The 57,671-nt window shown below is 74.7% G+C and carries 36 protein-coding genes (1 of these 36 running past the window's edge); 17 read left to right on the forward strand and 19 right to left on the reverse strand.

Features of this window, described 5'->3' with window-relative positions:
- Window positions 1-575 precede the first annotated feature (575 nt).
- The 5 genes from ABT299_RS29655 to ABT299_RS29675 form a co-directional block, all read right to left on the reverse strand.
- The gene (locus ABT299_RS29655; RefSeq protein WP_500252729.1) at window positions 576-821 is read right to left on the reverse strand and encodes a hypothetical protein; all 246 of its coding nucleotides are present in this window, start codon (window positions 819-821) and stop codon (window positions 576-578) included.
- Window positions 818-1,363 (reverse strand): hypothetical protein, encoded by a 546-nt coding sequence (locus ABT299_RS29660; protein WP_500252730.1) that lies wholly within the window; start codon window positions 1,361-1,363, stop codon window positions 818-820. Before ABT299_RS29660 ends, ABT299_RS29655 begins: the two co-directional genes overlap by 4 nt.
- A 101-nt stretch (window positions 1,364-1,464) precedes the next feature.
- Entirely contained in the window at window positions 1,465-2,901 is a 1,437-nt protein-coding gene (locus ABT299_RS29665; protein WP_500252731.1) for a purple acid phosphatase family protein, read from the reverse strand.
- A 120-nt stretch (window positions 2,902-3,021) separates the two neighbouring features.
- Complete coding sequence (locus ABT299_RS29670; RefSeq protein ID WP_387022084.1) at window positions 3,022-3,732, reverse strand: type 1 glutamine amidotransferase; 711 nt, start codon at window positions 3,730-3,732, stop codon at window positions 3,022-3,024.
- The gene (locus ABT299_RS29675) at window positions 3,722-4,972 is read right to left on the reverse strand and encodes a Mur ligase family protein (RefSeq protein ID WP_190866643.1); all 1,251 of its coding nucleotides are present in this window, start codon (window positions 4,970-4,972) and stop codon (window positions 3,722-3,724) included. Before ABT299_RS29675 ends, ABT299_RS29670 begins: the two co-directional genes overlap by 11 nt.
- Before the next feature lie 396 nt (window positions 4,973-5,368).
- On the opposite strand from ABT299_RS29675, the gene ABT299_RS29680 reads away from it, so the two are divergent.
- Together ABT299_RS29680 and ABT299_RS29685 are read left to right on the forward strand one after the other, a co-directional pair.
- Window positions 5,369-7,081, forward strand: coding sequence for a hypothetical protein (locus ABT299_RS29680; protein ID WP_500252732.1), 1,713 nt, complete (start codon window positions 5,369-5,371; stop codon window positions 7,079-7,081).
- Window positions 7,082-7,329: 248 nt separating this feature from the next.
- Window positions 7,330-8,325: a hypothetical protein gene (locus tag ABT299_RS29685; RefSeq protein ID WP_500252733.1), complete on the forward strand. Its 996-nt coding sequence runs from the start codon at window positions 7,330-7,332 to the stop codon at window positions 8,323-8,325.
- 360 nt (window positions 8,326-8,685) lie between these two features.
- Here the strand turns inward: ABT299_RS29685 and ABT299_RS29690 are convergent, their stop codons facing one another.
- The 8 genes from ABT299_RS29690 to glf all read right to left on the reverse strand — a co-directional run bounded on the left by ABT299_RS29690 (window position 8,686) and on the right by glf (window position 21,564).
- Window positions 8,686-9,045 carry a DUF5955 family protein gene (locus tag ABT299_RS29690; RefSeq protein ID WP_500252734.1) on the reverse strand — a complete coding sequence of 120 codons (360 nt, stop codon included), beginning with the start codon at window positions 9,043-9,045 and terminating at the stop codon, window positions 8,686-8,688.
- A 16-nt stretch (window positions 9,046-9,061) separates the two neighbouring features.
- On the reverse strand, window positions 9,062-11,047 hold the full coding sequence (locus tag ABT299_RS29695) for an AbeC-like domain-containing protein (protein ID WP_500252735.1): 1,986 nt from the start codon (window positions 11,045-11,047) through the stop codon (window positions 9,062-9,064).
- Between the two features lie 111 nt (window positions 11,048-11,158).
- A complete protein-coding gene (locus ABT299_RS29700; RefSeq protein WP_500252736.1) occupies window positions 11,159-14,275 on the reverse strand; it encodes an ATP-binding protein in 3,117 nt (1,038 codons plus the stop codon).
- A gap of 42 nt (window positions 14,276-14,317) precedes the next feature.
- Complete coding sequence (locus ABT299_RS29705) at window positions 14,318-16,381, reverse strand: hypothetical protein (protein ID WP_500252737.1); 2,064 nt, start codon at window positions 16,379-16,381, stop codon at window positions 14,318-14,320.
- Between the two features lie 289 nt (window positions 16,382-16,670).
- Window positions 16,671-17,519, reverse strand: coding sequence for an ABC transporter ATP-binding protein (locus ABT299_RS29710; RefSeq protein ID WP_387022105.1), 849 nt, complete (start codon window positions 17,517-17,519; stop codon window positions 16,671-16,673).
- Between the two features lie 3 nt (window positions 17,520-17,522).
- Window positions 17,523-18,401, reverse strand: a complete 879-nt coding sequence (locus tag ABT299_RS29715; RefSeq protein WP_190866633.1) for an ABC transporter permease — start codon at window positions 18,399-18,401, stop codon at window positions 17,523-17,525.
- Window positions 18,398-20,392: a glycosyltransferase gene (locus ABT299_RS29720; RefSeq protein ID WP_190866631.1), complete on the reverse strand. Its 1,995-nt coding sequence runs from the start codon at window positions 20,390-20,392 to the stop codon at window positions 18,398-18,400. The genes ABT299_RS29715 and ABT299_RS29720 overlap by 4 nt, the downstream gene beginning before the upstream one ends.
- Window positions 20,389-21,564 (reverse strand): UDP-galactopyranose mutase, encoded by a 1,176-nt coding sequence (gene glf, locus ABT299_RS29725; protein WP_500252738.1) that lies wholly within the window; start codon window positions 21,562-21,564, stop codon window positions 20,389-20,391. Before glf ends, ABT299_RS29720 begins: the two co-directional genes overlap by 4 nt.
- Before the next feature lie 140 nt (window positions 21,565-21,704).
- On the opposite strand from glf, the gene ABT299_RS29730 reads away from it, so the two are divergent.
- From ABT299_RS29730 to ABT299_RS29745, 4 genes are read left to right on the forward strand one after another with little or no spacing between them, the layout of a single operon-like run.
- Window positions 21,705-23,036 (forward strand): hypothetical protein, encoded by a 1,332-nt coding sequence (locus ABT299_RS29730; protein ID WP_500252739.1) that lies wholly within the window; start codon window positions 21,705-21,707, stop codon window positions 23,034-23,036.
- A 7-nt stretch (window positions 23,037-23,043) separates the two neighbouring features.
- Window positions 23,044-24,237, forward strand: coding sequence for a hypothetical protein (locus tag ABT299_RS29735; protein WP_190866625.1), 1,194 nt, complete (start codon window positions 23,044-23,046; stop codon window positions 24,235-24,237).
- On the forward strand, window positions 24,234-25,181 hold the full coding sequence (locus ABT299_RS29740) for a glycosyltransferase (protein WP_500252740.1): 948 nt from the start codon (window positions 24,234-24,236) through the stop codon (window positions 25,179-25,181). Before ABT299_RS29735 ends, ABT299_RS29740 begins: the two co-directional genes overlap by 4 nt.
- Window positions 25,159-26,811 (forward strand): glycosyltransferase family 39 protein, encoded by a 1,653-nt coding sequence (locus ABT299_RS29745; protein WP_500252741.1) that lies wholly within the window; start codon window positions 25,159-25,161, stop codon window positions 26,809-26,811. Before ABT299_RS29740 ends, ABT299_RS29745 begins: the two co-directional genes overlap by 23 nt.
- A gap of 62 nt (window positions 26,812-26,873) precedes the next feature.
- On the opposite strand, the gene ABT299_RS29750 is transcribed toward ABT299_RS29745, so the two are convergent.
- Window positions 26,874-28,322, reverse strand: a complete 1,449-nt coding sequence (locus ABT299_RS29750; RefSeq protein ID WP_500252742.1) for a family 43 glycosylhydrolase — start codon at window positions 28,320-28,322, stop codon at window positions 26,874-26,876.
- Between the two features lie 132 nt (window positions 28,323-28,454).
- Here ABT299_RS29750 and ABT299_RS29755 point away from each other — a divergent pair, with 132 nt between their 5' ends.
- The 3 genes from ABT299_RS29755 (at window position 28,455) to ABT299_RS29765 (ending at window position 34,581) form a co-directional block, all read left to right on the forward strand.
- The gene (locus ABT299_RS29755) at window positions 28,455-30,017 is read left to right on the forward strand and encodes a sulfatase family protein (RefSeq protein ID WP_500252743.1); all 1,563 of its coding nucleotides are present in this window, start codon (window positions 28,455-28,457) and stop codon (window positions 30,015-30,017) included.
- Between the two features lie 52 nt (window positions 30,018-30,069).
- Window positions 30,070-31,194 carry an alpha/beta hydrolase gene (locus ABT299_RS29760; RefSeq protein WP_190866616.1) on the forward strand — a complete coding sequence of 375 codons (1,125 nt, stop codon included), beginning with the start codon at window positions 30,070-30,072 and terminating at the stop codon, window positions 31,192-31,194.
- 111 nt (window positions 31,195-31,305) lie between these two features.
- The gene (locus ABT299_RS29765; protein WP_500252744.1) at window positions 31,306-34,581 is read left to right on the forward strand and encodes a sialidase family protein; all 3,276 of its coding nucleotides are present in this window, start codon (window positions 31,306-31,308) and stop codon (window positions 34,579-34,581) included.
- Window positions 34,582-34,668: 87 nt separating this feature from the next.
- Here the strand turns inward: ABT299_RS29765 and ABT299_RS29770 are convergent, their stop codons facing one another.
- Together ABT299_RS29770 and ABT299_RS29775 are read right to left on the reverse strand one after the other, a co-directional pair.
- Complete coding sequence (locus ABT299_RS29770; protein ID WP_241756406.1) at window positions 34,669-35,754, reverse strand: glycosyltransferase; 1,086 nt, start codon at window positions 35,752-35,754, stop codon at window positions 34,669-34,671.
- A 290-nt stretch (window positions 35,755-36,044) separates the two neighbouring features.
- Complete coding sequence (locus ABT299_RS29775) at window positions 36,045-37,478, reverse strand: LCP family protein (protein WP_190866612.1); 1,434 nt, start codon at window positions 37,476-37,478, stop codon at window positions 36,045-36,047.
- Between the two features lie 207 nt (window positions 37,479-37,685).
- Here ABT299_RS29775 and ABT299_RS29780 point away from each other — a divergent pair, with 207 nt between their 5' ends.
- The 3 genes from ABT299_RS29780 (at window position 37,686) to ABT299_RS29790 (ending at window position 41,470) form a co-directional block, all read left to right on the forward strand.
- Window positions 37,686-38,627 carry a DUF6177 family protein gene (locus ABT299_RS29780; RefSeq protein ID WP_241756405.1) on the forward strand — a complete coding sequence of 314 codons (942 nt, stop codon included), beginning with the start codon at window positions 37,686-37,688 and terminating at the stop codon, window positions 38,625-38,627.
- A 383-nt stretch (window positions 38,628-39,010) separates the two neighbouring features.
- A complete protein-coding gene (locus tag ABT299_RS29785) occupies window positions 39,011-40,009 on the forward strand; it encodes a glycoside hydrolase family 113 protein (protein WP_500252745.1) in 999 nt (332 codons plus the stop codon).
- Between the two features lie 33 nt (window positions 40,010-40,042).
- A complete protein-coding gene (locus tag ABT299_RS29790) occupies window positions 40,043-41,470 on the forward strand; it encodes a DUF1266 domain-containing protein (RefSeq protein ID WP_500252746.1) in 1,428 nt (475 codons plus the stop codon).
- Window positions 41,471-41,517: 47 nt separating this feature from the next.
- Here the strand turns inward: ABT299_RS29790 and ABT299_RS29795 are convergent, their stop codons facing one another.
- Window positions 41,518-41,997 carry a hypothetical protein gene (locus tag ABT299_RS29795; protein ID WP_190866604.1) on the reverse strand — a complete coding sequence of 160 codons (480 nt, stop codon included), beginning with the start codon at window positions 41,995-41,997 and terminating at the stop codon, window positions 41,518-41,520.
- Entirely contained in the window at window positions 41,994-43,799 is a 1,806-nt protein-coding gene (locus tag ABT299_RS29800) for a CpaE/TadZ family protein (RefSeq protein ID WP_500252747.1), read from the reverse strand. The genes ABT299_RS29795 and ABT299_RS29800 overlap by 4 nt, the downstream gene beginning before the upstream one ends.
- Before the next feature lie 226 nt (window positions 43,800-44,025).
- Here ABT299_RS29800 and ABT299_RS29805 point away from each other — a divergent pair, with 226 nt between their 5' ends.
- Window positions 44,026-44,853: a flagellar basal body-associated FliL family protein gene (locus tag ABT299_RS29805; protein ID WP_190866600.1), complete on the forward strand. Its 828-nt coding sequence runs from the start codon at window positions 44,026-44,028 to the stop codon at window positions 44,851-44,853.
- Between the two features lie 86 nt (window positions 44,854-44,939).
- Here ABT299_RS29805 and ABT299_RS29810 read toward each other — a convergent pair whose 3' ends face one another.
- Window positions 44,940-45,215 carry a hypothetical protein gene (locus tag ABT299_RS29810; protein ID WP_190866598.1) on the reverse strand — a complete coding sequence of 92 codons (276 nt, stop codon included), beginning with the start codon at window positions 45,213-45,215 and terminating at the stop codon, window positions 44,940-44,942.
- 237 nt (window positions 45,216-45,452) lie between these two features.
- On the opposite strand from ABT299_RS29810, the gene ABT299_RS29815 reads away from it, so the two are divergent.
- The 4 genes in view from ABT299_RS29815 to ABT299_RS29830 are tightly spaced (at most 48 nt apart) and all read left to right on the forward strand, a layout consistent with a single transcriptional unit that may run on beyond the window.
- Window positions 45,453-45,860, forward strand: a complete 408-nt coding sequence (locus tag ABT299_RS29815; RefSeq protein WP_500197934.1) for a YbaB/EbfC family nucleoid-associated protein — start codon at window positions 45,453-45,455, stop codon at window positions 45,858-45,860.
- On the forward strand, window positions 45,857-46,159 hold the full coding sequence (locus ABT299_RS29820; RefSeq protein ID WP_190866594.1) for a WXG100 family type VII secretion target: 303 nt from the start codon (window positions 45,857-45,859) through the stop codon (window positions 46,157-46,159). The genes ABT299_RS29815 and ABT299_RS29820 overlap by 4 nt, the downstream gene beginning before the upstream one ends.
- Window positions 46,160-46,167: 8 nt before the next feature.
- Window positions 46,168-57,030, forward strand: a complete 10,863-nt coding sequence (locus tag ABT299_RS29825) for a WXG100-like domain-containing protein (protein ID WP_500252748.1) — start codon at window positions 46,168-46,170, stop codon at window positions 57,028-57,030.
- A gap of 48 nt (window positions 57,031-57,078) precedes the next feature.
- Window positions 57,079-57,671 carry the 5' portion of a hypothetical protein gene (locus ABT299_RS29830; RefSeq protein ID WP_190868600.1) on the forward strand. The gene runs 322 nt beyond the window's last position, so only the first 593 of its 915 coding nucleotides appear in the window; it begins with the start codon at window positions 57,079-57,081; its stop codon lies beyond the right edge, outside the window.

The following is a 57,671-nucleotide window of genomic DNA, read 5'->3' on the forward strand; positions in this document are numbered from 1 at the left end:
GGTGGACGAAGTCCATCGCGAAGCGACGCCGAAGGCGCCCTTGACTTTGGAGGGGCGGCCCCGTACGCAAGCGCCACCCCACCACCCGAACACCCATTCAACCTCGCAGCGATGTCCCCTTCCACCCCCAACACAAAGCGATTCAACATTCAAACAGTTCGATCTAAGATTCCATTCACACCAGCAACGAAGACGATGATTATGATGATCAGATGTTGACTATTCCGGGCAGGCGGGTCTGAAAGCCTAGGATGCCTACCCACGTAGGCCCCAACGCGACGCAGGGCCGCCCACATCTCGAGGTGTGCGGCCCTGGCGACGCAGGCGGCGCCACCTTCCTCGCCGAGGTAGCGGGCCGGGCACGCCTGCTCCCGGTTCCGAGCAGGCAGCGGCCGCCTTGCAGGTAGGCCATGGGTCGTCTCCTCCGGTCTTCGGAGGACCGACCTGCGAAACGGCGCGAAGAGTCAGGCACAAGGAGATCAGGCGCGAAGAGACCGGACGCGAAGAGATCAGGCGCAAAGAAATCAGGCGCGAATAGATCAGGCGCGCGGAAGCTCCCGCACCGAGGACGAGCGCTAGTACCAGTCGCCCGGCTGCCCGGGTTCGGTCGGGGGGCCGCCTTCCGTGTTGCGCGCCAGGTAGAACAGCAGGCTCACCACCCCGACGGCCCCGAGCGAGAGGAAGGGGGAGATCTTGAACAGCCCGGCCACGATCAGGGCGACGGAGGCGAGCAGGCCGAGCGCGCCCGCCGCCACGACGACGACCGCGAGGACACGGAACAGCCGGCCCAGCGCTTCGTCGATCTTCCGCAGCCACGTCATGACGGCTCGATGCCCTCGTACCGGCTGCATCCGCACGGGGTGCCGCTCTCGGTCTGGATGATGTCACCTTCCCAGCCGACGGTGGTCTCCGTCGTGTAGGGCGGTCCTTCCACCGAGCAGCTTCCCTGGCCTCGCCCGTGCGACGTCCAGTTGTGTCCGCAGCGGCGGCATGAATAGGACGTGGCGGTGTGCCAGTCGATGGACGTTCCGCTGTGGCGTCTGGGCGGCGCGTCCCAGCCGGACGCCCCCAGGTAAGACGAAGCGGAGGGCCCCCGGCGCGGCAGCTCGGTCGATATCTTCCGCTCCGGCGAACGCCCGGAGTTCCGGATGCCGCTGACGGTCAGCGGAAGGACGACCAGGAGGCCGAACGCCGCGAGGATATAGGCCCAGTACGGAATCAGGGCGTGCACTACTCCGGCGAAGACCAGAACCACGCAGGCGAGCAATCCCAGGGCCACCGCGGCGCCCGCCACGATGGCGACGCCGATCAGCAGCGTGCCGGACGCCTCGTCGATCCGGCTCAGCCAACCGCGTGTCGGCACGAGATCCCCCGAAAACGTCGCCAGTACGGCCAGCGTACGTGCCCGGCTCGCCTTTCCGGGAGTCGTGTCACCGAACGTTCACGTACGCGCCACAGGCCGCGTCAGCCTGCGGATACCAGTCCGGAAAGGTCAAGGGGAACGACGGAATTGCGGTCGGTGACGCGGTTGCCCAGGGACAGTTGCGGCCATAGCCCGGACAGTTCCTGCCGGCTCCGCTCGCTCCATGCCCGGGCCTCCGGGCTGCGGGTCTTGTAGAAGTTCAGCGCGTAGCCGCCGCTGTGGACGCGGAGCAGCGTGAAGCCGCCGGGGTACTCCTTGACGGCGCCGACCTCCTGCTGCACGACCTTCGGCGCCAGCGGGAACACCGACCGCTGGTTCCGGTGGGTGTGGCCGGCGTGGTGGAGGAAGACTCCGGGGGTGCGGGCATAGGCGCCGAGAATGCGCAGCGATTGCCCGGCGTCGAGGGAATGGGCGCCGGTGGCGGACAGCGGGTCGTTCTCCGTGAAGAGAGGGTGGTGCCCGAAGACGAGCGTCGGACGGTCCGGGTCCTTCTTGAGTTCGGCCTCGAACCAGGACTGCTGTTCCGGCGACAGCCCGCCGGAGTCGCCGCCGTTCCCGGGCTTGTCATAGGTGTCGAGGCCGATGACGCGGAGCCCGTGCAGGTCATGGGCGAAATAGCTGGGACCGGACGGGAAGAAGGCGTCCTGGAAACAGTCGTTGCCCTGGTACCGGCCGACCGTGCAGGTGGAGTAGGCGGCGCCTTCGTGGGCGCGGTCGTGGTTGCCGCGGGTAACGAGATAGTCCTGCGTATAGGTGCCGAAGGTGTCGAGGATGCTCTTCGCGCCGTGCAGGTCGGCAGGGGCCGCCTCGCTGGAGACGTCCCCGGCGGCGAGCAGGTGGTCGGCGCCTCGCGCGCGGGCGTCCGCGATCAGGGCCTTCGCCATGATCTCCGGGTAGGGGGCGTGGCCCGGCACCTGCGAGATCCCCGTGATCCAGGGGAGCTGCCCGATGAGCCCGGCGACGGTCTCCCCGAGGTGCAGGTCGTTGCAGAGCGCGATGGAGAAGAGGTGCCTGCCGGGCGGCGGCTGCGGCGTGGTGAACGCGAACACGTCCCCCTGCGGGACGCCCGCCGCCTGGCCGCCCGCGAGCCCGGTCGCGGTGGCGGCGACGCCGTTGGACCGCGCCTTGTAGTAATAGGTGCGGCCCGGTTCCAGATCGGTGAGTTCGACGTAGTGGTACGGCGTGCCGGACGGCCCGTGGGCCGTGCGGGTGAGGCGGGACGGGTGCGTCCCGTAGAGCACCTCGGCGTCGGACGGGGCGGGCCGCATCCGCCCCAGCCCGTCGTCGGTGCCGGGAACGCCCGTGTACCAGGTGAGGACGGCGGACGTCTCGGTCAGCGTCACCAGTTCGAGGTTCACCGGGCGGGCGGTGCCGGCGGCGCGCGCGGAGGGCGGGTCGAGGGCGGGCAGCAGGCCCGCCCCCGCCACGATCGCGCTCCAGCGCAGCAGGTCGCGGCGGCCGGGACGGCAGCAGATCATGATCGCCACGGTGGCAGCGCGGCGGGCGCGCCGCCAGACCCCTGACCGAACGTTCACCGGATCGCCGCCGGACAGCCCGGCACCTTCCCGGCCCGGCCCGACTCGCGGGCCGCCGGCCGGTCAGCCGAGGACGGCGGCGAGGCGCTCCTCGCGGAGGCGGCCCGCCCACGAGTCGTCGATCGGCTGCAGGTCGTGGCCGACGGCCCAGCGCAGCAGCAGGTCGGCGAGGCCCGGGTTGCGGACGAGCGCCGGGCCGTGCATGTAGGTGCCGAGCACGCGGCCCGCGTAGGCGCCCTCGTAGCCGTCGCCGTTGCCGATGCCGTGCACGACCTTCGCGAACGGGCGGGCGTTCGGGCCGAGCCGCGTGACGCCCTGGTGGTTCTCGAAGCCGGTGATGCGCGGCACGTTCAGCTCGCCCGCGACGTCCCCGACGATCTCGCCGACGGCGCGCTGCTCGCCGCGCCCGGAGCGGATGTCGAGCAGGCCGAGGCCGCGGACGGGCTGGCCCTCCTCGCCGCCGAACTCGTGGCCGAGCAGCTGGTAGCCGGCGCAGACCGCGAAGACCACGGCGCCGGACTGCACGGCGCGGGCGAGGCCGCCGTCGCCGTGCAGCCGCTGCGCGGCGAGGATCTGCGGCCGGTCCTCGCCGCCGCCGAGCAGGTAGATGTCGCCGTCGGCGGGGACGGGCTCGTCCGAGCGGAGGCTGACGGTCTCGGTGGGGATGCCGCGCAGCGCCGCGCGGCGCTCCAGGACGATGGTGTTGCCCTGGTCGCCGTAGGTGCTGAGCAGGTCCGGGTAGATCCAGACGATCTTGATGCGGTCAGACGACACGGCCGTACCTCGTTCGGATGCTCTGGAAGGCGGTGTAGTTGGCGATCACGTCCAGGTGCCCGGGCGGCACCGCCATGACGGCCTGGTCGATGTCGTCCACCAGGGTGAACTGCACGTCGGCGGCCTCGAGGCGGGCGGCGAGGTCGATGCGGCGCTCGCCGGCGACCCAGACGGGGCGGCCGCGCAGGATGCGGTAGTCGACGTCCCACAGCCAGGAGGTGTCGCGGCCGTCGGGGCCCTGCGCGTTGATCGACAGGGCGACGGGGCCGGGCGCGGGCTGCAGGACGTCGAACGCCTCCAGCCAGCCGGCGGGGTTCTTCGACAGCAGCAGCCGGAGCGTGCGGCCCTGGTGCTCGACGGTGGTGTAGCGGCCGGCGACCGACCGCACCTGCGACAGCAGCGGCAGCGCCTGCTCGGGCGGGACGCCGAACTGGGCGACGACCGCGAGCGCGATGAGCGCGTTCGACCGGTTGGCGCGGCCGGGCAGGGACAGCTGGGAGAGGGAGAAGGCGCGGCCGTCGGGGCCGGTGATCTGGTCGCCCTTCAGCGCCCAGTCGGGGCGGGGCCGGCGGAAGTGGCACTGCCGGCACGCCCAGTCGCTGTCCTCGTCGGTGTCCTGCCGGTCGAGGGGGCCGCCGCACTCGGGGCAGCACCAGGAGTCCTCGCGCCAGTGCTGGCCCGCGGCGACCCACGTGACGCTCTTCGCGGACGACGCGCCCCAGGTGACCAGGGGGTCGTCGCAGTTGGCGATGACGTGGCTGTTCGGGGACGCCTCCAGGGCGCGCCGCCACTTGCCGGCGAGCAGCCAGATCTCGGCGGCGCGGTCCATCTGGTCGCGGCTGAGGTTCATCAGCGCGACGATGTTCGCGCCGGTCTCCCGCAGGACCATCGGGACGTACTTCTCGTCACACTCCAGCACGCCGTAGCGGGCGGTGGGCGCGGACGCGAGCGCGGACACGTGCCCGGTGGGCATGTTCGCGCCGAACGCGTTGGTGGCGACCTCGCCCAGCGGGGTCATCGCCGAGGTGATCAGCCGGGTCGTCGTCGTCTTGCCGTTGGTGGCGCTGACGAGGACGAGCTTGCGGTCCTTGGCGAGCCTGGTGAGCAGCTCGGGGTCGAGGCGCAGGCCGATCCGCCCGCCGATCACCGAGCCGTCACCGCGGCCCGCCATCCGGGACATCTTGGCGGCCGTACGACCGAGCGCGACGGCCAGCTGCGAACGCAGCGGAAGATCGCTCATGGACTCCGTCTTCTCTGGATGCGCCTGTCTTGTTCAAGTGCGCCCTGAACCGCTCCGAGCCTAGCCGCTGCGCGCGGCGCTCGCCGCGCGCCGGGCGTGTTGCGGCGGCCGGTGCGGGCGGTTCTCCGGCGGCGCGCGGCCGTCCGCCCTAAGATGTGAGCAGCCTCACAGGCGTTCCGGTAAACCACCGGCGGCAATCTTGACCGGTACCGAGCTGTCGTGATTCGGTGCGAGCCCGTCAGCGGTGAGTCCAGATTCCCATCCACGCGCCCTAGAACGACATCACCCACTACTTTTGTCGGGAGCCCTGCCGGTTTGCGGGGAAGGGCAGCCCGCCCGAGCCGGCGGGCCGGAATGCGCAGGCGTGGCAAGCGGCGACAAGGCGAGGTCAGAGCGATGCAGTGTCCGACGTGCGGTTCTCACACGCCCGGGACGCTCGGCAAGTGTTCGAACTGCGACGCGCCGATCGATGTGTACTCGGTCGGTCCGCTTCCGGCGCCCGTCCAGGACGGTGCCGCCGCCGCGCTCGACGAGAGGTCGGGCCTCGGCGAGAAGACGATGATGGTGCCACCGCCGCCGACGCCCGCGTGGGCGTCCGCCGACCCGGCGCCCGCCGACCCCGAGTCCACCGCGACGTGGACGTTCGACCCCGACCAGGAGGGCTACACGCCCACCGGCGGCATGCCCGCGCTCCCCGCGGGCAACGGCCCCGCGAACGGGGTGAACGGCGTCAACGGCGTGAACGGCGTCAACGGTGCGGGCACGCCGCCGCAGGCGGCGTGGGCCGGCGAGCAGGCGGGCGCGAACGGCCAGGCGAACGGCCTGCCGCAGGCGAACGGGCAGCAGCCGGCGCTGGGCGCCGCACCCGGCGCGCCCGCGCTGCCGCCCGCCGGCGGGTTCCCCGGCGGGTCGCTCGCCCCTGAGGCGGAGCCGCCGCCCGTCGAGTCGATCGTCCCGGAGTCGTGGTTCGCCCAGCCGCGCAAGCCCGACCCGCAGGACGCGGCGGAGGCCACCCAGATCTACGGTTCCCAGCAGCCGCCCGCCGACCAGGGGTGGGGCGCGCCGCTGCCGACCGCCGGCACGCCGCCGCTCGGCATGCCGCCGATGCCGGACGCGGACGCGACGCAGATCGCCCCCGGCGGCCCCATGGGCGCGGGCCCCATGGGCGCGGGCCCCATGGGCGCGGGCCCGATGGGCGGCGCGCCGCTCGACGGCCCGACCAGGATGGACTTCGGCTCCGGCGGCGGAGGGTTCGACCAGACCCGGATGGAGCCGGGCGGCACGTCCGTCATGGGCGCTCCCTCGATGGGCCCCGGCGGACCCGGCGGGTTCGGCCAGCCGGGCGGGTTCGGCCAGCCCGGCGGCTACGGCGACCCGATGAACCAGGGCATGCCGTTAGGGAACCAGGGCATGCCGATGGGCCAGATGGGCCCCGGCGGTCCGGGTGGCCCTGGCGGCCCCGGTGGTTACCCGCCGGGCCGGGCGCGTTCCGGCGGCGGGACGAGCAAGCCGCTGCTGATCGGTGTCGCGGCCCTCGTCGCGGTGGCGCTCGCCGCGGTCGCGTTCGTCGCGTGGCCGTCCGGCGGCAAGGACGAGGCGTCCCCGAAGGCCGCCAAGTCGTCCAGCCGGCCGGTGGCGCAGAAGGAGAAGATCAGCGACGCGGAGAAGCAGCAGGCCGAGGCCATGAGCGCGGTGCTGGACGCGAGCGTCGACGCGCGCCGCGTCCTCGCCGGGGCGCTCGGGCGGGCGGGCCGCTGCAAGGACCTGCCGGCCGCGGTCCAGGGGTTCCAGAACGCCGTCCAGCGCCGCCAGAACCAGCTGAACCGGACCCGCAACCTCAAGGTCGGCCAGCTGACGAAGGGCGAGCAGCTGCGGACGTCGCTGGCGCAGGCGCTGCAGGCGTCGCTGCAGGTCGACCAGCTCCTGCTGCAGTGGGCGCAGCGGAGCCGGGCGCACTGCCACGGCAAGCCGAAGCCGGACGCGGCGCACGTGCCGGGACGCGCGCAGGGCGAGCGCCGCGCGACGCTCGCCAAGCAGCGGTTCGTCGCGCTGTGGAACCCGGTCGCGAGGAAGACCGGGCAGCCGGTGCGCAGCTGGCAGCGGGTCTGACCGGCGGGGCGCGGCCGGCCGTCCGGCGCCCGCCCGCGCCCGCCCCGGCGGCCCGCACGGCGCGTGCGCGGGCGTGACCGTCCGATCACAACCGGGTTGCGACCCGCGGAGGGGCCGTCCGTTAGCGCGGGCGGGGCAGTATCTTGTCACCGATGCACCTCACGGGGTAAGGGGCTGTTATGCGGTGTCCGGGCTGCGGAAGCGACACCAATCCGGCGCTCCCCCGTTGCACGCGCTGCAACGCGCCGGTGCGGCCGGCGTCGCCGGACGGTCCCGGCCACACGCTGTCCGCGAGCGAGGAGACCGCGCGCGACCCGTCCCGGGACGACGAGGCGACGCGCGACTACGGCGTCCCGCCCGCTCCGTCCGGCGGCCAGGGGAACCCGTTCGAGCCGCCGCCCGCCGGCGCGCCCCCGTCCGGGTTCGGCGCCGGGCCCGCTGAGCCGCTGCCGCCTCCGTGGGTCCCCGTGCCGGACGCGCCGGACCAGGGGCAGTGGCCGCCACCGGCGGACTACACCACCCCGATGCCGCCGTCCGACGAGCGGTCGACGCCGCTCGGCCCCGAGCCGTGGGCCGAGCGGTCGACGCAGCTCGGGCCGGAGCCGTGGGCCGAGCCCGCCATCTGGCAGCCGCCGGCGCCGCCGAAGAGGAACAACGCGCTGTACTTCCTCATCGCGGCCGGGGTGGTGCTCCTCGTCGTGGTCGCGCTCGGCATCGTGTTCTGGCCGAGCGGGCCGGGCAAGCCCGCCAGGTCCGTCGCCGGACCGGCGTCCTCGCCGGCGGGCCAGCCGGTCACGACCGACGACGAGAGCCCGAACGGCTCCCCGACCCCCGACGGCTCGCCCAGCGGCGACATGACGGCGCAGGCCCGCACGGTCGACGCCCTGATCGAGGACATGGCGGGGACCCGTTCCGAGCTGGGCACCGTCGTCACCGAGGGCTGCCCGACCGACGGCCTCCAGCGCATCCACGACGAGCGGCAGACGCAGCTCGACAAGGCGAACGCGCTGGACGTGAGCGCGCTCGACAACGGCACCGCGATGAAGGACGCGCTGGTGCGGGCGCTGCGCGCGTCGGTCGAGTCGAACCAGCGCTACCTGGACGTCGCGCCCGGCTGCCCGTCCGACGACGAGGTGGCGGACGTGAACCAGGAGGCGACGAACGCGAAGAACGAGTTCATCACCTACTGGACCCCCATCGCCCAGCAGGCCGGGCTCCCCACCCGCGACGGCGACAACATCTGACGGTCGAGCGGCGTAACGGCCGCGCGCACCACCGCGCGCCGGGCCAACGCCGAGGCATCGCGGTCGCCGGCATGCACCGTGCGGCATGCCGGTGTGGCTGCTCCTGATCCTGTCCCACGCCGCACGCCCCTGAGGCGGCACGCCCTCGACGCCGCACACCCTCGACGCCGCACACCCTCGACGCCGCACACCCTCGACGCCGCACACCCTCGACGCGGCACAGCCTCGATGCCGCACGCCTCTGACGCCGCACGCCTCTGACGCCGCACGCCTCTGACGCGGCACGCCCCTGACGCCGCACGCCCGCGACGCCGCACGCCCTCGGTGCGGCACGCCCGCGACGCGGACGGCGCAGCCCGGTCAGCCGCCTACGCCGACCGCGGCGGCGAGGGCGCGGACGGCCTCGGCCAGCGCCGCCACGCCGGCGACGCGGCGGCCGAGCCGGGCGAGGGCGCCGCCCATGCGCTCGGCGTCCGGGTCGCCGTCCTCCGCCTCCTCGCGGACGTCGGCGAGGTCGCGGCGGGCCCGCGCCGCCTCGGCGAGCTCGGCGGCGTGGAGGTCCAGCAGCCGCTCGACGCGGGCGAGGGCCTCGGCGACGTCCGCGCCGGCCCCGCCGCCGACGACCTGCTGGTTCTGGGTGACGTTGTCGCCGGTGGCGATCTGGCCGGACACGTTGGCGTGCCCGCCGATGCTGATGCCCCGGTCGCCGTGCTCCGCCATTCCGTCCTCCGCGAGGTCAGGGGTTGATGCGGGTCTGCCGCTGCTCGACGCTGCGACCGGACGCGATCTGACCGTGGACGGTGCCGCCGGTCATGATGACGCCCTGGTTCAGGATGACGCCCGCCTGCGCCCGGTAGGCCGACACGTCGATCCCGCACTCGTCCGACAGGTGGTCGAGGATCGCCTCGTTCACCCGCCGCTCGATCAGCCGCATGTACTTGTCGACGTCGGTCTCCTGGACGAACGTCGCGAAGCCGTCCTCGGCGCACAGCTCGCGGACGCTGATCCGCGCGCCGTAGTCGTGCGACGCCTTGCGCGCCGGGTTGCCCGACGAGGTCGCCGCGACGAGGCTGCGGGCCATCGTCCAGCAGGTGGTGAGCATCCGCGGCCAGGCGAGCAGCGTGCCGGCCAGCACCGTCCGCCAGCTCTCGGCCAGCGTGCGGAGCAGCAGGGTGACCGCGTCCCAGTCGGGCAGCCGGTCGACGATCCGGTACTCCTCCCGGACGGGCGGCAGGACCGTCGCGACGAACTGCCCGTAGAGCATGCGCCCCTCGACGGCGAGGTACACGAACGCCGAGAGCACGACGTCCTTCTCCTCGGCGGGCGCGACGGGCCGGCCGTCCGGGGCATCGATCGCCTGGCCGTGCCCGCCGACGGTGACGCGCTGGTAGCAGCGCAGGTCGCCCTGCGGATGCCGCATCATCGCCTCGACCGCCTCCGGCGCGGCGACGGAGAACGGCACCCCGGCGACCGGGTCGATCAGCGGGTGCCCCTGGAACCAGCGGCCGCTCACCGCGTCGACGGGGCGGGTCCGCTGCGGGCACCGGCCGCGGGCGACGATGTGGACGTCGCTGACCAGCCCGGTGATGCGCTCGTTCGGGGGAAGCGGCGTCCGGTCCGGGACGGGGGCGCCGGGCCGCGGCGGCGCCTCGTCCCGCATCCGGAGGATCTTGGCGCGGACGCGCTCGTGCAGGGTGACCGCGTCGACCCGCCGCGGGCCCGGCTCGCCCGCGGATCTGCCCGCGCCCGACGTCCCGGCACCCGACGCCCCGGCACCCGACGTCCCGGCACCCGACGACGCGGTGTCGGACGACGCGGTGTCGGGGGCGTCGAGGTGCGGGGAGGCGGCGTCGCCGTCGGCGGCCCCGAGGCCCGGCCCGGACGCGGCGGGGCGGTCCAGTTCGAGCGCGATGGACCAGACGCGGGACCAGGGCGCCGTCACGTCCCCCGCGCCGATGAACGGGTTGCCGCCCGAGTAGAGCGTGACGTTGCCGTGCTGGGCCGAGCGCACCCGGTCGATGACCAGGCGGACCCGCTCGCTGTAGGTGCGCGGCCCGGGTCCGGTCGCGCCGGGGCCGAGGTCGCGGGCGAGAGCGTAGAAGACGACCGCGAGGTGGGCGAACACGATCGTCGCCGTCACGAGGAACAGCAGCACGACGGTCAGGACGGCGTGGTCGGTCTGCAGCGAGTCGAGGAAGCCGGTGTTCTGCTCGTGCTCGTAGCCGTCCAGGTCCTGCGCCCCGCCCAGCAGCCCGAACGTGACCACGGGCAGCAGGAGCACGGCCGCGAGCGCGCCGAGCGCCAGCCGCCACCGCCACCGCAGCCGCCGCCAGGGGACGTGCAGCGTCAGCGTGACGAGGAGGTAGAGCGCGGCGACGGCCGGCACGAGCAGCCACGCGACGACGAACACGGCGATGATCGCGAGGTCGCGGACGAGCCGGAACCGGCGGGCGCGCACGGCGTGCAGGATCACCGGGCCGAGGTCGAAGCCGAAGGACGGCACGACGGCGCGGTGCTCGTCGTCCAGGAACTCGGCGATGACCCGGTCGCAGAGCCGCCGGTCCAGGTAGGCGGCGGCCGACAGGTAGCGGGTGGCGCTCTGCAGCGGCTGCCCGGACGCGTCGGCGGCCTCGGGCGCGTGGCGGAAGAAGGGCCGCGGGGCGGGCCGCGGGTGGCCGCCGGTGTCGCGGGAGCGGGTCCGGTCGTCGGTCTGCGGGTCCATGTGCCGCTCCCTCCGCGCGGGTGGGCGGGCCGGTGCGGAGAAAGAATCTAGCGACGTATGCGGGGTTCTGGTGAGATATCACCGGATCGTGATCGCATCGTCGTGGACGGCTCACCCGCCGTCGGCGCCGCCGGGCTCGGGCTCGGGCTCGGGCTCGCGGGACAGGAACGGCAGGCCGGCGGACGGGTCGGCGAACGGCTCGACGAAGCGTTCCGGCCAGCTCAGCACCGGTTCCAGCCACTCCTCGACGCGCATCGTCCGGGCGGCGTCCTCGATCTGCTCGTCCTCGGGGAGGCCGATCGCGACGACCGCGAGGTCCGCGTAGAAGCCCGCGTGCTCGTCGTCGCCTTCCAGCGCGGTCATGGCGAGGGGGCGGTTGCGGTCCAGTTCCATGGACAGCGGGTGGCGGCGAAGCGCGCGCAGCCGGTGGCCGAACTTCGGTTGCGGCGGCTGCTTGAGACCGGGCAGCTGGTAGTCCAGCGGTGGAGCGGGGGCGTGCTTGTCGGGGACGCCCCCGCCGTAGGGGAACAGCCGGTCGAGTTCGTGCAGCCAGCGGACCTGCGGGATCACCCAGGTGGGGCCCGGCGCGGCACCGGAGGCGCCGCCGCCGAGGAGCTTCTGCGCGGCGCCGGCGGCGGTGGCTGTCAGGTCGGACGGCGGGTACACGGTCCGCAACGCCCATGACCGGCGGGTCACGGCGCCTTCGAGGACGGTCGCGAGCGCGCACTCGCGGAGCCGGGGCGCCAGCCGCGACCAGGCCCGGCCCAGCTCCGGCGGGACGGCGGGCACGGGCCGGTTCACCACGTGCGCGAGGACGAGGGTGTCCGCCCACAGCCGCAGCCACGCCCAGTCCGGATGGCCCGCGACGAGGTCGGCCTCGCGCAGCTCGTAGAGGGTGCAGGCGCGGCCGGACCGGCACTCGCAGCCGCACGCCGCGGACCGGCGGCCGTCCACGGGAGGCGGCGGGCCGGGCAGCTCCGCCTCGCGTCCCTCGCCGAGCGGGACGCGGACGCGCAGCGGCCGGTCCATCCCGTCGGCGAACACCGCCGCGACGCCGGGGCGCAGCGACACCACCTCGCGGGACTGGTCGGCGTCCAGGTTCATCGCCGCGCCGACCTGGTGCCGGTCGTCGTGCGCGGGCAGCCGGTGCACGACCTTCAGCGCCGTGTTCTTGATCACGTCGGGGACGAGTTTGGTCGGGATCTGCTCGGCGACGATGATGCCCTCGCCGTACGCGCGGATCTCCGCGAGCATCCCCGCGAACAGCTCGACGGCGTGCGAGCTGCCGCGCTCGGGGCCGCGGTTGCGCAGCAGCCGGTGCGCCTCCTCGATGACGATGACGTGCCGCAGCGCCGGGCCGTCCGACCGGTCGCGGCGCCGCTCCCGCATCCGCAGGTGCTCGACGATCCGGATGATGAGCGTCCCCATGAGGAACGCCTTGTCCTCGTCGTTCGCGACGTCCTCGATGGCCAGGACGATGTTGTCGCGCAGCATCCCGCCGATGTCGGCGGGATGGCCGCCCTCGAAGAACCGCCCGGCCGACCCGATCCGCAGCGAGCGGAGCCGGACGTCCACGAACCCCTGCACGTCGGCCATCAGCTCGCGGCCGTACCCGACGTCCTGGATGACCTGGAGCGCGGCGTTCTGCAGCTGCTCCAGCGTCGGGACGGCCGGCTCGATCAGCGAGCCGGGGACGCCCGCGCCGGTCACCACGTCCCAGCCGTTCGTCTCGTAGACGCGCTGCAGCGCCTGCGCCATGATCTGCGGGAACGGCTCCTCGGCGTCGAACGCGGCCTGGAACAGCGCGCGGACCATGTCGATGTGCGCCTGCACCGGGTAGCCCGGCTCGGGCGCGAGCGGGTTCACCGACAGCGGCACCGACGCCGGGTCGGACGGGTTCACCACCGTGACGGGGCCGCCGAGGTCCTCGATGCGGCCCGCCATCGCCGCGTACTCCGACTTCGCCGGCTCGATCGCCAGCCACGGCACGCCCGCGCGGGTCAGCTGCTCCAGCAGGTGCCGGACGGTCTGCGACTTGCCCGCGCCGGTCGCGCCCGTCACGAACACGTGCCGGTTGATCGTCGAGCGGGGGACGGTGAACGTGCCGACCTGCCGGTCCTGGCCGTCGAGGATCGCGCCCAGCTCGATCCGCGCCTCGGGCCGCCGGGCCGGCGCGTCGTCGGTCTCCGACGTCACGTCGAAGTACCCGGCGTCGAGGACGCGCAGGCCGGGCACCTCGCGGCGCGGCAGGCCCGCGAGGGCGGCGAGCGCGCCCGCCGTCGCGACGAACGGGAACCGCTGCTCCGGCTCGGCCCCGGGCCGCAGCGGCGCCGGCTCCGCGGCGGGCCGCAGCATCTCGTCGAACGTGCCGCTGCCGTGCCCCGATCGCAGCCGGTACGGGTGGTGGCCGAGCTCCATCGAGCCGACGAGGACCGGCGCGATCTGCCCCAGCTCCTCCTGCGTCGCCGCGCCCGCGACGACCCGGACCTGCCAGAGCCCCGCCTCGCGGAACGCGTCCAGCTCGGCGAGCCGCTGGTCGGCGCGGGCGACGGCGAGCCGGGCCTGCTCGTCCTCGCCGCGCCGCAGCATCCGCAGCTCGTGGTGCAGCTCGCGCATCTCGGTGTCGATCAGCCGCTCGTCGCACGGCTCGGCGACCACGAACCAGGCGAACGGCCGCTCCATCAGCGTGACGAGCGTCGCCTCGAACAGGCCGGGACCGCCCCTGCCGCCGTCCGGCAGGGTGGGGCCGACCTGCGGGGCGAGGCGTCCGGGGCAGCGCGTCCAGGCCATCCGGGACGCCTGCCGCAGCCAGCCGTCGCCGACCCGGACGCCGCGGGCGCCGCTCGGGAACAGCAGCCCCTGCGCCTCACCGTCCGGCCCGGGCGCGCCGATCGGGCCCGCGTTGGTGATCAGCTCCAGCGGGGCGCCGCCGCCCGCCGACAGCCATCCGACGACGAACGGGCGGCTCCGCCGCGCCGCCGACAGCGCGGCGGGCAGCACGCTGACGAAGTCCCATTCGGCGGACGCGTTCCGCTGCGGCGCGGGGATCGCCTGGATCCGGTACCAGGGCCCCGGCAGCGCGACCGCCTCGCCGCCCCACTCGCCGCCGGCGCCGCCCGCTCCGCGGCCCGCCCCGCTCATCCGGGGCGGCGGCGCGCCGGGCGGCATCCCCGCTCCCCGTCCGTACGGGGGCATACCGGGCGGCATGGAACCAGGGGGGTACGTCACCCGACCATCCTTCCCCCGGCCCCCGCACCGCGCCAGCGCACGTCAGCGAGAGCCCTTGTGGCGGCCGTTCGGTTTGAGGGGCGGAAAGCGGGTGCCGCCGCGCGGGAGGGCGTGGCGGGCCCGGGGCGCGGGCGGCTCCTCGTCGCGCACGGGTGCGGGGGACGGCGGCGCTTCGGGGGACGGCGGCGCGTCGGCTGGCGCGGGCGGGTCGGAGGGGGCGTCCTGGGGCTCCTCGGCGGCGGCGCGTTCCAGGGCCTCCTGCTCGCGCAGATACTCCTCGAACTCCATCGAGTGCGCGGTCGGCAGCGTGATGATGCCGGGGTTGGCGTCCACCAGCATGATGCGGCGGCCCGTCGTGCCGGAGTGGGTGAACACCATCGCGGTCGGCGGCAGCTCCTGCAGCTGCGGCGGCTCGATGAGCAGCTCCCGGAACCGCTGCTTCTCGGCGCCGCCCCCGGCGGTGACCGTCCGGCCCCACGCCGTCGCCGAGCTGATCCCCTCGACCAGCACGGAGTCGTCGGCGGCGGGCGCGGGCAGCGGCGACCAGACCGGGTCGGTGAGGCCGTCGCCGCGCGGCCGGGCGTAGGCGACGGTGCTGGCGTAGCTCTCCCCCGCCACGTCGAACAGCGTCTCGCCCGCCGAGTCGGTGATCTCCGCGACGAGCAGCGGCTGGTCGGTGCCGATGTGCTCGGCGGCGACGCGGGCGTCCTCGGGGTTGCCGAGCCGCATGAACCCGACCGCCGCGTGGCCCCGGCGGCCGAGGCGCTCGCGGACGTGCCGCGGGATCGACCGGTACATCAGGACGAGCCCCGTCCCGGTCGCCTCGCAGGCGTCGATGAGCCGGTCCAGGACGTCGCCGCGCAGCTTCTCGGCGCCGCACAGGAACAGCGTGTGGTCCCAGCGGCCGCCGGGCGGCGACTCGCGGATGCGGTGCGTCAGCGCCGTCGTCACGTAGGTGCCGAGGATCCGGTTGGTGAGGACGCCGGCGCGGCGGTCCATCGACACGACGTGCAGCCGGGACGGCGGCAGCCCCACCGGCTCCGTCGCGAGCTTCTCCAGCTTGCGCAGCTGCGCTTCGAGCGCCCACGCGCGGCGGACCACGATCCGGTCGGTGGCGTCCCGGCCGAACAGCGTCGCGACCCGCTCCAGCTGCTCGTCGGTGAGCAGGCCCTTGCGCAGGTCGTCGCGCGGGTCGCCGACCTGGGCGAGGACGCGCAGCGCCGCGGTGATCCGCGGGATCGTCGCGTCCGGCCCGAGGACCTCGATGAGCCGTTCCAGGATCGAGTTGTCGAACGACAGGTCGCGGGTGCCGCCCTCCTCCTCACCGGCGCTCACCACCAGCGACAGCACGTCCGCGAGCGCCTCCTGGCTCAGCCCCCGCGACATGTCGAGGCGCGGCAGGTCGGCGGGCAGCACCCAGACGAGCGGGTCGTCGCCGCGGTCGGCGGCGAGCCGCAGCAGGTCGTGCGCGACGGCGCCCTCGGACAGGTCGATGACGGTGAGCCGGGCGCCGACGGCCAGCCGCGCCGCGCCCATCGTGGTGACGGCGGCGGACCACCCGGCGAGCGTCCCGCCGACCACGTCCACCCGGTCGACGCCGGGCGGGACCGCGACGGGGTACCACTCGCGCTGGCTCTCGTACGCGCGGTGCCGCCGCTCCCATTCGCGGCGGGCGTCGTCGTAGGCGCGCTGCGCGGCCTCCCGCTCCCGGGCGCGGCGGGCGTGCTCGCGCCGGGCGCGCTCCCGTTCGTCGGCGAGCCGCTCCCGGACGGCTTGCTCGTCGCGCCACAGGGCACCGCCGGTGATGGCGAGGACGACACCGCACGCCAGCAGCGCCACGCCCGCGAACGCCCACGGCAGCAGCCCGGCGATGCCGCACGCCAGGAACAGCGCGACCCCGGCGAACGTGCCGCCGGTGGCGAGCCGCAGGGGGTGCGCGGCGAGGTGCTCGCCGGGACGCCGCGCGGGCGGCCCGGCCGGCGGCCGCTCGGCCGGCTCGGGCACGCCGGGGGGCGGCCCCGGGTCAGGGTGCACCTGCGCGTAGCGCCAGCCCACGTAGACGCGGTCGGCCTGTGTGAGCCGCGCCATCGCGGACCCGCTCGCCATGTCCGTCACGTCGTGAGACCCCTGGGAGTCGCGGAACGGGGGAAACGCCTGGGGGTTGGAGTTCAGTTGGTCGGTGGTGTCGGTGGTGTCTGTTCGCCTACACGGCAAGAGTAAAGAGCCTGCCGGGGTCGCGTGTCACGTTCACCGGAACAAGAACCCGGAAGTGCGACATGGACCACCATTTCGGTCACGGGGTTCACCTGCGGTAAACATCGGACACCCCACCCACCCCCGATTTGGCCGCACCCGGCCACTCCGGCGGCCCCGGGCGGGCGGCCTCCGGAGCGGGCTAGCCGGTCCCGGCCTTCAGCGACGCCTGCCGCGCCTGCCGGTCCTCGCGCCACAGCCGCCCCGCCTCCGCCGGGTCGCCGTCGAAGACGACCTTGCCCCGGCGCAGGGTCACACCCCGGTCGCACAGCCGGGTGAGCATCTGGATGTCGTGCGCGACGATCACCATGGTGCGGCCCTCGCCGCGCAGCTCCCGGATCCGCCGCAGGCACTTCTCCCGGAACGGCGGGTCGCCGACGGCCAGCACCTCGTCGATGAGGAAGATGTCCGGCTCGGTGTGCGCCGCGATCGAGAACGCCAGCCGCATGAACATGCCGGACGAGTAGAACCGCACCTGGTTGTCCAGGAACCGCTCGACGCCGGAGAACTCCACGATCGCGTCGAACTTGCTCTTGATCTCCGCCTCGGACATGCCGAGGATCGCGCCGTTGAGGTAGACGTTCTCCCGGCCCGTCAGGTCCGGGTGCAGGCCCGCGCCGACGTCGATGAGCCCGGCGATCCGGCCGCGGACCCGGACCGAGCCGCGGTCCGGCCGCATCACCCCGGAGATCATCTTCAGCAGGGTGCTCTTGCCGGACCCGTTCAGCCCCATCAGCGCGACGGTCTCGCCCTGGTAGATGGTGAGGCTCACGTCGTCCAGCGCGTTGAAGCTCTCCGACAGGTCCTGGCGGCGCACGGCCCGGATCGTCATCTCCCGGATCGAGCGGGCGTGCCGCAGGGTGAACCGCTTGCTCACCGAGTCGATCACGATCGACTCGGGCGGCCGGTGCTGCTCGAACCGAGGGTGCTCCTCGAACTGCCCGTGCTCCTCGAACTGCCGGTGCTCCTCGAACTGCCCGTGCTGCTCCATCTCCTACAACTCCTGCGCGAATCGCTGCTGGGCCCGCGTGAACACCAGGACGCCGGCCACCAGCACCACCAGCGACGCCGCCAGCGCGACCCCGGCCCGCCCGTACAGGTGCGGCGGGAACTGGAAGAGCTTCGGCGTCGTCGGGTACCAGAACGCGCGCTGGAACAGGCTGACCGCCGACACCAGCGGGTTCGCCAGGTACAGGTCGAGCACCCAGCCGGGCGCCCGCTGCCGGACGTGCACCCACGGGTAGATCATCGGCACCGACCAGGTGATGACGATCATCAGGATGTCGACGACCTGCTCCAGGTCGCGGAAGAACACGTTCACGCCCGCGCACAGCAGCCCGAGGCCGAGCCCCAGGATCACGACGATCGCGAAGGCGAGGGCCGCGGCGGCGAGCCCCACCGGGTCGGGCCGCCAGCCGAAGGACAGCGCCCCCGCCAGCATGATCCCGAACCCGGGCAGGAAGTGCACCAGCGACACCAGCAGCGACGCCATCGGGAACAGCTCGCGCGGCAGGAACACCTTCTTGACCAGCGGCGCGTTGCCGGTGATGGAGCGGGTGCACGAGTGCAGCGTCTCGGTGAACAGGTTGATCAGCACCATCCCCGAGAACAGGTAGACCGGGAAGTGGTGGACCCGCTTGCTCATGCCGAGGAAGACCCCGACCACGAAGAAGTAGACCGAGAAGTGCACCGCCGGCCGGACGTAGGACCAGCCGAGCCCGAGCAGCGACCCCTTGTAGCGGGCCTTCAGCTCGCGGCGCACCAGCAGCCGGAGCAGGTACCGGTCCTTCAGGGCCCGCCGCAGCCCGCCGTCGGTGCCGGGGGCGACCAGCGGCGGGAGTTCGGCGGGCGGCGCGGCGTGGCCTGCGCTCACCCGCGCGCCGATCCGGAGGCGTCGAACGTCTCCCGCCAGGCCTCGGGGGAGGCGAGCTGGTCCGCGGCGGCGCGGTAGCGTTCGGCGAGGCCGTCCCACTCGCGGGTCAGCCGGGCGTGCAGGAGGCCGCTGCGCCGCATCACCGAGCGGAACCGCTTCGGGTCGCGCTGGTACCAGTGGACCTTCGTGCCGTCCGCCGACGACACCAGCGCGCTGTCGAACTTCGACAGCATGCCCCAGTGCTGGTCGATGTGCGGCACGGCGGCCTGCGGGTTGCGCAGCGCCTCCTCGTCCACCGGGCCGAGGTGCTTGATGGCGCTGGTCAGCGCCGTCTTGATCACCTTGGTGCGGCCCTTGGGCGGGGCGGGGTTGCGGCCGCGCTTCGGCGGCTTGCTGCGCCGCACCGTCGGGAACTCCTCGACGCTGCCCTTGGCCTGCGCGTCGGTGAACCCGGCGCGCACCGCCCGCACCTCGGAGATCTTGGTGACCATGCCGGCGTGCATGTGCGCCGGGCCGGTCAGCACGTCCTCCAGCGCCATGATCATCAGTTCGGCGGTGGAGTACTGCATCGCCAGGGCGTGCTTCACCGAGATGATGAAGCTCTCCTTGAGCAGGTTGCCGCCGTGCTCGTACGGGGAGTGCAGCAGCGCGGCGACCAGCCGGTTCCGCCAGTGGTAGTACGCCTGCCAGTCGACGCCGTCGTCCTTGTCCTGCCACGGGACGTGCCACGCCGCGACGCCGGGCAGCGACACCGTCGGGAAGCCCGCGGCCTGCGCCCGGATCCCGTACTCGGCGTCGTCCCACTTGATGAACATCGGCATCGACAGCCCGATCTTGCCGATGACCTCGACCGGGATGAGGCACATCCACCAGCCGTTGTAGTCGGCGTCGACGCGGCGGTGCAGCCACGGCGTCTCGCGCAGCGTGTTGCCCTCCTCCGCGAAGTCGTGCTCGCGCCAGGTGTGCGCGGCGGGGCCCCACCACCAGCGGTACCGCTCGATCGTCTCGCCGAAGGCGTGCAGCTGCCCGCGGACGTAGAGGTTGAACATGTGCCCGCCGACGATCGTCGGCGTCTTGGCGTGGTCGGCGAACGCGACCGCGCGCAGCACGCCCTCGGTCTCGGTCACCACGTCGTCGTCCAGCAGCAGGACGTAGTCGCTGCGGCCGGCGCGGACCGTCTCGTCCATCGCCCGGGAGAACCCGCCGGAGCCGCCGAGGTTGCCCTGGTCGATGACGCGCAGCCGGCCGCCGAGCCCGTCGACGGCCGCGGCGAAGTCGGGGTGGTCCTCGATCCGGTCGGTGCCCTGGTCGACGACGAAGATCTCGTCGACGACGTCCAGCACCTCCGGGGCCTCGCCGAGCGCGAGGAGCTGCTCCACGCAGAACGCGGGCCGGTTGTAGGTGGTGATGCCGATGCTGACGGTGCCCTGCCGGGTCACCTCGGGCGCCGCCGCGCACCACTCGGCGCGCTCCAGCACCGCGGTGCGCTCCCCGGCGAGCACGTCGAACCAGTACCAGCCGCCGTCCACGAACGGCTGGAGCGGCAGGTCGAACGTGCGCTCCTCCGCCGTCTCGCAGTCCACCCGGACGGAGGCGACGCGGTGCACGTGGCCCTTGGCGCTGGACCGGTAGACGATGACGGTGGCGTCGCCGCGCAGCCGGACCCGCAGGACGGCGTCGTCCACGTGCGTCCAGCGGCGCCAGTAGCCGGCGGGGAAGGCGTTGAAGTACGTCGCGAACGACACCCGCTGCCCGACCGGGACGACGACCGCGCGGCGGCCCACGCTGTCGGCGCGCCCGGCGGCGCCCTCGGCGGCCGGGCGGTCGCCGATGCCGGCCTCGACCGCGGTCTCCTCGGCGAGGGCCTCCGCGCCCCGGACGATCTGCCCCTCCACGTACAGGGCGAGGACGTCCAGGTCGCGGCCGACCGGCAGGACGACGCGCTGCAGGGTGCGCAGCGGCGCCTCGCCGCCGTCGAATCGTGCTGTCACTCGTCCGCTCCTCCGCTGACCAGGCGGGCGCCCTCGGTGAAGTGCGGCCGCAACCGGTTGCCGACCATGCTGAGCGCGCTGGCGATCGCCATGTGCATGTCGAGGTACTTGTAGGTGCCGAGGCGGCCGCCGAACACGACGCCGTCCTCGTGCCGGGCGAGCTCGCGGTAGCGCAGCAGCCTGGCCCGGTCCTCGGGGGTGTTGATCGGGTAGTACGGCTCGTCGCCGCGGGCCGCGAACCGCGAGTACTCCCGCATGATCACCGTCTTGTCGCGCGGGTACCAGTCGCGCTCGGGGTGGAAGTGGCGGAACTCGTGGATGCGGGTGTAGGGGACGTCCTCGTCGGCGTAGTTCATGACGGGGGTGCCCTGGAAGTCGCCGGTCGGCCGGACCTCGGTCTCGAAGTCCAGCGTTCGCCAGCCGAGCTCGCCCTCGGCGAAGTCGAAGTAGCGGTCCAGCGGGCCGGTGTAGACAACGGGGACGCGCCCCGCGACGTCGCCGCGCATGTCGAAGAAGTCGGTGTTCAGCCGCACCTCGATGTTCGGGTGGTCGGCCATCCGCTCCAGCCAGGCCGTGTACCCGTCGACGGGCAGGCCCTCGTGGGCGTCGTTGAAGTACCGGTTGTCGAACGTGTACCGCACGGGCAGCCGCGTGATGATCTCGGCGGGCAGGTCGCGGGGGTCGGTCTGCCACTGCTTCGCGGTGTAGCCGCGCACGAACGCCTCGTAGAGGGGGCGCCCGATCAGCGAGATCGCCTTCTCCTCCAGGTTGCGGGGCTCGGCGCCGCCGGCGAGGCCGGCCTGCCCGGCGATCAGCTCGCGCGCCTCGTCCGGGGACATGACGCGGCCGAAGTACTCGCAGACCGTGCCGAGGTTGATCGGCATCGGGTAGACGCGGCCCTTGAAGGTCGAGTAGACGCGGTGCTGGTAGCCGGTGAACTTCGTGAACCGGTTGACGTAGTCCCACACCCGCTCGTTGGAGGTGTGGAAGAGGTGCGCGCCGTACCGGTGGATCTCGATGCCGGTCTCCGGCTCGGGCTCGCTGTAGGCGTTGCCGCCGATGTGGTCGCGGCGGTCCACGACGAGCACGCGCAGTCCGAGTTCGGTCGCGCAGCGTTCGGCCACGGTGAGCCCGAAGAACCCCGTGCCGACGACGACAAGATCAACGTTCACTGGAGGACGTCCATCTCCATGCGGGGGGACGGGCAGGGATGGGGCCGGAAGCCCTGAGGACAAACTGCGCCTATGGTGCAGATGCACGGCTAAGATACCCGCTGTTCCATCAGCGGACGTACAAGTACTCAAGGAATGCGGTGGCGGCACCTTCACCGGGCGCGCCCGCGCGCTCGCCGCGTCCCGTGGTGTACCTCCACGTGGGAGCGGCCAAGAGCGGGACCACGTATCTGCAGAACATCCTGTGGCACAACCGCGAGCGCCTGCGCGAGGCCGGGTTCCTCTACCCCGGCTACGACGACGCCGAGCACGTCCGCGCCGCGTTCGACCTCCGGCAGGCGTTCTTCGGCACCGCGTCCGACCCGCTCATCGACGGCGCCTGGACCCGGCTGGTCGAGGAGGCCCGCGGCTGGAGCGGCACCACGATCATCTCGCAGGAGCTGTTCGCCCCCGCGTTCCGCGCGCACGTCGCGCGCGCCCTCGCCGACCTCGACTTCGCCGAGGTGCACGTCGTCTTCACCGTCCGCGACCTCGCCCGGCAGATCCCCGCGCACTGGCAGGAGGACGTCAAGAACCGCTGGACCACCACGTTCGCCCAGTTCATGGCGGCGCTGCGGCGCCCGGACTGGCGGGCGTCCAAGGTCGCCCGGCTGTTCTGGGGACTCCAGGACCCGGTCGAGATCCTCGCCCGCTGGGGCGAGCACCTGCCGCCCGAGCACGTCCACGTGGTGACGCTCCCGCGCCCCGGCGCCCCCCGCGACCTGCTGTGGCAGCGGTTCTGCCGGGCGCTCGGCCTTCCGCCGGACGCCTGCGACCTGAACGCCGGGTTCGCCAACCCCTCGCTCGGGCTGCCGGAGACGCAGCTGCTGCTCCGCCTGAACCGGGCCCTCGACCGCGAGAGCGCCGACTGGCACTTCTACAACGAGGAGATGAAGCACCACCTCGCGCAGGACGTGCTGACCAGGCGGGAGACCACCACCCGCATCCCGCTGCCCGCCGAGGACCACGCGTGGGCCGTGGAACGCGCCGGGCGGATGGTCGAGGCGCTGTCCGGCACCGGCTACGACATCATCGGCGACCTGGACGAGCTGGTGCCGGCGCCCGCCCCCGCGGACGGCCGCCGGCACCCGGACGACCCCTGCTGGGCGGACATCACCGACGCGAGCGGCGACGCCGTCGCGGCGGTGCTGCGCCGGATCGACGAGTGCGAGGCGGAGATCGCGCGGCTCCCCGACGCCGGGCTCGGCACGCCCGAGCTGCTCGACCTGCTCGTCGCCGACTCCGGCGCGCTGCGCGAGCGCGTCGACGCCCTCGTGGACGGAACGGTCCCGGTGGTGAAGCGCGCCGTCCGGACCCTGAGCGAGCGCCACGCCGTGGTCGCCCGCTTCCGCGAGGCGTACTGGCAGGTGCAAGAGGAACGCAGGCAGGCCGCCGCCGGGGGGACCGGCGCCGGAGAGACGACCACGAGGTGACCGACGCATGACCCCACCGGAGGCCGCCAAGGCCGTCTACCTTCACGTCGGCGCGCCGACGGCGGGCGGGGCGTTCCTTCAGCGCGTGTTCTGGGAGAACCAGCGGCGCCTCGGCGCGGCCGGCGTCCGCTACCCCGTCACGGGGCCGCTGGAGCACTTCGGCGCCGTGATGGACCTGCGCGAGATGACCTGGGGCGGGCACCGCGACCCCGCCTGGGACGGGGCCTGGAACCGCGTCGCCAAGCGCGCCCGCGAGTGGCACGGGGACCGCGTCGTGCTGTCGCAGGAGCTGCTGGGCGGCGCCACCGAGGAGCAGGCGAAGCGGGCGGTGGAGTCGTTCGGCGACGCGGACGTGCACGTCGTGTTCGCCACCCGCGACCTCGGCACCCAGCTCGTCCTCGACTGGCAGGAGCAGATCCGGCACACCCACACCATCCCGTTCGGGCAGTTCGTCGGCGACCTCATCGAGCACGGCATCGACGCGCCCGAGCCGTTCGGCGAGATGTTCTGGGGGCTGCACGACCCCGTCCGGGTGCTGCGGACGTGGGAGGCGGCGGTCCCCCGCGAGCGGATCCACGTCGTCACCCTCCCGGCGCCGGGCGAGCGGCCCGGGCTGCTGTGGAGCCGGTTCTGCGAGGTCGCCGGCATCGAGCCGGACGCGTGCGAGACGGCCGGCGTCCCGGAGGGCGAGCCGCTGTCGGTGCTGGAGGCCGAGCTGCTGCGCCGGCTCAACGTCCGGCTCGCTCCGGCACTGGGGGGCGACTACGAGCGGATCGTCGGCGCCCACCTCACCGGCGGCGCCTTCGCCGCGGCCGCCGAGCCGGGCGGGCGGGCGCCGATGGGCCTGCCGCCCGAGCACGCCGCCTGGGCGGCGCAGCGCACCCGCCAGATCGTCGCCGCGCTGCGCGTCGCCGGGTACCGGGTGCACGGCGACCTGGACGAGCTGACCTCCGCCGGCGGTCCCGCGACCGCGCTGCAGCCCCGCGACCTGCCCGAGTCGGAGGTCGCCGAGGCGGCGACGAACGTGATCGTGCACCTGCTGGAGCGGCTCTCGGAGGCGCGGGAGCGGGTCGGGCTCGCGCAGCTGCGCGCCGACCTCACCGGGGTGCAGGAGGGCCTCGGCAGGCTGCTGGAGGTCGCGTCCGCCCAGCCCGCGCCGGCGCTGCGCCGGGCCGTCCGCCGGGCGGGCATGGGCCGATGAGCCCGGTCGTCGCGGCGGTGGTCGTCACCTACAACCGGATCTCGCTGCTGGCCGAGGCGCTCGCCGCCCTCGGCGCGCAGACCCGCCCGCCGGACCGGGTCGTCGTGGTGGACAACGCGTCCGGCGACGGCACCGCGGACATGGTGCGGGCCCGGTTCCCGGACGCCGAGCTGCTGGAGCTGTCGCGCAACACCGGCGGCGCGGGCGGTTTCGCGGCGGGCATCGCGCAGGCCCTCAAGGGCGACGCCGACTGGCTCTGGCTGATGGACGACGACACCGTCCCCGAGCCGGGCGCGCTCGACGCGCTGCTGAAGGCGGCGAGCGGCGGCGGGGACGGCGCGGAGGCGCCGGTTCTGGTCGGCAGCCGGGTCGTGTGGACGGACGGCCGCGACCACCCGATGAACACGCCGCGGCAGAAGCCCCGGGCGTCCGCCGCGGAGCGCGCGCGGGCCGAGGCGGTGAACGGCTATCCCGTCCGCTCCGCCTCGTTCGTGTCGATCCTCGTGGACGCGGCGCGGGTCCGCGAGCGCGGGCTGCCGATCGCCGACTACTTCCTGTGGAACGACGACTTCGAGTTCACCATGCGGCTGCTGCGCGGCCGCCGCGGGCTGGTCTGCCGCGACAGCGTCGTGGTGCACAAGACCAGGACGTTCGGGTCGACCGACGCCGACCCGGGCGACCGCTTCTACTTCGAGGTCCGCAACAAGATCTGGCTGTTCGCCGGCAGCCGCGGGCTCGCCCCCGCGGAGCGGGTGCTGTACGCCGGGTCGACGCTGCGGCGCTGGGCCCGCACCTTCGCCGGATCCCGGGACCGCGCCGTGCTGCGCCGCGCCCTGGCGCGCGGCGTCTGCGAAGGGCTGCTCAGCCGTCCGAGACCGACCGCCGACCTGCTGCGCGAGGCCGGCCTGGAGGTACTGCCCGATGACGCGCCTCGCCCTCGATAGTCCCGCCCGGGACGAGGCCCCCCAGCGCGCGCGGTGGCTCGCCGGGCCGGCGGCGCCGCTGGCCGCGGCGGCCGCGGCGCTGGCCGTCACCGTCGCGGGGATCGGCGGCCCGGCGTTCTGGCTGGACGAGGCGGCCACGGTCAGCGTGACCGCCCGGCCCACCGGGCAGATGCTGCGCGTCTTCCACCATCTCGACCTCGTCCACGCCCTCTACTACCTGATCATGCGGCCGTGGGTGATGGCCTTCGGCGACGGCGAGGCGGCGCTGCGGTTACCGAGCGCGCTGGCCACCGCGGCCGCCGCCGCCGGGATCGTGCTGATCGGGCGGCGCTGCGCGGGCCCGCTCGCGGGGCTCTTCGCCGGGCTGGTCTACGCGGGTTCCGTCGCCGCCTCCAAGTACGCGATCGAGGCCCGCTCGTACGCGATGGTCACGGCGGTGGCGGTGCTCGCCACCTACCTGCTCGTCCGGGGCGTCGGCCCAGGCGGGCGGCACCCCTGGCGGTGGCTCGCGGGCTACGGCGTCGCGATCGCGTTCCTCGGCCTCCTCAACCTCGACGCCCTGCTGCTGCTCCCCGCGCACGGCGTCACGCTCCTGGCGACGCGCGACAGGGCGCCCCGCACGTGGCTGCGGTGGCCGGTCTGCGGCGGCCTCGCCGGCGCCGCCCTGATCCCGTTCGTGCTGGCCGCGCAGAGCCAGTCCGACCAGGTCAACTGGCTGCCGAGGCCGTCGTCGGCCACCGTCTGGCGGCTCCTGAAGTTCATGACCGGCAACCACTGGCTGGTCGCGCCGGTCCTCGCGCTGGCGGTGGCCGGCGCCGTCGCGGGCGTCCGGGCGCGCGGCCGGGACTCCGGCGCGCCCCTCACCGCCGTCGCGGTGCCGTGGCTGCTGCTGCCGCCGGCGGTGCTGATCGGCGTGTCGCTGGTGGCCGACCCCATGTTCATCGACCGGTACGTGCTGTTCTGCCTGCCCGCGCTGTCGCTGCTGACCGGGGCGGGCCTCGCGCTGCTCGCGGGCGTGGGCCGTCCTCCCGCGGGCGCCCTGCTCGCGGCGGCGGTGGCGGTCGCGATGGTCGCGGTGACGGTGCCCACCCAGCTGGACGTCCGGCGGCAGGACGCGAAGCTGGACGACCTGCGCACGCCCGCCGACGTCGTCCGCCGCGAGGCGCACCGGGGAGACGCGATCCTCTACCTCGGCGCCGTCGTGCGCTGGGACGCCGCCGCCTACCCGGAGGCGTTCGGCCGCCTCGACGACATCGGCATGGCCGAGGACCCGGTGCGCGCGGGCAACATCCTGGGCAGGGACAAGTTCCCCAACGAGCTGCGCGGCCCCCTCAGCCGGGCGCAGCGCCTGTGGGTGATGGGCAGCCGGTCGCTCGGCAAGCGCCCGGGACCCCTGGTGGGACGGCGCCGGCTGATGATCCGGGCCACCGGTCCCTGGCGGATCGCCCGCGTCTGGACGTACAAGGGCGGGAAGCTGACGCTGTACGTGCGCACCGGCCCGTACGAGTCCCCGTCGAAGCCGCACGGGCCCGCCGCGAAGCCGCACCGGACGGCGCCCAAGACCCGCACCACGTCTCCCAAGACCCGCACCGCCACGCCCAAGCCGCCCGCCGGCACGGCGAAGCCCTAGCCGCACGGCGGAGCCCTAGCCGCACGCCGAAGCTCTAGCCGCACGCCGATGCCTTCGGAGCGCTAGCGGACTTCCAGGTAGTCGATCTGGCCCTGGCCGTCGCCGCGCGCCAGCCCGAGGGTGTTCCAGCCCGCGTTCAGGTCGACCTGGACCTCGGTGGACGTCCAGTCCGACCCCTGCGTCCTGCGGAGCGTGAGCGTCGTCTCCGGGGTCCCGTTCACCGAGAACCGCAGGTGGGACTCGTTGCCCGACCGGTTGGCGTACGCGACCTTCACCGAGTACCGCCCGGCGGCGGGCGCGAGGACCGGGACGTCGAGGCCGCAGCCGTCGCGGTCGAACGGGCCCGCGACGCGTCCGCCCGAGGCGTTCGGCCGCGGCAGCGCGGAGACGCAGCCGTTGAGCCGCCCCTGCTCGGCCTCGTAGCGCGTGGGGACGCCCTGCAGGACGGGTTGCGGGCCGTTCCACGCGAGCGCCGCGACGTACATGCCGCGCCGGATGTGCTTGCTGGACCGGTAGTCCAGCAGCCCGTGGAACACCAGGTGGTCGCCGCTCGCGTCGGTCACGATGCTCGCCCCGCCCGGCCCCTTGACGTCGTCGTCGTACCGGCCGGTGCTCTGCAGCGGCTCCTTCGCCTTCTCGTACGGGCCGTTCAGCGACGCGGACACGGCGTACCTGGTCTGGTAGTTCGTCTCGAAGTACCAGCCCGCCGAGTAGAGCAGCACGTACTTGCCGCCCCGGAAGACGAGGGCCGGGGACTCGACCAGCACCGGGTCGTCCTTCCCGCGCGCCATGATCTTGCGCGGCGGACCGGCGAGGTACAGGCCGTCCGGGCTGAGCCGCACCAGCCAGATCGCGGCGGTCTTGCGGGCGTCGGTCTTGTAGAGCAGGTAGCGGCCGCCGTCCCGGTCGACGAACGAGGACGGGTCGATGGCGCCGCCGAGGTCGAGCGGGCACACCAGCGGATCGCCCTCCAGGGCGACGAACGGGCCCGCCGGGGACGACGCGGTCGCCACCCCGACGCACTGCTTGTCCTTCTCCTTGTGGCGCGCGGTGAAGTAGAGCACGTAGCTGCCGTTGCCGGCGCCGGGCGGGACCACCTCCGGCGCCCACGTCCGGCCGCTGGTGGCCCAGGACGGCAGCCGGACCAGGCCGTCGGAGGCGCGCCGCTTCCACGGGCCGGTGACGTCGGGGGCGGACGCGACCGGCATGTTGGCGCCGGCGTCGTTGGTGCCGTAGGCGTAGTACGCGTCCCCCGCCTTGATCACCGACGGGTCGGCGAACGAGGAGCCGATCACGGGCTCGCGGGGCGAGTAGCCCGGCGCCGTGACCGGAGCCGTCGCCGCGCCCTGCGGGGCGGGCGGCGCGGCGGCACCGGACCGGCCGGACGGGCGCGCCCCGGCGCGGGACGTCCCGGCGGCGCAGCCGGTGCAGAGCAGCAGGGCGAGGGCCAGGACGGCGGCTGCCGCGCTCGCGGCCGCGCGGGGCGCGGGGCGGACCGTTCGCAGCCTCACCTGACCTCCCCTTCAGCCCACCCGCATGATGCCAACAATCCCCAAGTCACGCGAACCACCAGGCACCCACCCGAATCACACGTAAGGCTGGGTACCCTGCTGGCGGGGTTGTTGGTCGAGGAGAGGCGGACGTTGATCCGGGAACAGCGGTGCGAGCCGCCTTCGGCGACCCCCCGCACCCGCCGTCCCCCTGCCCGCCCGGCCCGCTCCCGGACCGTCCTCGCACTCCTGCTCACCGCCGTCCTCGCCGCCGGCCTCGCGGCCTGCTCCGGCGGGAGCGGCAAGCGGCACCGCATCGCCGCCACCCAGCCCGCCAAGAAGCCGAACATCATCTTCGTGCTCACCGACGACCTGTCGTGGAACCTCATCGCGCACATGCCGCAGGTGCAGAAGATGCAGCGGGACGGCCTGACCTTCGACAAGTTCTTCGTGGCGGACTCGCTGTGCTGCACGTCCCGGGCGACCATCTTCACCGGGCTCTACCCGCACAACACCAAGGTCCGCACCAACTTCCCGCCGCTCGGCGGTTACCAGGTCTTCCAGCAGAACGGCGGCGAGCGGAACTCGTTCGGGCCCGCCCTGCAGAAGGCCGGCTACCGGACCGCTTTCCTCGGCAAGTACATGAACGGCTACCTCCCCGGCGACAAGCAGGGCGGCCCCCGCCCGTACGTGCCGCCCGGCTGGAGCGAGTGGTACGTCGCGGGCAACGGCTACCCCGAGTACGACTACAACCTGAACGAGAACGGCCGCCTCATCAACTACGGCCACCAGCCGCAGGACTACCTGACCGACGTCCTGGCGAACAAGGGCACCGACTTCGTGCAGCGCGCCGGCGGCTCGTCCAAGCCGTTCTTCATGGAGATCTCCACGTTCGCGCCGCACGGCCCGTTCGTGTCCGCGCCCCGGTACGCCGACAAGTTCGCCGGCCTGAAGGCGCCCCGGTCGCCGGCGTTCAACGAGAGGGACGTCCGCGACAAGCCGTCCTGGCTGCGCAAGCACCCCAAGCTCGGCAAGGGCGCGATCGCCCGGATCGACGAGGGGTTCCGCGACCGGGTCCGGATGGTGCAGTCCGTCGACGACATGATCGGCCGCATCCGCGGCGAGCTGGCGACGCTCGGCATCGACCGCGACACCTACGTGGTCTTCGGCTCGGACAACGGCTTCCACATGGGCGAGCACCGGCTCGCCGGCGGCAAGATGACCGCGTTCGACGTCGACATCCACGTCCCGTACGTCGTCACCGGGCCCGGCGTCGGCGCGGGGCGGCACGTCGGCGCGTTCGCGCAGAACACCGACCTCGCCCCCACCTTCCTCGGCCTCGCCGGGCTGCCCGCGCCGCCGGGCACCGACGGCCGGTCGCTGGTGCCGTTCCTGCGCGGCGAGACGCCCGGCGACTGGCGGCAGGCGGCGCTGATCGAGCACGTCAAGCCCGCGCCGTCGCGCGACGACCCGGACCGGCAGGACTCCGCGCCGGGCGCGCCGACGACCTACAACGCGATCCGCACGAACGACGCGCTCTACGTCGAGTACGCCGACGGCGAGCGCGAGTACTACGACCTGGCGCGCGATCCGAACGAGCTGGACAACGCCGCGAAGCGGCTGCCCGAGGAGCGGCGGCGGCAGCTGTCGGAGCAGCTGAACGCCCTCGTCCGGTGCTCGGGGCAGAGCTGCGCGTCCGCGGGCCGGGCCCAGTGAGCCGGACCGGCTCGGCCGGGCCCGGCGGCCCGACGAAGGGGGAGCACGACCCATGCAGCTGACCGGCACGGCCTTCGTGGTCCTCGTCTGCCTGCTCGCCGTGGCGGCGCTGGCCGGCACGCTGTGGGCGCTGCCGAGGATCACCGGCCGCGGGCTCGGCGCGCAGGCCGCCCGCGGCGGGCTGCTGGTCGGCTGCCAGCTGTTCATCACGCTCGCCCTCGTCACCGGGATGAACGCCTACTTCCTCTTCTACAACAGCTGGAGCGACCTGCTCGGCCGGCTGGACGGGCCCGTCGCGGTGCACGGCGCCAAGGCGGGTCAGGGCGCCTGGTCGGGCGGCCCGCTCGCGCGGACCGTCTCGCCGCTGTCGGTGAAGCAGGGCCTGCACGACCCGGAACGGGACGGGCGGCTGGAGCAGACGACGATCCGCGGCGCGCGGACCGGCCTGCAGGTGCAGGCGTTCGTCTACCTGCCGCCGCAGTACTTCCAGCCGCAGTTCAAGGACCGCCGGTTCCCGGTGGCGCTCGTCCTCGCCGGCTACCCGGGCGACCCGCGCGGCATCATCGAGCGGCAGGCGATGGTGAAGCTCGCCGCCAAGGACATGCGCAACGGAACGATCCAGCCGACCGTCTACGTCATCACCCGGACGATGGTCGCCCCGCCGCGCGACACCGAGTGCACCGACGTGCCGAGCGGGCCGCAGTCCCTCGCGTTCTTCGCGCAGGACGTCCCGAAGGCGCTGAGCGCGACCTACCGGCTGGCGGCCGACGAGCAGGGCTGGGGGGTGATGGGCCAGTCGACCGGCGGCTACTGCGCGGTGAAGCTGGCCATGATGCACTCCGACCGGTTCGCGGCGGGCGCGTCCCTCGGCGGCTACCTGCACGCGATCAAGGACGCGACGACCGGCGAGCTGTACGGCGGCAGCCCGAAGGTCCGCAACGACAACGACCTGCTCTGGCGGGTGCGGAACCTGCCGTCCCCGCCGACGTCGGTCCTGCTGGCCTCCAGCAAGGTGGAGAAGGGGTACCGGCAGGCGCAGCAGTTCATCCAGGCGGCGAAGCCGCCGCTGCGGGTGGACACGCTGTTCCCCGACGACGGCGGCCACAACTTCGGCACGTTCACCCGGCTGACGCCCGAGATCATGCAGTGGATGAACGGCCGGCTGAAGGCCGGGTGACGGCGGTACGGTCCGCAACGCGGCCCCCAGGGGCGAATGCCCCATTATCATCGCTCACGACCATCTGACACGCGGGCGACGTGTACGTGACCTCAGGCTGGGAGTGCGGGCGTGACTTCGACCGGAAAGCAGGACGGCGACCACGGGCCCGGGCAGGGCGAGGTCGAGCGTCCCGACGCCGGGCGGCCGGGGCAGGCGCCGCCGCCTCCCCAGTGGCTGGCCGAGCAGGGCCCGTCCGGCGCCACGCCGCTGCTGCCCGAGCCGGCCGAGCAGCCGCCGCCGTTCGGGGAGCCGCTGCCCGAGCCGGAGGACGACGAGTCCGACCGGACGGTCAGCGACATCGACATCAGCGGGATGATGCGCACGCAGGTGTTCTCGACCGGGAACCCGGGCGGCGGCGAGGGCGGCGGCGGTGAGCCCGCCGATCCTCCGCCGCTCCCGCCGTTCCCCGGCGCGCCTGCCGCCGCACCCGCCGGCCCGGCCTCTGGTGGCCCGGCCTCCGGTGACCCGATCGGCGACCAGACCATCCTGGACGCCTCCGCCTGGCTCGGGAACACGGGCCGCGACGACGACGAGGACGAGGAAGCGGACGTCACCCGCGTGGAACGTCCCGCCGCCTCCCAGCGGCCGCCGGCCGCGCCGCAGCCGCCCGTCCAGCCTCCGGCGCCGCCGGCCCCGCCGCCCTTCGCGCAGCAGCCGCCGGCCCCGCAGCCGCCCGCGCCGTTCCCCTACGCCCAGGACGTCCCCGCGCCGCCCCCGGCGGCGCCCGAGCCGTTCCCGTGGGCGCAGGAGATCCCCGGCAACCCGCACGCCGCGCTGCCGCCCACGCCCCAGGCCACGCCGCAGCCCGCCCCGCCGCTCCCCGGCCCCGGGCAGCCCGGTCCCGCGCACGAGCCGTTCCCCTGGGCGCAGGAGATCCCGGACAACAAGCCCGTGCTCGGCGGGCCCGAGCCGTTCCCCTACGCCCAGGAGATCCCGGGCGTCCCGTCGCAGCAGCTCCCCGGGCCGCAGGCGGCGCCGCTCGGCCCGCCCGTCACTCCGGCGCCCCCGACGATCGACGAGCCGTGGCGCACCGAGCCGAAGAAGAAGGGCGCGAAGCGGTCCAAGAAGCCGATCCTCATCGGCGTCGCCGGTCTGGCGGCCGTCGCCGTCCTCGCGGGCGGCGGCTACTACTTCGTCTCCCAGAGCGGCGGTGACGACGACGGCGGCTCCGCCGCGGGCGTCCGGCTCGCCGGGTCGCTGTTCGCGGCCGGGCAGGGCGGCCACGACGGGCTCGACCAGCGGCTGACCGACGTCGCGGCGGCCGGCTCGACCGTGGTGGCCGTCGGCGCGGAGTCCGGCGTGGCCGGCTCGCGCCCCGAGTTCCTCGTCTCCTCCGACGGCGGCCGGACCTACACGTCCGCCGAGGTCAAGGGCACCGGCGGCACCCCCGACGACACGCCCCGGCTGGTCGGCGGCGGCGGGCACGGCTGGGTCGCGATCGGCGCCGGCACGGCCGGCCCCGTGCTGTGGACGAGCCAGGACGGCAGGAGCTGGACGCGGCAGCCCGACCAGGCCGCGCTGCCGTTCGGCGGCCACACGCGGGTGAAGCAGGTCATCGGCACCGGCGACGGGTTCATGGCGATCGGCGCCTCGTCCAAGAAGGGCGACTTCAGCGACGCCGAGCCCGCCGTCTGGACGTCCGGCGACGGCGCGAGCTGGGCCATCAAGAGCGGCGGCCAGCTCGGCCTGCCGGTGCGGAACGGGCAGCTCGCGCTGGTCACGGCGGCGGCGTCCGGGAACGCGGTGGTCGTCGAGGCGATCCACGCGCCGGACCCGAAGAAGCCCGCCCGGTTCCGCCGCACGTTCCGCTCGGAGGACGGCGGGAGCACCTGGGACACCACCGAGGTGCCCGCGCCGAAGGGCACGCACGGCCTGATGGTCGGCGGCGGCCCCACCGGCTTCCTCGCCATCCGCGAGATCAACGGCCCCTACGGGCAGGCGTTCACGTCCAAGGACGGCAAGACCTGGACGAAGGCGGGGCAGCTCAAGGCGTCCGGCTACCGGAGCGTCTCGACCGTGCTCGGCGACGCGAACGGGTTCGCCGCGGTCGTCGTGCGGGGCCGCGACCTCCTGGTGTCGCGCAGCGCGGACGGCAACACCTGGCAGGACGCGGGCTCCGTCCCGGCCCAGCCCGGCCGCACGGTGCGGTCGTCGGCGTCGTCCGCCGGGCAGAGCGTCGTCGTCGGCTTCCAGAACGGCGGCGGCGACCAGAACGCCATACTCACCGTGCTGGACGCCAAGGGCGCCGAGGTCCCGGTCGACCTGGCGAAGGTGCCGGGCGCGGTGCGCCGCGACCACACCGTCACCGCGCTCGGCTCCGACGGCGCCAAGACCGTCGCGGTGGGCAGCGCGGGCGGCGAGGCGGCCGCGTGGGTCTCCGGTGACGGGAAGACGTGGACGCGGGCGCAGGGCGCCGGCGCCGCGTTCTCCCGGCCCGGCGGGCAGCGGCTGCTCAGCGTCGCCGCGGGCAGGCAGGGGTGGCTCGCGGTCGGGTTCGACCGGGCCGCGCCGCACCAGCCGCTCGTCGTGACCTCGTCCGACGGCTCGGGCTGGCAGGCCGCGGACGGCGCTGACGCGTTCCGGCCCGGCCGCAACCAGCTCGCGACCTACGCCACCGCGGCGGGCCCGGCCGGCTATGTGATCGTCGGCGAGGACGGCGCGTCCGCCGCCACCTGGTTCTCCGCCGACCTGAAGACGTGGGAGCGCGGCAGGGGCGTCGGGAACAGCGGGCTGAACGCGCTGCCGAACTCCGACCGCTGGCTGCGCTCGGTCGCCGCGGGCGGCTTCGGGTTCGCGGCCGCGGGCGGCCTGCGCGACCCCGCCGCCAAGGCCGCCACCGCCGACCGGCCGGCCGTGTGGACCTCGCAGGACGGCAAGCAGTGGACGCTGAAGCAGCTTCCGCTGCCGTCCGGCACGACGGACGGGTCGCTGACGCAGGTCGGCGCGCAGGGCAACACGATCGTGGCGGCCGGTGAGGGACGGACGCCGTCCGGCACGGTCGCGCTCGGCTACGTGTCCGCCGACGGCGGCCGCACCTGGAAGGCGGTGCAGCTCCCGTCGCCGGGCGGCGCGAAGGCCGTGCGGGTCACCGCGCTGGCCGCGACCGGCGCCGGGTTCTCCGCGGCGGGCACGGCGGGCGACGCGGGCTCGGCCGACGTGGTGGCGTGGAAGTCCGCGGACGGCGCGTCCTGGACGGTCTCGACCCCGTCCGGCAAGGGGCTGGCGGGCCCCGGCGACCAGGAGATCACCGGGCTGGCGGCGGCGGGCGGGACGCTGCTCGGCGTCGGCGGCACCGCGGACCGCGACGGCCAGCAGCCCGTCCTGTGGAGCCGTCCGGCCAAGTAGGAGCGGAAGCCCGGCGGGCCCGGCCGGTGGCGCCGACCACCGGCCGGGCCCGCTTCTTTGGCGCGCTCCAGGACGGTGGCCTGGCGGTCAGCCCTCGCGCGGGTCTGCGGTCGCCGGGTCCTGCGCGCCGTAGGCGGGCCAGATGTCGTACCCGGTCTGGACGTCGTCGTCGGGCCGGGCGTGCCGCGGCCGGTACGCGGGCCGGTCGGGGACCGTCATCGTCGGGTCGGGCGCCCCGCCGGCCACCGCCGCGGACGGGTCGGGGATGGTCAGGGTGGGCAGCCGCGCCGCCGCGTTCGCCGCGGCGATCTCCGCGGCCCGCGCCGCCTTCGCGGCGTTGCGGCGGGCGCCGTAGGGCGCGACGAGGCGACGGTAGAACGGCTTGCGGATCGCGGTCGGCACCAGCCGGTACCCGCCCCGGAGCATGACGTTGCGGACGTACTGGGCGCGGCTGATGAACCCCTCGCGGAGCATCTCGCGCTGCAGCAGCAGCTCGGAGCGGAGCAGCTCGCGGCCGCCGCGGCGCTCGTAGGCGCCGTCGCCGACGCGGTAGTAGACGAGCGGTTCGGCGACGTTCACCAGCCGGGCGCCGGCGGCGATCATCCGGACGAACAGCCAGTAGTCCTCCATCAGCGGCAGGTCGCCGTAGCCGCCGGCGGCGATGACGGCGCTGCGCCGGTAGACGACCGTCGGATGGTTGAACGGGTCGTGCAGCCGCGAGTAGCGGACGATGTCGGTGGGGTCGCTCGGCGGGATGCGGCGGCCGACGACGTCGGCGGTGTCCCGGCCGAACTCCAGCAGCCCGGCGCCGACCAGCTCGGCGCCCGCCCGCACCAGCGGGACCTGCAGCTCGAAGCGGTGCGGCATCGCGATGTCGTCGGCGTCCATCCGGGCGACGATGTCGTGCCGGGCGGCCTGCAGCCCCGCGTCCAGCGCCGGCCCGAGCCCGCGGTTGACCTCCAGCGGCACGAACGTCACCTCGACCGGGCTGGCCGCCACGAGCTCCTGCAGCGCGACCGCGAGCCCCGGCGGGACCGGCCCGTCCTGGACGAGCACCACCTGGTCGGGGCGGAGCGTCTGGTCGTCGACGGCGCTGCGGAAGGCGTCCCGGACGTACTCTTCCCGGTCACCGCCGTAGACGGTCATCAGAAGGGTGAAGGGTTCGGGCTGCATCGGTCCGTTTCCGGGTGGGGCCGTGACGGCCGTTCGGAGCGCGAGCCGACGGGGCGTGGCTCGGGAGGGGCTCCTCGTGGGGTGGTCGGGCGGGCGGGGACAGGGGTCGGGACAGGTCGGGGTCGGGTCGGGGGCTGGGCGGGGGCGGAGGGCGGGCGCGAACGCCGTCGTTCATGTGACGCTTTGGTGCGGTTGATGGTTGCGCGCCGCCAAGATACCGGTGTGGTGGAACTGCTGACGATGGAACGTGCCCGGTACGGCCCGGCGGGGCCCGGTTCGGCGCGTCCGGTTCAGGCCTGCGCGCATACGTCGCGGTCGGCGCGGATCTCGCCGGCGACCTTCGGCACCGCCGGGCCGCCGCCGCTCAGCTTCGCGCCGTCCTTGCCGATGATCAGGTAGACGTAGCCGGGCTTGGCCTTGGCCCAGGCCTCGGGCGGGTGGCCGGGGACCGCGATCGCGGCCCGCGCCGCCTGCCTCTCGGCGCCCGCGCCGTAGAGGATCCGGGTCTTGGCCGCCGACTTGACGGTGCCGACCTTGACGACCTTGAAGCCGCGCTCGGCGAGCTGGTCGGCGGTGCGCTGGGCGAGCCCGTGCTCGGCGGTCCCGTTGAAGACGCCGATCCTGACCTGGGCGGGCGGGACGGGCTGCACCTTCTGCTGCGCGGGCACCGGGGTCGGGGCGGGCTCGGGCGGGGTGTTGTCCTCGCGGATGGCCTGGAAGAGCGGCTCGGCGAGCGCCTGGTTGAACTGGACGCGGTTCTTGTCCTTCGGGTACGCCATCGTCGGCACGGTGACGAACCGGACCTTGCCGGCGCTCATCCCCTTCAGGCCGCTCGCCAGCTTCTCCATCACCGACAGCGTCAGCCCGTCGTCGGCCTTGATCGACTTGGTGGTGGCGGAGAGGAAGGAGTAGGTGCGGCCGGGGTCGGTGAGCATCCCCTTGTCGGTGGCCTTCTTGACCACCGAGGCCATGAACGCCTGCTGCCTCTTGATCCGGTCGAGGTCGGAGCCGTCGCCGAGGACGTAGCGGGTGCGCACGTAGCCGAGCGCCTCGGCGCCGTGCACGGTCTGCTTGCCCGCCTTGAGGTGCAGCTCGGCCTTCGGGTCGTTGATCGGCTTCGGGACGCAGATCTCGACGCCGCCGAGGGCGTCCACGACCTGCTTGAAGCCGGCGAAGTCCACCTCGACGAAGTGGTCGATGTGGATCTTGGTCAGCGACTCGATGGTGCGCCAGGTGCAGGAGGGGCCGGCGTTGGAGAACGCGGCGTTGATCATGCCGAACTGGGCCGGGACGGTGGTGCCGTTCGACTTCTTGCAGCTCGGCATCTGGACCATCGAGTCGCGGGGGAAGCTGATGCCGATCGCGCCGGCGCCGCCGGGCGAGATGTGCAGCAGGATCGTGGTGTCGGACCGCTCGCCCTGCTCGGTGCCGTACTGCGCGTTGGCGCCCTGCCGGCTGTCGGACCCCATCAGCAGGATGTTGATGGAGTCGTTGAGCTTGGCGGGCCGGTTCGCGCCGAGCTTGTCCTTGACGTTCTCGCGGTGGATCTGGCCGTCCAGCCGCCGCCAGAACCCGTACGCGGTGAGGCTGCCGCCGACGAGGATCACCGACATGGCGATCGACGCCCAGCCGAGCAAGCGCCAAAGGCGCCCGCGCTGCACCGGCGGTTCCGGCGGCGATGGGGCGCTGTAGTACACCGGCGGCGGTGAGGCGGCTCGCTGCATCCGTAACATTTCAGCACAGATTGGACAGCGGTCACCCCCGTCACGGAAAACTCGGCCGGGACGGGCCGCCGGGCCCCCGAACGCGGGCGCGCCGGACCCCCGACGCAGGCGGGCCGGCCCCCTCGAACGCGGGTGTGCAGGACCCCCGGACGCGACGGGCCGGACCCGCCCGGAGCGCGGCGGCGAGGTGACTAGACTCCGGTGAAGATGAGCATCGTAGACGCGCTGACCGACCAGGCCATGGTCGTGCTGCAGGACCGCCCGGTCGTCGCGCTGAGCGCCTGGCTGAACCGGGCCCTCGGCGAATGCGCCGCCACCGGCCGCGTCCTGCAGCTGGTCACGCCGCTCGGGTCCCGCCTGTCGCTGCCGCTGCGCAGCGCCGCGTCCGGCGCCGAGCTGCAGTGGGTCGTCCGCGACGGCGACGGCTACTACGAGGGCCTCACCGGCCGCCCGCTGAAGTGGGGCGGCGCGATGTTCGTGCCGGTCCCGGAGGCCCGCGACTACGCGCCCGGGTTCACCACCCGCCCCACCGCCCCGATCGGCTCGCAGCTCACCCTCGTCTACCGGATCCGGCACGGCGCCGACGGGCACCTCGCCGGCCCGGTCGAGCGGCTGCTCCAGCTCACCACGGGCAAGCTCCCCGCCGGGCTCGGCCCCGCCGAGCCGCTGGAGCACCCGTGGCGGCCCGACCGGCTCGCCGAGTACGCCCGCGGCCGGTCCACCTCCCGGCTGCTCGTCGGCGGGGACGGCCCGCGCCCCGCGCAGGCGATCTGCGACTTCACCGCGACCGAGGGCGGCGGCGTCGCCGAGGTCAGCACCGTCACCGTCGGCTACGGCCCGGACGACCCGCCGCCGCTGCGTCACCTCGGGTCGCTGGTCGGGGCGCTCGCCGCCGACCAGCCCGTGGCGTCGCTGTTCGTGCAGCTCACCCCCGGCCGCGCCGACCTCACCACCGAGCCGCGCTGGACGGGCGCGCCCGCGCCGGTCGCGCTGGCCGTGGCGGGCGCCGTCGGCGGGCCGAACGGCATCCCCGGGCAGCAGGTCGGGCCGCCGCGCCAGCCGCTGACGATGTTCCCGCTCGGCGACGGCCGCTCGCAGGACGGCTGGCAGCGCCACAGCCTCCTGATGCAGCACCTCCAGTCCGCCTGACCCTCCTGACCCCTCCGTCCACTGCCGGCGGTGACATTTGTCCTGCCCAGGCGTGGACGGACGGATCTGCCGGGCCCGCCCCGGTTCCCGCGAAGCTGGGACCACCGCAGGCGAGGACCGCAGGAGGGCCCGATGACGTTCCACCGCACGGACGCGGAGCGGCCGACCGCCGCCACCGGGCCGCAGGCCGCCGCCCCGCGATCGGCGTCGGTGCCGTCGCGAGCGGCGCCGCGACCGAGCCGATGAAGGAGCTGCTCGACGCCGAGACGCGCGCGGCGAGCGGGCGGGAACGGCCCGCGCCGGTGCCCGCCGCGGCCTGACGTCCGCCGCCCGTCGCCGCCCCGCGTCCGCCGAGTCACGAGTTCCCGAGAGAAGAGAAGGCCATGCGAGCCCGAGGCATCAACTACGACACCGGCTTCTTCCCCGGCGGGAGGGACAGCCGCCCCGGCTTCGACCGGGCCGACGTCCGGCGCGACATGCGCGCCATCGCGGCCGACCTGCACTGCACCGCCGTCCGGATCAGCGGCGGCGCCCCGGACCGGCTAGGCGCCGCCGCCGAGGAGGCCGCGGCCGCCGGCCTGGAGGTCTGGTTCGCGCCGTTCCCCTGCGAGCTGCCGCCGGACGAGATGGCCGCGCTGTTCACCGAGTGCGCCGGGCGGGCCGAGGCGGTCCGGCGCGGCGGCGCGGAGGTCGTCCTGGTGACGGGCTGCGAGGTCAGCCTGTTCGCGCGCGGATTCGTCCCCGGCGACGACGTGTACGCCCGGATCCAGGCGGTCATGTCCGGCGACCCGGAGGTGTACGCCGCGATGGGCGACGTCCCGGGCCGGGTCAACGCGTTCTTCGCCGAGACGGTGGCGACGGCCCGCGAGCGGTTCGGCGGCCGGATCACCTACGCGTCCGGCCCCTGGGAGGAGCTGGACTGGGGGCCGTTCGACCTGGTGTCCGTCGACGGCTACCGGTCCGCCGAGAACGCCGCGCACTACCGCGAATGGCTGCGCGGCCACTTCCGGCACGGCAAGCCCGTCGCGGTCACCGAGTTCGGCTGCTGCACCTACGCGGGCGCCGGCGACCGGGGCGGCACCGGCTGGATGATCGTCGACCGGGACGCCGAGCCGCCCCGGCTCACCGGCGCCCCCGTCCGCGACGAGCAGGAGCAGGTCCGGTACATGCGCGAACTGCTGGACGTCTTCGCGGCCGAGGGCGTCGACGCCGCGTTCTGGTTCACCTTCGCCGGATGGGGCCTCCCGCACGATCCCGCCGACCCGGCCCGCGACCTCGACATGGCCTCCTACGGCGTGGTCGCGACGGCCCCGGACGGCACGTGGCGTCCCAAAGCGGCCTTCCACGCCCTGGCCGCCGCATATGGCGCACAGAGCCGATGATCTACCCGTAAGGGATGGGGTAGCGTCCCCCTCATGGAACCCGACGGCCAGCTCGGCGCGCTCGAGCGGGCCGTCGAGGGGACCCTCGCCGAGGGCGCGCTGGAGTTCGACGGCGACGAGGCCGTCCTGCGGATCGAGGGCTCGCTCGTCCTGACCACCGGCTGGTTCCTGTCCTGCGCCGCCGCCGGCGTCGTGCTGCTGCTGTTCGGCGCGGTCCTGTCCCTCACCGGGCTGCGCGGCGCCTCGAACTGGGCGCTGGCGCCCGGCGCCGTGATGGTCGCGCTCGTCCTCGCCTTCCTGCTGGCGCTGCGGTTCACCCCGCTGCCCGCGCTCTGGCCCGAGCTGGAGTTGCGGTTCACCGAGCAGGCGATGGTGCACCGGCGGACCCGCGTCCCGTTCGACGACCTGCGCCCCGAGCACCTGGTGTGGAAGAACGGCCGGTTCTTCCGCCGGCTGTACGTCCGGCACCCGTCGCTGCGCAAGCAGCTCGCCGGGTTCTTCGAGAGCGAGGAGCGGCAGGCCGAGGAGTTCCAGCGCCGGCTCTGGGAGCTGATCTCGGCGCCGGACCTGCCCGGCGTCCTCACCCACGGCAGCGACCTCACCCCGGTGCAGCGCTGGATCATCGGCGCGGGCGCCCCGTACGGCGCGATCAACGGGTTCCGGCTCGACCGGCTCGGCGTCGCGCCGGGCGAGTCCGCCGCGGCCGCCGACCGGCGCACCGCGCAGGAGCTGCTGCGCGAACCGTGGGGCGCCTACGACCTGGAGCAGCTGCTCGCCGCGGTGAACTGGCTCGTCCAGGAGGGGCACCGCGCCGACTTCACCATGGACGCCGAGCTCGCCGCCCGCCCGCCCGAGGAGCGGGAGCGCTACGCCGCGCTGCTCCACGAGGTGGACGGCCTCATCGCCGCCGACCGGCTGGAGCCGCCGTTCGTCGAGCGGCTCATCGAGCTCGTCCGGGTCCGGTACGGGGACGGCGGCGCCGTGTACGCCAAGCTCGTCCCGCCGCTGCTGCGCGACGATGCCGGCGCGGACGCCAGCGAGGAGGGCGCGGAGCTGGCCCAGTTCCTGCACCGGCTGTTCAACGACCGCGGCCACGCCGCCGAGGAGCTGCACCGGCTGGAGGTGCTCGCCGACCCGGCCCTGCACGCCAACGTCGGCCGGTTCCTCATCTGGGACTACGCGCGCGCGTTGATGCTGTACCGGTGGGGCCACATGGTGGGCTGGCTCACCGAGGAGTACTGCTGGGAGCGGATGCTGCCGCTCGCCCTGGACGTCCAGCGCCGCTACACGTCCTGGCACGACATGGCGACGTGCTACCTGCAGGGACGGCTGCTGTGGTCGGGCGGCGGCGGCCGTGCGCAGGCGGAGTACGACCGGCTCGTCGAGCACCTCGCCGCGGAGCGGCGCAGCCCGTGGAACCTCGTGCCGTGGGACCTCGACCTGACCCGCGACTGGCCCTGACCCGCGACCGGCCCTGACCCGCGACCGGCCCCGACCCGCGCGCGCCGTCAGCCGCCGATGACCCCGCCCTGGTAGGCGGCGCCGTCCGCCGCGCCCTGCGCGCTCCCCGGCACCTCCGCCGCCGCGCCGCCGCCCTCGCCGGACGCCCGCCAGCTCTGCGCGGGCGCGTCGCTCTCCCCATCCGGGTACACCGTCCCGCCGAGCCAGTGCACCAGCGAGTCGGCGAACTTGCGGGCGACGCGCGGCGCGTCCGGCAGGTCCGCGACCGCGCGGATGTCCACCCACCAGACCGGCGCGACGACCCGGGCCGCGAACTCCGCGCCCAGCAGCCGCCCGATCTCGCCCTGCACCGACACCTGCACCGCGTCCTCGATCGCGACGAGCAGCCGGCCGTCCGCGTCGTACAGCAGGGTCGGCTCCGGCTCCCCGCCGCGCAGCTCCAGCGGCTCGCCCATCGCGATCATGCCGTCGGCGACGGCGTGCACGTCCGGGCGGCGGCGCACCAGCGCGACCAGGTCACTGCTCATCGGGCCACCCCGGCGCCGAGCGAACGGGCGAACACCTCGTGCACCACCTGGATCCCCGCCATCCGTGCGGCGGCCGACACCCGGCCGAGCTCCAGCGAGCTGCCGGTGGCCAGGTGCCGGTCGTAGGGCACCGCCACCACGGGCAGCCCCCACGCGGCCAGCATCTGGTGGGCGCGCTGCAGGTCCGCGCCGACCTGCGGGGCGTGCGACACCATCGCGATCACGGTGCGGCGCAGCACGTCCTGCTGGTCGTTGGACACGAACCACTCCAGCGCCCCGCGCGCGCTCAGCGCCCCGTCGACCGTCCCTGGCGTCACCAGCACCAGGCCGTGCGAACCGGCGATGACCCCGCGGTTGACCTCGGTGAGGATGCCGGCGCCGCAGTCGACGACCGTCGCCGCGACGTACCGGCTGACCGCGCTCAGCGCCGTCTCGAACGTCTCCAGCGTGAACTCGCCGGCGATGCGCCCGCCGCGCGTGGACGACAGCACCCACAGGCCGTCGGGCGTGCGGGTGAGGAACCGCGCCGCCTCCTCGAACGACTGCGGATTCTGCGCCGCCAGCTCGAACAGCGACAGCTGCGAGCGGACGCCGAGGCGCAGCGGCAGCGACCCGAGTTCGGCGTCGGCGTCGGCGGCCAGCACCCGGTCGGCGCGGTGCCGGGCCAGCTCCGTCGCGACCAGCGCCGCCATCGTCGTCTTGCCCGCGCCGCCGCGCACGCTCGCCACCGCGATCTGCCGGGAACTCGGCACGGACCGCTGCATCAGCTCGCCGAACGCCGCCAGCAGCCGGGCCTCGCGGGCGCCGCCGCCGACCGCCTTCAGGACGCCGCGCCCGACCCGGCGGGCCAGCGCGTCGCCGTGCTGGTTCCTGCGGACGAGGTCGGCGGGCGGGATCTCCTGGCCGGGCACCTGCCCGGGACCGGCGGGCTGACCGGGCATCACCGGCTGGACGGGCGCGGCGGGCTGCGCGTGCTGCTGCGCCGCGGCCGCCGGGTCGGGCCATGCGCCTTGCTGCCCGGCCCGCTGCCCCTGCTGCGCCGCCTGGCCGGCGGCGGGCTGGACCGCGCCGAGGACCGGGTTGACCGCGGCCTCCCAGTCGAAGTCGGAGTGGACGAGCGGGTCGATCTGCTGCTGCGTCTCGGCCGGGAGGTCCACGGCCTGCTGCATTGTCTGCTGCGGCGGCTGCTGCTCTGCCTGCTGCGGCGGCTGCTGCTGCTCTGCCGGCTGCATGGGCTGGTGAGGCGCGGCCTGCTGCTGGGTCACCGCCTGCTGCTGGGCGGCGGCCTGCTGCGCGGCCTGCTCCTGGAACGCCTGTTCCTGGAACGCCTGCTCCTGGAAGGCCGGCTGTTGTACGGGCTGCTGGGCCGCCGCCTGCTGCTGGATCTGCGGGGACGGCACCGGCTCGGGCACCACGGGCTCGGGGGCAACGGGCTCGGGGGCAACGGGCTCGGGGGCCGGCGGCTCGGGCAGCAGCGGGGCCGGCTCGTCCTGGGCGCCCTGCGACGCGTCCGCGACCTGCGGGAACGGCGGAGCCTCAGGGACGGGGGGCGGCGCCTCCGGCGCGGCCTGAACGGGCGGCGCCGCCTGCACGGGCGCGGGCTGCGGCTCCGGCCGGGCGGCCTGCGTCACCTGCGCCGGGACGGACGCCGCGGGCGCCCGCTCCTCGGCAGGGCGCGGCGGCGCATCGGCGCCCCAGGTCCCCTGTGCGGGGGCGGAGGGCGTCGCGTCGAGGACCTGTAGCCCGCGCCGGGACACGCCGATCTCGCGCAGTACCGCCTGCTGCCAACTGGAGTCGGACACCGGCCTCCCCTCTCCCCGCCAAGACTACGAGACACGCGTCGCCCCACGCACCGCCGCGGGCTCGGCGCCTCCTCCCGGACGGGATCCGGGGCACCGTGCACACCGGCCTCACCGGCACAGACGACCCCAGACAGGCGATCTATCCTGAAATCACCCTTACCCTCCCGCTAGTCTGGCCGGACCTCGATCGGCACCCCGCCATGTGAGCACACCGCCCGGAGCGACCATGAACCCCCCTGAATGGCCCGGTCAGCCCGGCGGGCCGGGCTACCCGCCGGCTCCGCCCGGCCCGCCGATGCCCGGCCCCCCGATGCCCGGTCCGCCGGGACCGCCGATGGGCTTCCCGCCTCCCCCGCCGAAGCGCGGCGGCGGAAGCGCGCTCGTGCCCGTCCTGATCATCGGCGTGGTCGCCGTGCTCGGCATCGTCGGGATCGGCGCGTTCTTCATCCTGCGCAGCGGCGACGACAAGCCGGACCGGTCCGTCGCGCTGCCGACGGTGACCCATCTGAACCCGTCCTCGGGAACGACCTACTCGCCCCCGCCGTCGCCGCGGACGTCCATCGGCGGGACCGGCGACCCGTCCAGCGTCCTCACCCGGACCATCCGGACGGCGAAGGGCCACACCTTCACGCAGGCGGGCGTCCGGACCGAGTCGTGCGTGACGCGCGCCAACGCCAAGCTGCTGCCCGCGCTGCGCAGGTACCCGTGCGTCGGGATGATGCACTCGGCCGTCTACGCCAACCCGACCAAGACCATCATCACGTCCGTGTCGATCATGACGATGGGCACCTCGTCGGCGGCGATCTACGTCAAGGGCATGACCGACCAGAGCGGCTGGCCGAAGCTGCTCACCCCGTCGGACGCCAGCGGGCTCCCGCAGCCGCGGGCGAACCCGGCGTACTGGACGCGGACCTGGTCGCAGGGCCGGAACGTGATCTACGCGCAGTCGTACTGGAGGAGCGGCGGCGCGACCGGCGACCGCACCGGCAGCGTCTTCGCGACGGCCGGGGAGCTGGGCGTCGAGGTCACCAACACGCTGCTCTGGTCGAACTGATGGAACGTGCCGAGCGGGCGCGGAACGGGCGGGCCTCCGCCCGTCCCGGTCTCGCTCGGCCCGGCGCGTCCTCGCCGGCGGCGGCGTCAGCCGTCCTGCCGCTGCGCCTCGCGCTTGCGGGCCTGCGCCCGCTCGTAGGACGCCAGCGCGCGCTCGCCGCCCGGCCGCATCTCGAACCGGATCCCGCGGTCGCCCTCGAACGGCTCCCGGTGGTCGAAGCCGCCGGTGTAGATCTCGGCGGGCACCCGGTCGGGGAACGCGTCGCAGTACGGGATCCAGGTGTCCATCGACGTCTCGGCGCCGGGGTCGGCCCGCTGCTGGAGACGCACGCACGCGTCACAGATGCTGGGTCTCCTGCGCATGGTCCGGCCGTCCTCTCCGCTGTTCGCCCTGCCGTCCGCTCGCGCCGCCGGGACGCACCGCCGGCGGCCTCGCCGCAGTGTTCCACACCCGCGGTAACACCCTTACCCCCGTGCGCGATCACCAGCCGAGGGGTTGCGACATGAGCGGCGAAATCATCATAATGACCGCTCCCCGTGTGTCTGTGATCGTGCGCGGTCGCGGGCTCGTTCAGCTCCCGACGAACAGAGGGGTCCCCCGTGCGCGCTGAATGGCAGGCGCATATCGACGAACTCCTGCAGACCTACCAGGAGAAGCGCCGGCAGATCCAGGAGATGCAGTCCCGGCTGGAGACCATCGAGGCGTCGGCCGAGGCCGCCGACGGCATGGTCCGCGTCAAGGTCGACCGGCAGGGCCGGCTGGCGTCGCTGGAGTTCGACCCGCGGGTCTCCCGCAAGCTCGGCAGCGAGGAGCTCGCCGAGGCCGTCATGGAGGCGTCCAGGAAGGCGCAGGCGGACGTCGCCGACCAGGTGCGCGCCGCGATGCAGGGCCTCGCCCCCGAGGGCGCGTCCGGCGAGGGCGGCGGGTTCGACCTCGCCAAGCTGCTTCCCGAACGGCCGGACGACATCGAGGCCGTCCGGCAGCGCCTCGGGATCCAGCCGCTATGACGTTCGACGGATACGAGGTCGACACCGAGGCCCTCGAACGCGCGGGCGGCGGCTTCGAGACCAACGCCAACGTGCTGCAGCAGATCTTCGACACCCTCAACTCGGCGTTGCAGGCCGAGGGCAAGTGCTGGGGCTCCGACGAGACCGGCCAGAAGTTCGAAGAGGGCTACGCCGAGCCGAGCAAGAGCGTCCTGGAGGCCTTTCCCAAGCTCAAGACAGGGCTGGACGGCATCAAGAAGGGCGTCGACGAGATGGCCAAGGAATACAAGAAGGCCGAAGGCGCCTCGAGGCTGAAGTGAGCTGATCCGTGGGTCTGGAAATCCCCGCCGAGGTCCAGTGGCTGTCGTGGATCGTCGGCTCCGACTGGCCCGAGGGCGACGAGACCGCGATGCGGCGCTGCGCCGACGCCTGGCGCCAGGCCGCCACCTCCCTCAACGAGCTCGTCGGCGACGTCACCGGGACCATCAACGACGTCCGCGGCACCCTCGACGCCGAGGCGGCCGAGAAGTTCCAGAAGAACGTCGAGCAGTGGACGACGACCGACCCGCGGCTGCTGCCCAGCATGGCGGATTCCTGCAACAAGCTCGCCGAGGTCCTCGACAACGGCGCGCTGGACATCGAATACGCCAAGTACATGTTCATCGCGCTGCTGATCGTCACCGCGATCGAGATCGCGATGCTGATCGCGGCGGCGTTCGAGACGTTCGGCGCGTCCACCGCGGGCATCCCTGCGGTGGAGGGCGCGGCCCAGGTCACGGCCCGCACCATCTTCAAAGAGCTGATGGAGAAGCTCGGGGAGAAGTTCCTCGGCGCGGTCCTGAAGGGCGCCGCGTTCGGCGCGCTGCAGGGCGGCGGGCTCGACCTGATCGTCCAGGGCGTCCAGATCGCCCAGGGCAACCGGAAGGACGTCGACTGGGCCAAGACGGGCCAGGCCACCCTGGACGGCGCGATCGGCGGCGCGATCTCCGGCGGCGTCGGCTTCGGCGCGGGCAAGATCCCCGGAGTCGGCGACGCGGCCGGCACCCCCCTCGGCAACATGTTCAAGGGCATGGCGCGCGATGGCGTGTCCGAGGCCGTCAGCGGCGTCGCCGGCACCGTCGCCACGTCCGCGATCCACGGTGACCCGCTGAGCTGGGACGCCATCGCCAAGGGCGCCACGTCGGGCGCGTTCGGCGGCGCGGTCGGCGGCGGCAAGGGCGGCCTGACGGAGTTCGACGGCGGCGTCCCCGGCGGCGGCCCCGCGGGTCCGAACGTCGACCCCACCCCGGTGACCACGCACACCCCGTCGACCGGCGGCGGCTCGGGCGAGGGCGGTTCGGGCGGAGGCGGCTCCGACGGCGGCGGCTCAGGCGGAGGCGGCGGCGCGCACGTCACCGGCGGAAGCGGCGGGGGCGGCGGCTCCTATGACGGCGGCGGCTCGGGCGGTGGAGGCGGCGGCTCCCACGGCGGTGGCGGCGGCGGTTCCTACGACGGCGGCGGCTCGGGCGGAGGCGGCGGCAACCGTATATCCACCTTGCTCGGCGACAACGGCGGCGGTGGAGCGAACCACGGCGTCAGCCTCGCGTCGGCGGCCCCCGAGGGCGGCTCGGGCGGAGGCGGCGGGGCGCCCTCCTCGGGCGGCGGGTCCGGCGGCGGCCTCGGCGGCAACCCCGGCGCCTTCAGCGGCGGTGGCGGCGCGGGCGGGTCGGACGGCGGCGCGCCGAGTTCCCCCTCGTCCGGCGGCGGACCGAGCGGCGCCGTCCCGATGGGCGGCGGCACGGCCCCCGGCGGCGCCCCTGCGGCGGGCGGCGGCGTCCCAGGCGGCGCAACCCCGTCCGGAGGCGGCGGCACAGGAAGCGGCTCTGGTTCCGGCTCTGGTTCCGGCTCGGGCGCTCCGGGCAGCGGCTCTGGTTCAGGCTCGGGCGGCTCTGGCGGTTCGGGCGGCGGCGCCTCCGGTTCCCGTCCTGGTGGCGGCGCGTCCGGCGGCACCCCGGGTTCACCGGCGGGCGGCGGCCCGTCCACGGGCTCCGGCTCGTCCGGCGGCGGCTCGGGCCGCGGCCGCGACGAAGCCCCGTCCGGCTCGACCCCGTCCCGCTCCCCCGGCGACGGCACGGCCGCGCCGGGCGACCCGCACACGTCCCCCGGCGACGAGCACACCGCGCCGTCCGGCGGCGGCACGGACCCCGCGGCCCGTACCGAAACGCCGTCCCCGACCGGCGAGCACACCACGCCCTCGCCCACCGAGCACGCACCCGCACCGGACGGCGAGGCGCCGACCGGCGGCCACACCACCCCGCCCGCGACCGAGCACACCACGCCGCCCGCAGGCGGCGAGCACACCCCGGCCTCGGGCAGCGAGCGCACTCCCACCTCGGGCAACGACGCACCGACCGGAGGCCGCACGACGCCGCCCGCAGGCGGCGAGCACGCCCCCGGCACGACACCGACCGGCGGCACGACCACGCCCCCGGCGAGCGGCAACACGACGCCCCCGACCAGCGGAAACAGCACAGCGCCGACCGGCGGCAGCGGCACGGCGCCGACCGCAGGCGGCGGCACGCCTTCCGGCGGCCACGGCACGGCCTCGCCCGGCGGCGGCCCCTCCATCAGCGGCGGCGGTTCCTCGCCTGGCGGCGGCGGTTCCGCGCCCGCTGAGGGCGGCGGGTCCACGGCGACCGGCGGCGGCTCCGACCCGTCGGACGGCGGTTCGCCGCCCGGCGGCGACCCGTCCGCGCCCGAAGGCGCCGACGCTCCGCCCAGCAGCACGGCCGGGTCGTCCGACGCGAAGGACGGCGGCCAGGCGACCGCCGACCTGCCCGACGCGATGGCGGCGCCCGACCATGGCGGGTCCGACGGGTCGAGCGGCCAGCCCGGCCTCATCGCGGGCGTCCCGATGCCGATGGGCGGCATGGGCGGTATGGGAGGCGGCGGTTCCACCGTGCGCGGCGGTGGTACGCCCGGCGGTGGCGGGGAGACGCGGGTCCGCACGACCACGCCGTCCTCCGGCTCGGGACGTCCCGAGACGACGTCGCGCTCGCCGCAGGAGCCGGGCAGCCGCGTTCCGAAGCCGTCCCGCCCGGGTGACGGGGCCGCGCCGAGCGAGAACGGCCCTCAGGCGACCCACGAGGCGCCGTCCGGCACGGGGACGGAGAACGCCCCGTCGCCGCACGAGCAGACGCCTCCCGCTCAGGAAGGCGCCACGCCTCCGGCCGAGCACGCACCCGCCGGGACGGAGAACGCCCAGCCCACTCCCGACGCGCCGTCCGGCGACGAGGGCGGACGCCCGGCGCCCGAGCGTCCCCTCACCGACGACAACGCCCCCGCCGACCCCGGCGAACACCCCATCCAGAACCTCGACGACCAGGGCGTGGTCCGGCCCGGTGACCCGCAGGGCGACGCGGGACCGGGGCCGGAGCGCGCGCCGTCCGGCGACGAGGGCGGGGAGGCGGCGCCCGAGCGTCCGCTGACCGACGGCGACGGCCCCGGCGACCCCGCCGAGCGGCCCATCCAGGACGTCGACGACCAGGGCGTCGTGCGCGGTGACGCGCCCGAGACGACCGGCGAGCCCGCACCGGGCGAAGGCGGCCCCTCGCGGGAGGACGACGCGTCCTCGCCGCGCGACGGCGAGCCCGGTGACGCGCCGCGCCGCCAGGAACCGGAGTCCGGCGCACCGGCCGAGCATCCCGAGCAGGCCGGGACGCCCGGCGAGCACGAGCGGCCGGAGGGGACGGCCCCGCGCGACGGCCAGGGCGACGACGGAACCGGCGACCACGGCGGCGACGACCACGGCACGGACGACGCGTCCGGCGACCACGACGGCGGCGACGCCTCCCACGACCTGGCGGACGCCGAGCACGAGGCGCGCGAGATCCTCTCCCAGCTCGGCGACGACGCGCCCGCGGTCGACTTCACGTCCCGCCCGATCGACCCGGCCGCCGCAGCCGAGATCAACCGGGCGCTCGGGAAGCTTGCCGCGGACTACCCCGGCACGATGCGGCAGCTCAACCGCATCGAGTCGACGGCGATGCCGCCCAACGAGAGCGACACCCTCGCCTACGCCCGGACCAGCGGCCCCGACCAGGGCATCTACATCAACGAGGACGCGTTCGGCGACAACGCGGAGCGCAACGCGGAGGGCGCCGACGAGGAGGCGGACGGCTTCACCGTCCCCGGCGGCGGGTCGACCGAGGGCGTGCTCACACACGAGTTCGGGCACCAGCTCGGGCAGCGGCTCCTCAACGACCCGGTGATGCGGGCCGAGCTCAACCAGGCGATCTCCGACGCGCTCGGCGTCCCCTACGACGCCACTCAGCCGCACGACCCCGCCATGAGGTCGCGCATCGAGAACGCGCTGTCGCAGTACGGCGCGACCAACCCGCACGAGCTGATGGCGGAGGCCTTCACCGAGCACCGCCTCGCCGAGAACCCGCGCGACCTCGCCCGCGCCGTCGGCGACGTGATGGACCGCCACTTCCGCGGCGAGGCGCCCGCGAGCACCCCGTCCGCGAACGACGGCGGCGCTCCGGGGAACCGCGTCTCCCACGACGGCACGCCGGGCACCGACCGGGGCACGCCCGAGGGCGCGCCGCGGACCGGCGACGGCACCACCGACCCGTCCCGCGCGCCGCACGACCAGCGCACGGGAGAGGGGACGCCGCGCCACAACGACGGCCAGATGCGTCCGGACGACGGCCGCCCGCGCGAGACCGACCCCGGCCGCGCCGAAGAGCCTCCGCGCCACGACGCCGGCGAACTTCCCCGCGACGACAGCCGCCCGCGCTCGGACGAGCGCACTCCCGGCGAAGGCCAGGAGCCTCCCCGGCACGACGCCGGCGAGCTTCCCCTCGACGAGAGCCGCCCGCGCGGCGAGACCGAGCCTCGTCCCGACGACGGCCGGCCGCGCTCCGACGAGACGGAACCGCGCGCGGACGACGGCCGCCCGCGCGAGACCGACCCCGGCCGCGGCGAGGAACCCCCGCGCCACGACGGCGGCGAGCTGCGCCCCGACGAGAGTCGCCCGCGCGGAGGCGAGGCGGAGCCCCGCCCGGACGACGGCCGCCCGCGCTCGAACGAGACCGAGCCGCGCCCAGACGAGCGCGCGCCCGGCGAGACGCACACGCGCCCCGGCGAGGGCGAGGAGACTCCGCTGCACCGGCGGACCCGCTCCAACGACGAGGACTCCGACGGCGGCGACTCCGGCCCGCCGCCCGACCGGCCCGACGCGACGCCGGGGGCCGAGCCGCCCGGCAACCTGCCGCACCAGCAGGCCGAGTGGGATCCGCCGCGGCACACCGACGAGGCGTCGATCGACCTCGCACCCGATCAGCGGCTCGCGGACGTCGAGGATCTGCGGCCGAACGCGCGCTACACCGTGTACGAGATCGGTCCGGACAACACGCGGATCCCGCGCAGCGTCGCCTACACCAACGGCGACCGGCAGGTCACCCACGTCACGAACCACACGCCGGACGAGCCCGGCGCCCGCGCCGTCCCGCCGAACGAGAACGTGGACCTCACGCGCCCGGAGCCGGGCGTCACGCACAGGGTCGACCTCGGCTACGCGAACCCGCACATCTTCAAGGGCGAAGAGGTCTCCACCGGCCAGGGCGCCGCGCCGTCGGCCACCCGGTTCGATCCACCGGCCGACGCCGCCCACCACACGTGGCCCGAGCCCTATGACGTCACGAAGGAAGGGCCCTTCGCCACCCGGAACGACCTGAAGCGGCCCGAGAACGCGCGGATCGAGGTCCGCGACCCGAAGGGCAGGCTCCACGGCGTCTTCTGGACCGACGACAAGGGCAACGTCACGCACGTCCGCACCTGGTACGGCGACAAGAGCCACGGGTTCAACCCCGAGCTCGGTGACAAGCCGGCGAAGGCCAGGGCCGCGGGCGTTCCCAAGCCGAACACCCATTACCTGATCGAGCCGCACGAGCGGTTCCACACCCGGGAGAACACGCGGCTCGACCCGCCCGACGGCGCCCGCACCGGCGACTTCGGCGACGGCAGCGTCAAGCCGGGCACGTTCGCCTACCACACGAACGACCGCGGCCAGGCGCGCGTGGCCAGCGGCAGCCCGGAATACGACGCGGGCAGGTCGCAGCGGAACGAGAGCGTCCAGACGGACGTCGGCCGCACCGGCGGCGGCCACCACCCGCCGGGGCGTCCCGAGCCCAAGCGGGTCGGCGAGTACCACGGCGGCGAGTTCGACGGCGGCCACATCTTCCCGCACGAGGCCCGCGGCCCCGGCGAGAAGATCAACTACTTCCCGCAGGAGAGCAGGACCAACCGCGGCAACCAGGGCGCGGACTTCACGCCGAGCGAGAGCTGGCGCCACTCGTTCGAGGCCCATCTCTACTCCCAGCAGGCGGCCGGCCACACGATCGAGCGGATCGACTTCTTCCCCGAGCCGAACGATCCGCGGGTCACGCCGGAGGTCGTCCACGTCCGCTGGACGGAGACGGTCCCTCCGCGCACGCCCGGCGGGGAACCCGAGCTGTACACGCACTACCGCAGCTACCACAACGTCGACCCCACCCTGCGGGGCAGTTCTCCCCCGCCGGGCTCCATCCCGCCGGGCAGCGGCTCCGGACCGGCGACGCCGGGATCCTCGGGCGATCCCCAGCCGGCGCCGGACCAGCCGCATCGCCGCGTGCGCGGGCCGGTCCCCGAGCCGGAAGAGCCTGCGGCCCCGGCCGGTTCGTCCGGCGACCCCGCACCGGCCGCCGAACCGGCGGCAGGGCCGGAGCCGGCGGTGGCGCCGGAAACCGGGGCGGCACCGGAGTCGACGCCCACACCGGAACCGGCGGCATCGACGGAACCGGCACCGGCACCGGAACCGACGCCGTCGCCTGAGCCGACGGCGTCACCCGAACCGACACAGACGCCCGAACCGACACAGACGCCGGAGGCCGAGGCGCCGGCCGGCGCTTCCGAAGGGCGACCCGACGCGGGCGATGGTCGGCCGGCTCCCGAGGCCGCGCGTCCCGACGCCCGCTCGCACTACGGCTGGTACGAGTCGGAGGCGCCGACCACCGCGCCGCGCCCGGAGCCCGCTCCCGCCACCGGCGGAGCGCATACGGTCGGCAGCCCCCGGCCGGAGGGCACCCCGCCGCACGGCGAGGGAACGGCGCCCCGTACGGAGAGCGGCCCGGGTACGGAGACGACGCCGCGGCGGGACGTCACGCCCGGTGCGCCGGAGGAGACCACGTCCCGGCCGACGGAGCCCGTCCGCGGCGAGAACACGCGTCCAGCCTCCGAGCCCGCTACCGCAGCGGAGGGCGCGCGTCCGGAGACGTCGCCGCCTTCGAACGAGAACGGCACGCGCGCCGACAGCGGTCCCCGACCGGAGAGCGCGCCCCCGGCGGACGGCCCCGTCGAGAACGCACCCCCGGCCGACCGGCCTGCAGGCAACGCGCCGTCCAGCGACGGCACGGCGCCCGGCGATGGCGGGACGCGCCTGGCGGACGCGCCGCCCCGATCCGACGCCGCGCCGCATCCGGGGCCCGGTCCGCGCACGGACGCGCCGCCCAGGCCCCGGTCGGCCGAGCCGGAAGGCGAGCGCCCCCGCACGGCCGACCCGGACCTGATGCGCCGGGTCCACGAGAACGAGCAGCTCCGGCAGGTGCTGGACCAGGCGCGGGACACCGTGGTCAACGACCGCGGCGACCGGCTCGGCGACCTCCTGGACGACGACCTGCGCACCCGGCTGCCGAACCATCCGGAGCTGGCGCGGATCATCGAGGGGAGCGGCCCGCCGCCGCTGACGAGGGCCGAGCAGGCGATCCACGACTCGCTGCTGGCCCGTCCCCGGACGCTGCACAGCCTGCTGACGCACCCGGAGGCCGTCCACATCCTGGAGGACTCCATCCGGGAGGTGAACGAGCGCGGCCCCGAGGCGGTCCTGGACGGCGGTCCGGCACGGCCCAGGGAGACCCCGCTCGAGGACTGGCAGACCCGGATCAGCGACCGGGTGGTCGGCGAGATCGGCACGTCGAAGGCGCCGGGCCAGCCCGGGTTCGACCGCGAGGCGCTCGCCGCCGAGCGGGAGCGGGCGGGCGAGGGGCGCCCGCTGGCGAAGGACAACCGCCTCGTCAACGACTACCTGGACGAGCTGTACCGCGCGGCCGAGGAGCAGCGGGGCACGCTGCACGACATCCTGACCGACCTCGCGGACGACCCCGGCGACGCCAAGATGCGTCCGGGCGCGAAGGACCGGGTGCGCGCCCTCGACAAGATCATCAACGAGAACGACGGCGACGCGTCGACCCTGAACGACCTGCTCGGCGGCAAGGTGCAGTTCGACGACGTCTCCGGGCTCTACCGCGCGCTCGACCGCGTGCAGGGCGTCGTCCGCGCGCACGGCGCCGAGATCGTGTCGATCAAGGACCGGCTGCGCAGCCCGCAGCCGAGCGGCTACCGGGACATCCGGATGACCGTGCGGATGCCGAACGGCCACATCGGTGAACTCCGCCTGCACCTGAAGTCGTTCGACGCGGTCGCCGACCACGAGCACTCGCTCTACGAGGTGTCGCGCGACCTGCCGAACGTCGCGGAGGAACGGGCCGCGCTCGGGCACCGCGAGGCGGACCTGACGCCGGAGGAACTGGCCGTCCGCGAGGCGGTCAACCGGCGCCTCAACGAGCGGTTCGGCGACGCGCTGGACCAGGCGCTGCCGCCTCACCTGCGCAGCACGCACGAAGGCGAGCCGCCGGCGCCCGGGCATCGTGCGACCGAATCGGGCACCGGCCCGGAGCTTCCGAGCCCGCATGAGGCCCCGCCGGGCGGCGAGAGCGGGCACGGGACGCCGGAGCCCGGCGGGGACGGGGACCGGCCCGCCGGCGACGGCGAGCGCCACCCCGAGGACGAGCACCGCACGGCCGAGCACGAGACCGACGAGCACGAGACCGGCGAACACCGCACAGACGAGGACCGGGCGGACGAGGACGGGCGCGGCGACCACGGAGACGCGCCGATCCCGGAGAACCTGCCGCCGCACCTGCACGAGGTGTTCCGCGCCAGCGACGAGACCCCGGCGGGCCGGTCGTTCCACGACCCGTCCGATCCGGCGATGCGCGACCTGGCGCGGCGAGTCCCGGCGGACCCGCAGCGGTTCGTCGTCGACGGGCACGCCGACGCGGACGGGCTGCGGCTCGGCGGCGGGCGCCGGCTCGGCGTGGACGACCTCGCCGACCTGATCGGCAACGACCCGGCGTGGGACCGCCGCGAGGTGCTGCTGCTGGGCTGCCACACCGCTGACGGCGACTTCGCCGCCCGGCTGGCCCAGCGGCTCGGCGTCCCGGTCATCGCGCCGCACGGCCTCGCCTGGTCGGACGGCGACGGCAACGTGTATGCGTCGTCCGGGCACGCCGGCGCGGACGGCCAGGTGCGGCCCGGCCTGCCGCCGGACGGCTCCTGGACCGTCCACCATCCGGACGGCACCACCACGCCCGGCGGCCAGGACGGGTACGCCCCCGGCCACCCGAGGGAGGGCGCCGACCACGCGGCGAACGGGGACGCGGAGGCGCGCGGTCTGCGGGAGCTGTTCCGGCGCCGCCGCGACGGCGAACCGTCCACCGGCAACGGCACGAACGCCGTCCCGCCGCACGCCGGGTACCCCGACCCGAGGCACCCCGCCCCCAGCCACGGCGATCCGCGCCGACCGGCCCCCGGCTACGCCGACCCGCGCTACGCGGCGCCGTCGAACCCGCCGGGCGTCCGGCCGGCGGCCCACCCCGGCGCGGTCCCCGGTGCCCATTCGCATACAGATGATCACCCTGCGACGCGGCCCGGAGCCCATCCAGGCGTCCCCCCGGCCGCAGGATCGGCCGCTCCCGCGGGCGCCCGTCCGCCGGCGCACCCGGGCGCGAACCCCGGTGGCCGTCCTGGGGCGGCGCCGGGCGGCCACCCCGGCGCGGGGCCGGGCTTCGTCCCCGGCGCCCACCCCGGCACGGCTCCCGGTGCCCGCCCGCCGGCGGGGGCAGTCCCGACCGGATACCGGGCCACGCCGCCGGGCACGCCCTCCACACCGCACCCGGGCACGCCCTCAACGCCGCACCCGGGCACGCCACCGGCGTCCCGCGCCAGTGCGAACCCTGCTGGGCATCCGTCCGTTCGCCCGGCCCCGGCCGGTCACCCGGCGGACCGCCCGGCGGGCCACCCCGGCGGCGTCCCGGCCGGCCATCCCGCGCCGCACGCCCCGCACCCCGCTCCGAATGCCCCTGCCCCGCATGCCCCCGGCGCGCACGCCCCGGCCGGGCATCCTGCCGCGCACCACCCCGGAGCGGCCCATCACGCACCCGTGGAGGGCCACGTCGGGACCGACGGCGTCCGCCGGTTCGGCGGCGACCACGAGGGCGAGCAGTACGGCGAGAACCGGCTGGCCCACGTGTACCGGCAGCTCCCGCCGCACCTGCAGCACGCGATCTACCAGTACACGGTGCAGTCGATGCCGAACCCCCACCTGCGCCCCGGCGCTGACGTGGCGGGTTTCCTCGACCAGGTACGGCGCGAGGGGAACTACGCGCAGCACCTCATGTACCTGAACAACGGCGGCATGCCGGCGTTCGGGCACGAGCTGCGCGCCATGCTGCACCGGCCGGATCTGACCGACTACCAGCGGCAGATCGTCCAGTACGTCATGGCGCACCCCAACCCCGAGCGGAAGCTCGCGGAACTCCGGTACCAGCACGCGGAGCTCGGCCGCCTGACGCACTACCTGGGCGGCGACCCGACGCCGGAGGCGTTCTGGCGCCGCATCGGCGAGCTGGACCAGGCGCTGCGCCAGCCGCTTCCCGAGCCGGTCGAGACGAACCGCGGCCTGCACGACGTGTCGTTCATGATCGCGCAGGACGGCCTGCCGCTCGGGAACCGGGATCCGCGGCTACTGATCGGTGCGCGGCAGCAGGAGCCGGCGTACATGTCGACCTCGCTCGGACGCAACCCCGCGGTCGTCGACAACGATCCGTTCGAGTACCGGATCCGGATGCGGCTCCCCGCGGGCTCGCACGGGCTGTGGATGGGCCGGAGCAGCGACTATCCGGACCAGCGGGAGCTGATCCTGCCGCGCAACGTCCGGTACCGGATCACCGGCGTCACCTTCACCGGCATGGTCCGCAAGCAGCTGCCGAACGGTCAATGGGTGGAGAGGCCGACCTACGATATATGGGCGGACGCGGAGCCACCGGACTGATTCCGCGCAGGTGAGCGACCGACGGAGACCTCGGAAGGAACAGATGTCATGAGCATGCCGCCGCATTCGGGCTCGCCCGGCGGGTACCCCGGCCTGCCATGGCCGCCGGACCCGTCGGCGCCGCCTCCGTCCCCGGACGGTCCGTACGAGTGGCCCGATCTGCCGCCGGCGCCGCCGCTTCAGGGCGATCCGGCCCCGCCTCACGAGGGTTACGAGCACTCCACCCGCCAGCCGGTGTTCTACCTGCCGGTGGTGTCGGGCGCGGATCTGCTGGGCCACCTGTACGCGGCCGCGGACAACCCGAAGGTGTGCGGCTTCATCAGGAACCTCCAGTTCTTCGATCGCAGCCTGGACGCCTCGTCGGTGTGGAACCAGCGGCTGGACCAGTCCTATGCCGAGGGCCTGTCGGCGCAGGACGCGGTGCGGCGCCTGCGCGGCGCCCCCGACGACCCGGTGGCCGGTGCGGTCCCGGCCGACGCCCAGGAGCAGTGGGCGCCGAGCCTGTACGAGCTGGAGGCGTGGCTCAACCCCGACGCCCCGCGCTCGCCGGGCCCGCTCGTCCAGGACGGCCTGTACCCGGACGGGACGCCGGCGGACCGGTCGAAGGGCTGGGGACCGCTGGTCAGCGTCGCGCCGGAGTC

Source organism: Spirillospora sp. NPDC000708 (genome assembly GCF_040299565.1).
GTDB lineage: Bacteria > Actinomycetota > Actinomycetes > Streptosporangiales > Streptosporangiaceae > Spirillospora.

Coding starts and splice junctions, on each gene's coding strand:
- ABT299_RS29655 (WP_500252729.1), bottom strand. CDS start 821: ATGACGTGGCTGCGGAAGATCGACGAAGCGCTGGGCCGGCTGTTCCGT.
- ABT299_RS29665 (WP_500252731.1), bottom strand. CDS start 2,901: ATGATCTGCTGCCGTCCCGGCCGCCGCGACCTGCTGCGCTGGAGCGCG.
- ABT299_RS29675 (WP_190866643.1), bottom strand. CDS start 4,972: ATGAGCGATCTTCCGCTGCGTTCGCAGCTGGCCGTCGCGCTCGGTCGT.
- ABT299_RS29680 (WP_500252732.1), top strand. CDS start 5,369: ATGCAGTGTCCGACGTGCGGTTCTCACACGCCCGGGACGCTCGGCAAG.
- ABT299_RS29690 (WP_500252734.1), bottom strand. CDS start 9,045: ATGGCGGAGCACGGCGACCGGGGCATCAGCATCGGCGGGCACGCCAAC.
- ABT299_RS29695 (WP_500252735.1), bottom strand. CDS start 11,047: ATGGACCCGCAGACCGACGACCGGACCCGCTCCCGCGACACCGGCGGC.
- ABT299_RS29705 (WP_500252737.1), bottom strand. CDS start 16,381: ATGGCGAGCGGGTCCGCGATGGCGCGGCTCACACAGGCCGACCGCGTC.
- ABT299_RS29710 (WP_387022105.1), bottom strand. CDS start 17,519: ATGGAGCAGCACGGGCAGTTCGAGGAGCACCGGCAGTTCGAGGAGCAC.
- ABT299_RS29735 (WP_190866625.1), top strand. CDS start 23,044: ATGACCCCACCGGAGGCCGCCAAGGCCGTCTACCTTCACGTCGGCGCG.
- ABT299_RS29740 (WP_500252740.1), top strand. CDS start 24,234: ATGAGCCCGGTCGTCGCGGCGGTGGTCGTCACCTACAACCGGATCTCG.
- ABT299_RS29745 (WP_500252741.1), top strand. CDS start 25,159: ATGACGCGCCTCGCCCTCGATAGTCCCGCCCGGGACGAGGCCCCCCAG.
- ABT299_RS29760 (WP_190866616.1), top strand. CDS start 30,070: ATGCAGCTGACCGGCACGGCCTTCGTGGTCCTCGTCTGCCTGCTCGCC.
- ABT299_RS29770 (WP_241756406.1), bottom strand. CDS start 35,754: ATGCAGCCCGAACCCTTCACCCTTCTGATGACCGTCTACGGCGGTGAC.
- ABT299_RS29775 (WP_190866612.1), bottom strand. CDS start 37,478: ATGCAGCGAGCCGCCTCACCGCCGCCGGTGTACTACAGCGCCCCATCG.
- ABT299_RS29780 (WP_241756405.1), top strand. CDS start 37,686: ATGAGCATCGTAGACGCGCTGACCGACCAGGCCATGGTCGTGCTGCAG.
- ABT299_RS29785 (WP_500252745.1), top strand. CDS start 39,011: ATGCGAGCCCGAGGCATCAACTACGACACCGGCTTCTTCCCCGGCGGG.
- ABT299_RS29790 (WP_500252746.1), top strand. CDS start 40,043: ATGGAACCCGACGGCCAGCTCGGCGCGCTCGAGCGGGCCGTCGAGGGG.
- ABT299_RS29795 (WP_190866604.1), bottom strand. CDS start 41,997: ATGAGCAGTGACCTGGTCGCGCTGGTGCGCCGCCGCCCGGACGTGCAC.
- ABT299_RS29805 (WP_190866600.1), top strand. CDS start 44,026: ATGAACCCCCCTGAATGGCCCGGTCAGCCCGGCGGGCCGGGCTACCCG.
- ABT299_RS29810 (WP_190866598.1), bottom strand. CDS start 45,215: ATGCGCAGGAGACCCAGCATCTGTGACGCGTGCGTGCGTCTCCAGCAG.
- ABT299_RS29820 (WP_190866594.1), top strand. CDS start 45,857: ATGACGTTCGACGGATACGAGGTCGACACCGAGGCCCTCGAACGCGCG.